At 59.6% G+C, this 56394-nt stretch carries 54 protein-coding genes, 1 tRNA gene and 2 pseudogenes (1 of these 57 only partly in view); 23 read left to right on the forward strand and 34 right to left on the reverse strand.

What is annotated here, in order from left to right; translation table 11 throughout:
- Positions 1-149: 149 nt before the first annotated feature.
- The 3 genes from QLG03_RS14255 to lsrR all read right to left on the reverse strand — a co-directional run bounded on the left by QLG03_RS14255 (position 150) and on the right by lsrR (position 4986).
- Complete coding sequence (locus tag QLG03_RS14255) at positions 150-2171, reverse strand: NADPH-dependent 2,4-dienoyl-CoA reductase (RefSeq protein ID WP_282473652.1); 2022 nt, start codon at positions 2169-2171, stop codon at positions 150-152.
- 207 nt (positions 2172-2378) lie between these two features.
- Positions 2379-3977, reverse strand: coding sequence for an autoinducer-2 kinase (gene lsrK, locus QLG03_RS14260; RefSeq protein WP_110243496.1), 1599 nt, complete (start codon positions 3975-3977; stop codon positions 2379-2381).
- Between the two features lie 37 nt (positions 3978-4014).
- Entirely contained in the window at positions 4015-4986 is a 972-nt protein-coding gene (lsrR, locus tag QLG03_RS14265; protein WP_050533712.1) for a transcriptional regulator LsrR, read from the reverse strand.
- A gap of 218 nt (positions 4987-5204) precedes the next feature.
- On the opposite strand from lsrR, the gene lsrA reads away from it, so the two are divergent.
- The 6 genes from lsrA to lsrG are packed head-to-tail and all read left to right on the forward strand — an operon-like array spanning position 5205 to position 10935.
- The gene (lsrA, locus tag QLG03_RS14270; protein ID WP_101992014.1) at positions 5205-6692 is read left to right on the forward strand and encodes an autoinducer 2 ABC transporter ATP-binding protein LsrA; all 1488 of its coding nucleotides are present in this window, start codon (positions 5205-5207) and stop codon (positions 6690-6692) included.
- Entirely contained in the window at positions 6689-7723 is a 1035-nt protein-coding gene (lsrC, locus tag QLG03_RS14275; protein WP_255988842.1) for an autoinducer 2 ABC transporter permease LsrC, read from the forward strand. Before lsrA ends, lsrC begins: the two co-directional genes overlap by 4 nt.
- Positions 7724-8722 (forward strand): autoinducer 2 ABC transporter permease LsrD, encoded by a 999-nt coding sequence (gene lsrD / locus QLG03_RS14280; protein ID WP_147734072.1) that lies wholly within the window; start codon positions 7724-7726, stop codon positions 8720-8722.
- 7 nt (positions 8723-8729) lie between these two features.
- On the forward strand, positions 8730-9743 hold the full coding sequence (gene lsrB, locus QLG03_RS14285) for an autoinducer 2 ABC transporter substrate-binding protein LsrB (RefSeq protein ID WP_064155346.1): 1014 nt from the start codon (positions 8730-8732) through the stop codon (positions 9741-9743).
- A gap of 11 nt (positions 9744-9754) precedes the next feature.
- A complete protein-coding gene (gene lsrF, locus QLG03_RS14290) occupies positions 9755-10642 on the forward strand; it encodes a 3-hydroxy-5-phosphonooxypentane-2,4-dione thiolase (RefSeq protein WP_023291072.1) in 888 nt (295 codons plus the stop codon).
- Entirely contained in the window at positions 10639-10935 is a 297-nt protein-coding gene (gene lsrG / locus QLG03_RS14295) for a (4S)-4-hydroxy-5-phosphonooxypentane-2,3-dione isomerase (protein WP_004181386.1), read from the forward strand. The genes lsrF and lsrG overlap by 4 nt, the downstream gene beginning before the upstream one ends.
- Before the next feature lie 70 nt (positions 10936-11005).
- Here lsrG and ygjG read toward each other — a convergent pair whose 3' ends face one another.
- Positions 11006-12385, reverse strand: a complete 1380-nt coding sequence (gene ygjG / locus QLG03_RS14300; protein WP_023291071.1) for a putrescine aminotransferase — start codon at positions 12383-12385, stop codon at positions 11006-11008.
- Between the two features lie 257 nt (positions 12386-12642).
- Entirely contained in the window at positions 12643-13197 is a 555-nt protein-coding gene (locus QLG03_RS14305; protein WP_255988838.1) for a PadR family transcriptional regulator, read from the reverse strand.
- 238 nt (positions 13198-13435) lie between these two features.
- On the opposite strand from QLG03_RS14305, the gene QLG03_RS14310 reads away from it, so the two are divergent.
- Positions 13436-14212, forward strand: coding sequence for a siderophore-interacting protein (locus QLG03_RS14310; RefSeq protein WP_162823504.1), 777 nt, complete (start codon positions 13436-13438; stop codon positions 14210-14212).
- A gap of 104 nt (positions 14213-14316) precedes the next feature.
- Here the strand turns inward: QLG03_RS14310 and QLG03_RS14315 are convergent, their stop codons facing one another.
- From QLG03_RS14315 to QLG03_RS25315, 5 genes are all read right to left on the reverse strand, one after another.
- Entirely contained in the window at positions 14317-15966 is a 1650-nt protein-coding gene (locus QLG03_RS14315) for a glycerone kinase (RefSeq protein ID WP_255988836.1), read from the reverse strand.
- A gap of 74 nt (positions 15967-16040) precedes the next feature.
- The gene (gene dhaM, locus QLG03_RS14320; RefSeq protein WP_065882627.1) at positions 16041-17462 is read right to left on the reverse strand and encodes a dihydroxyacetone kinase phosphoryl donor subunit DhaM; all 1422 of its coding nucleotides are present in this window, start codon (positions 17460-17462) and stop codon (positions 16041-16043) included.
- A 10-nt stretch (positions 17463-17472) separates the two neighbouring features.
- Positions 17473-18105 (reverse strand): dihydroxyacetone kinase subunit DhaL, encoded by a 633-nt coding sequence (dhaL, locus tag QLG03_RS14325; RefSeq protein WP_017899726.1) that lies wholly within the window; start codon positions 18103-18105, stop codon positions 17473-17475.
- A gap of 10 nt (positions 18106-18115) precedes the next feature.
- The gene (dhaK, locus tag QLG03_RS14330; protein ID WP_032454135.1) at positions 18116-19186 is read right to left on the reverse strand and encodes a dihydroxyacetone kinase subunit DhaK; all 1071 of its coding nucleotides are present in this window, start codon (positions 19184-19186) and stop codon (positions 18116-18118) included.
- 155 nt (positions 19187-19341) lie between these two features.
- Positions 19342-19545, reverse strand: a complete 204-nt coding sequence (locus tag QLG03_RS25315; protein WP_048298715.1) for a hypothetical protein — start codon at positions 19543-19545, stop codon at positions 19342-19344.
- Positions 19546-19796: 251 nt separating this feature from the next.
- Between QLG03_RS25315 and QLG03_RS14335 the strand changes: the two genes are divergently transcribed.
- Both QLG03_RS14335 and dhaR read left to right on the forward strand, forming a co-directional pair.
- A complete protein-coding gene (locus QLG03_RS14335; RefSeq protein ID WP_008806556.1) occupies positions 19797-20894 on the forward strand; it encodes a glycerol dehydrogenase in 1098 nt (365 codons plus the stop codon).
- Positions 20895-20995: 101 nt separating this feature from the next.
- Positions 20996-22921 carry a dihydroxyacetone kinase operon transcriptional regulator DhaR gene (gene dhaR, locus QLG03_RS14340; RefSeq protein ID WP_044524806.1) on the forward strand — a complete coding sequence of 642 codons (1926 nt, stop codon included), beginning with the start codon at positions 20996-20998 and terminating at the stop codon, positions 22919-22921.
- Here the strand turns inward: dhaR and QLG03_RS14345 are convergent.
- Genes QLG03_RS14345 through QLG03_RS14360 form a run of 4 tightly spaced genes read right to left on the reverse strand, consistent with a single transcriptional unit; the run spans position 22899 to position 25417 of the window.
- Entirely contained in the window at positions 22899-23429 is a 531-nt protein-coding gene (locus QLG03_RS14345; RefSeq protein WP_044524805.1) for a cob(I)yrinic acid a,c-diamide adenosyltransferase, read from the reverse strand. The two genes, dhaR and QLG03_RS14345, sit on opposite strands and share 23 nt — an antisense overlap.
- Positions 23430-23783 carry a glycerol dehydratase reactivase beta/small subunit family protein gene (locus QLG03_RS14350; RefSeq protein WP_023291062.1) on the reverse strand — a complete coding sequence of 118 codons (354 nt, stop codon included), beginning with the start codon at positions 23781-23783 and terminating at the stop codon, positions 23430-23432.
- 20 nt (positions 23784-23803) lie between these two features.
- Positions 23804-24967: a 1,3-propanediol dehydrogenase gene (gene dhaT / locus QLG03_RS14355; RefSeq protein WP_032454132.1), complete on the reverse strand. Its 1164-nt coding sequence runs from the start codon at positions 24965-24967 to the stop codon at positions 23804-23806.
- A 21-nt stretch (positions 24968-24988) separates the two neighbouring features.
- Complete coding sequence (locus QLG03_RS14360; protein ID WP_023291060.1) at positions 24989-25417, reverse strand: heme-binding protein; 429 nt, start codon at positions 25415-25417, stop codon at positions 24989-24991.
- 415 nt (positions 25418-25832) lie between these two features.
- On the opposite strand from QLG03_RS14360, the gene QLG03_RS14365 reads away from it, so the two are divergent.
- From QLG03_RS14365 to QLG03_RS14385, 5 genes are read left to right on the forward strand one after another with little or no spacing between them, the layout of a single operon-like run.
- Entirely contained in the window at positions 25833-27500 is a 1668-nt protein-coding gene (locus QLG03_RS14365) for a propanediol/glycerol family dehydratase large subunit (RefSeq protein WP_048298367.1), read from the forward strand.
- Positions 27501-27512: 12 nt separating this feature from the next.
- Positions 27513-28097, forward strand: coding sequence for a propanediol/glycerol family dehydratase medium subunit (locus tag QLG03_RS14370; RefSeq protein ID WP_023291058.1), 585 nt, complete (start codon positions 27513-27515; stop codon positions 28095-28097).
- Positions 28098-28099: 2 nt separating this feature from the next.
- A complete protein-coding gene (locus QLG03_RS14375; RefSeq protein WP_023291057.1) occupies positions 28100-28525 on the forward strand; it encodes a glycerol dehydratase small subunit DhaB3 in 426 nt (141 codons plus the stop codon).
- A gap of 12 nt (positions 28526-28537) precedes the next feature.
- Entirely contained in the window at positions 28538-30361 is a 1824-nt protein-coding gene (locus tag QLG03_RS14380) for a diol dehydratase reactivase subunit alpha (RefSeq protein ID WP_048335365.1), read from the forward strand.
- Positions 30362-30414: 53 nt separating this feature from the next.
- Positions 30415-31218 carry an MIP/aquaporin family protein gene (locus QLG03_RS14385; protein WP_032428996.1) on the forward strand — a complete coding sequence of 268 codons (804 nt, stop codon included), beginning with the start codon at positions 30415-30417 and terminating at the stop codon, positions 31216-31218.
- A 68-nt stretch (positions 31219-31286) separates the two neighbouring features.
- On the opposite strand, the gene hdeB is transcribed toward QLG03_RS14385, so the two are convergent.
- Both hdeB and QLG03_RS14395 read right to left on the reverse strand, forming a co-directional pair.
- Entirely contained in the window at positions 31287-31592 is a 306-nt protein-coding gene (hdeB, locus tag QLG03_RS14390; protein WP_255988828.1) for an acid-activated periplasmic chaperone HdeB, read from the reverse strand.
- Positions 31593-31618: 26 nt separating this feature from the next.
- Positions 31619-32194 carry an HdeD family acid-resistance protein gene (locus QLG03_RS14395; RefSeq protein ID WP_023291053.1) on the reverse strand — a complete coding sequence of 192 codons (576 nt, stop codon included), beginning with the start codon at positions 32192-32194 and terminating at the stop codon, positions 31619-31621.
- Positions 32195-32434: 240 nt separating this feature from the next.
- Here QLG03_RS14395 and QLG03_RS14400 point away from each other — a divergent pair, with 240 nt between their 5' ends.
- Positions 32435-33097: a YfdX family protein gene (locus QLG03_RS14400; protein WP_162923972.1), complete on the forward strand. Its 663-nt coding sequence runs from the start codon at positions 32435-32437 to the stop codon at positions 33095-33097.
- A gap of 90 nt (positions 33098-33187) precedes the next feature.
- On the opposite strand, the gene QLG03_RS14405 is transcribed toward QLG03_RS14400, so the two are convergent.
- Positions 33188-36430 carry a transporter substrate-binding domain-containing protein gene (locus QLG03_RS14405; protein WP_255988826.1) on the reverse strand — a complete coding sequence of 1081 codons (3243 nt, stop codon included), beginning with the start codon at positions 36428-36430 and terminating at the stop codon, positions 33188-33190.
- 4 nt (positions 36431-36434) lie between these two features.
- The gene (gene evgA, locus QLG03_RS14410) at positions 36435-37049 is read right to left on the reverse strand and encodes an acid-sensing system DNA-binding response regulator EvgA (RefSeq protein ID WP_023291050.1); all 615 of its coding nucleotides are present in this window, start codon (positions 37047-37049) and stop codon (positions 36435-36437) included.
- Positions 37050-37350: 301 nt separating this feature from the next.
- Here evgA and QLG03_RS14415 point away from each other — a divergent pair, with 301 nt between their 5' ends.
- On the forward strand, positions 37351-37716 hold the full coding sequence (locus QLG03_RS14415; protein ID WP_072096603.1) for an HdeA/HdeB family chaperone: 366 nt from the start codon (positions 37351-37353) through the stop codon (positions 37714-37716).
- 71 nt (positions 37717-37787) lie between these two features.
- Here QLG03_RS14415 and QLG03_RS14420 read toward each other — a convergent pair.
- Together QLG03_RS14420 and QLG03_RS14425 are read right to left on the reverse strand one after the other, a co-directional pair.
- Positions 37788-37865 (reverse strand): annotated as a pseudogene (locus tag QLG03_RS14420) (hypothetical protein); the annotation flags it as partial.
- A gap of 31 nt (positions 37866-37896) precedes the next feature.
- Positions 37897-38742, reverse strand: a complete 846-nt coding sequence (locus QLG03_RS14425) for an MBL fold metallo-hydrolase (protein WP_130941497.1) — start codon at positions 38740-38742, stop codon at positions 37897-37899.
- Positions 38743-39492: 750 nt separating this feature from the next.
- Between QLG03_RS14425 and QLG03_RS14430 the strand changes: the two genes are divergently transcribed.
- Genes QLG03_RS14430 through QLG03_RS14440 form a run of 3 tightly spaced genes read left to right on the forward strand, consistent with a single transcriptional unit; the run spans position 39493 to position 41811 of the window.
- Positions 39493-40413: a TauD/TfdA family dioxygenase gene (locus QLG03_RS14430; protein ID WP_050533727.1), complete on the forward strand. Its 921-nt coding sequence runs from the start codon at positions 39493-39495 to the stop codon at positions 40411-40413.
- An 11-nt stretch (positions 40414-40424) separates the two neighbouring features.
- Entirely contained in the window at positions 40425-41237 is an 813-nt protein-coding gene (locus tag QLG03_RS14435) for a TSUP family transporter (protein ID WP_023291046.1), read from the forward strand.
- A gap of 1 nt (position 41238) precedes the next feature.
- Positions 41239-41811: a GNAT family N-acetyltransferase gene (locus tag QLG03_RS14440; protein WP_064155335.1), complete on the forward strand. Its 573-nt coding sequence runs from the start codon at positions 41239-41241 to the stop codon at positions 41809-41811.
- 160 nt (positions 41812-41971) lie between these two features.
- Here QLG03_RS14440 and QLG03_RS14445 read toward each other — a convergent pair.
- Positions 41972-42047: transfer RNA gene (locus QLG03_RS14445), tRNA-Ile, on the reverse strand.
- 124 nt (positions 42048-42171) lie between these two features.
- Between QLG03_RS14445 and mug the strand changes: the two genes are divergently transcribed.
- Positions 42172-42678, forward strand: a complete 507-nt coding sequence (gene mug / locus QLG03_RS14450) for a G/U mismatch-specific DNA glycosylase (RefSeq protein ID WP_002917636.1) — start codon at positions 42172-42174, stop codon at positions 42676-42678.
- Between the two features lie 86 nt (positions 42679-42764).
- On the opposite strand, the gene rpoD is transcribed toward mug, so the two are convergent.
- The 3 genes from rpoD to rpsU all read right to left on the reverse strand — a co-directional run bounded on the left by rpoD (position 42765) and on the right by rpsU (position 46898).
- Positions 42765-44606 carry an RNA polymerase sigma factor RpoD gene (gene rpoD, locus QLG03_RS14455; protein ID WP_004174339.1) on the reverse strand — a complete coding sequence of 614 codons (1842 nt, stop codon included), beginning with the start codon at positions 44604-44606 and terminating at the stop codon, positions 42765-42767.
- Positions 44607-44825: 219 nt separating this feature from the next.
- The gene (gene dnaG, locus QLG03_RS14460; protein ID WP_255988825.1) at positions 44826-46571 is read right to left on the reverse strand and encodes a DNA primase; all 1746 of its coding nucleotides are present in this window, start codon (positions 46569-46571) and stop codon (positions 44826-44828) included.
- Between the two features lie 111 nt (positions 46572-46682).
- Positions 46683-46898 (reverse strand): 30S ribosomal protein S21, encoded by a 216-nt coding sequence (gene rpsU / locus QLG03_RS14465; RefSeq protein ID WP_001144069.1) that lies wholly within the window; start codon positions 46896-46898, stop codon positions 46683-46685.
- Positions 46899-47135: 237 nt separating this feature from the next.
- Between rpsU and tsaD the strand changes: the two genes are divergently transcribed.
- Complete coding sequence (gene tsaD, locus QLG03_RS14470; protein ID WP_002916879.1) at positions 47136-48149, forward strand: tRNA (adenosine(37)-N6)-threonylcarbamoyltransferase complex transferase subunit TsaD; 1014 nt, start codon at positions 47136-47138, stop codon at positions 48147-48149.
- Between the two features lie 44 nt (positions 48150-48193).
- Here tsaD and QLG03_RS14475 read toward each other — a convergent pair whose 3' ends face one another.
- The 8 genes from QLG03_RS14475 to QLG03_RS14510 form a co-directional block, all read right to left on the reverse strand.
- Positions 48194-49801: a cytosine permease gene (locus QLG03_RS14475; RefSeq protein WP_023291044.1), complete on the reverse strand. Its 1608-nt coding sequence runs from the start codon at positions 49799-49801 to the stop codon at positions 48194-48196.
- 152 nt (positions 49802-49953) lie between these two features.
- A complete protein-coding gene (ureG, locus tag QLG03_RS14480) occupies positions 49954-50571 on the reverse strand; it encodes an urease accessory protein UreG (RefSeq protein ID WP_255988824.1) in 618 nt (205 codons plus the stop codon).
- 8 nt (positions 50572-50579) lie between these two features.
- Positions 50580-51254, reverse strand: coding sequence for an urease accessory protein UreF (locus QLG03_RS14485; RefSeq protein WP_032428994.1), 675 nt, complete (start codon positions 51252-51254; stop codon positions 50580-50582).
- Between the two features lies 1 nt (position 51255).
- Positions 51256-51732 (reverse strand): urease accessory protein UreE, encoded by a 477-nt coding sequence (ureE, locus tag QLG03_RS14490; RefSeq protein ID WP_017899736.1) that lies wholly within the window; start codon positions 51730-51732, stop codon positions 51256-51258.
- A 9-nt stretch (positions 51733-51741) separates the two neighbouring features.
- Positions 51742-53445: an urease subunit alpha gene (gene ureC, locus QLG03_RS14495; RefSeq protein WP_023291041.1), complete on the reverse strand. Its 1704-nt coding sequence runs from the start codon at positions 53443-53445 to the stop codon at positions 51742-51744.
- Complete coding sequence (locus QLG03_RS14500; protein ID WP_023291040.1) at positions 53438-53758, reverse strand: urease subunit beta; 321 nt, start codon at positions 53756-53758, stop codon at positions 53438-53440. The genes ureC and QLG03_RS14500 overlap by 8 nt, the downstream gene beginning before the upstream one ends.
- A 9-nt stretch (positions 53759-53767) precedes the next feature.
- On the reverse strand, positions 53768-54070 hold the full coding sequence (locus QLG03_RS14505) for an urease subunit gamma (RefSeq protein ID WP_255894095.1): 303 nt from the start codon (positions 54068-54070) through the stop codon (positions 53768-53770).
- A gap of 9 nt (positions 54071-54079) precedes the next feature.
- Positions 54080-54904, reverse strand: a complete 825-nt coding sequence (locus QLG03_RS14510; protein WP_072420625.1) for an urease accessory protein UreD — start codon at positions 54902-54904, stop codon at positions 54080-54082.
- Between QLG03_RS14510 and QLG03_RS14515 the strand changes: the two genes are divergently transcribed.
- Positions 54894-55040, forward strand: a complete 147-nt coding sequence (locus QLG03_RS14515) for a hypothetical protein (protein ID WP_032428993.1) — start codon at positions 54894-54896, stop codon at positions 55038-55040. The genes QLG03_RS14510 and QLG03_RS14515 overlap by 11 nt on opposite strands.
- A 10-nt stretch (positions 55041-55050) precedes the next feature.
- Here QLG03_RS14515 and QLG03_RS25320 read toward each other — a convergent pair.
- Positions 55051-55152 (reverse strand): annotated as a pseudogene (locus QLG03_RS25320) (hypothetical protein); the annotation flags it as partial.
- Positions 55153-55301: 149 nt separating this feature from the next.
- Positions 55302-55919: a glycerol-3-phosphate 1-O-acyltransferase PlsY gene (gene plsY / locus QLG03_RS14525; protein ID WP_004205257.1), complete on the reverse strand. Its 618-nt coding sequence runs from the start codon at positions 55917-55919 to the stop codon at positions 55302-55304.
- Between the two features lie 107 nt (positions 55920-56026).
- Here plsY and folB point away from each other — a divergent pair, with 107 nt between their 5' ends.
- Positions 56027-56394, forward strand: partial view of a bifunctional dihydroneopterin aldolase/7,8-dihydroneopterin epimerase gene (gene folB, locus QLG03_RS14530; protein ID WP_004150923.1) — the 5' portion only. Its footprint extends 16 nt past the window's final position; 368 of the gene's 384 nt are visible here — the first part of the coding sequence; its start codon is at positions 56027-56029; its stop codon lies off the right edge, out of view.

The raw sequence follows: 56394 nt of genomic DNA on the forward strand, positions 1-56394 counted from the left end.
GTCGCCTTAGCCGGGCTACCGACTGTCGCCTTAGCCGGGCTACCGACTGTCGCCTTAGCCGGGCTACCGACTGTCGCTTTAGCCGGGCTACCGTTCGGGATTATCGTGGTAGCCCGGGGAAGGCGCATCGCGCCGCCCCCGGGACACGGCTAAATCGCCAGCGCCAGCTTCGTGCCCTGGGCAATCGCCCGGCGCGCATCCAGCTCCGCCGCCACGTCGCAGCCGCCGATCAAATGCACCGTTTTCCCCGCCGCGCGCAGCGGATCCGCCAGCTCGCGGCGCGGCTCCTGACCGGCGCAGATCACGACATGATCCACCGCCAGCAGCTGGCGCTCGCCGCCGATCGTCACGTGTAATCCCTCATCATCGATCTTCTCATAGCTGACCGCCGGGATCATTTTCACGCCGCGCGCCAGCAGCGTGGCGCGGTGGATCCAGCCGGTGGTTTTGCCGAGCCCGTCGCCCGGTTTGCTCGCCTTGCGCTGCAGCATCACAATCTGTCGCGGGCTTTGACTCAGCTGCGGGCCTTCAGGACGCAGCCCGCCCGCCGTCCGCAGGCTGGTATCGATACCCCATTCGCGACAGAACTCGCCGATATCCTGGCTGGTGGCCCCCCCCGACTGGCTTAAATACATCGCGGTGTCGAAGCCGATGCCGCCGCAGCCGATTATCGCCACCTTCGCGCCAACCGGCGCTTTATCGCGTAAGACATCCAGGTAGCTGAGCACCTTGGGATGATCGATCCCGACGATCGCCGGCAGGCGCGGGGCAATGCCGGTGGCGAGGATCGTCTCATCGAACGCCAGCAGATCGTCTGCCGTGACGCGGGTGTTCAGACGTAGATCGACGCCGTTAAGATCGAGCATTCTACGGTAGTAGCGCAGGGTTTCATGAAACTCCTCTTTGCCGGGGATCTGTTTGGCGATATTAAACTGGCCGCCGATCTCCGGGAGGGCATCGAACAACGTGACGTGATGACCGCGGGCGGCGGCGTTAACCGCGAAGGCCAGACCGGCAGGCCCGGCGCCGACCACCGCCAGCCGCTTAGGGGCGTTGGCAGGCAGGACCGGCATCAAGGTTTCATGGCAGGCGCGCGGGTTGACCAGACAGGAGGTGACTTTGCCGACGAAGATCCGATCGAGACACGCCTGGTTGCAGCCGATGCAGGTGTTGATCTCATCGGCGCGATCGCTCTGCGCTTTCGACATAAATTCGGCATCGGCAAGGAACGGGCGGGCCATTGAGACCATGTCGGCATCGCCGCGGGCGAGGATCGCCTCCGCGACCTGCGGATCGTTGATGCGGTTGGTGGTGATCAGCGGGATCGACACCGCGCCCTTCAGTTTGCGGGTGACCCAGCTAAAGGCGCCGCGCGGTACCGGAGTGGCGATGGTCGGAATGCGCGCTTCGTGCCAGCCGATGCCGGTGTTGATGATCGTCGCCCCCGCCGCCTCGATGGCTTTGGCCAGCGCGGTGACTTCCGCCAGCGTGCTGCCGTCGTTAACCAGATCGAGCATCGACAGACGGTAGATGATAATGAAATCGTGACCGGCGCGCTGGCGCACGGCCTTGACCACTTCAACGGCGAAACGCATCCGGCGCGCGTAATCGCCGCCCCATTGATCGTTGCGCTGGTTAGTGCGCGCGGCGAGGAATTCGTTAATCAGATAGCCCTCAGAGCCCATCACCTCCACGCCGTCATAGCCTGCTTCCCGCGCCAGCTGGGCGCAGTGGGCAAAATCATCGATCAGCGAGAGGATCTCGTCGTGGCTCAGCTCATGAGGGGTGAACCGGTTAATCGGCGCCTGCAGAGAAGAGGGGGCGACCAGCGCGGGCTGGTAGCTGTAGCGCCCGGTGTGCAGGATCTGCAGGGCGATTTTACCGCCTTCCTGATGTACCGCGTCGGTGATCTGGCGATGATGCGCCAGATGGCTGGCATCGTTGAGTACCGCGCCGCCGGCCATGGTCACCCCGGACGGGGCGGGCGCGATGCCGCCGGTGACGATCAGCGCCACGCCGTGCCGCGCGCGCTCGGCGTAAAAGGCCGCTAACCGTTGCGCGCCGTCGGGCAGTTCTTCCAGACCGGTATGCATGGAGCCCATCAACACGCGGTTTTTGAGGGTAGTGAAGCCCAGCTCAAGCGGGGCGAAAAGCGACGGATAGCGGCTCATAATGGCTTCCAATGTAAAATTATTGTTATGTGGTCGGATGAGTTACTAATTTAGCCGTCGTGAAGAAAAAGGGAAAAGGGGAGTGCGGTGATTGTGATGGGATTCAAAGAACGGCGAAGCGTTGCCTCTCTCCCAAAGGGAGAGGGACAAGCGGGCACTGAAAATCAGGCTTCGCGCCGAACGGTTCCCTCTCCCGCCGGGAGAGGATTAGGGTGAGGGGGAAGACACAGCGCGCTGGCGGCGTTCGAGGCCCGGCGCCTGCCACATCGACGTTGTCAGCCCGCTATCGACAAGACCAAGCTGATCGGCATAGACCGACTGCCATTTGCTCATCATCTCCTGATACAGCTCGCGATGCTGCGGATTAGGGGTGAACTCGCGGTGCCAGCTCACTAACTTTTCTCCGGCGCTGGCCATGTCGCCGTACAGCCCGGCGCCAGCGCCGGCGGCGATGGCGCAGCCGAGGGCGGTGGCTTCGCGGACCACCGGCACCCGCACCGGCAGGCCGGTGACGTCGCTGAGGATCTGGCTCCACAGCGCTCCCTTCGAGCCGCCGCCGGCAAACACCAGGCTATCGAAAGTCACCCCGGAAAACTGCGATATCTGCGCCAGGTTGCAGGCGGAGACAATCGCCGCGTTCTCCTCCAGGGCGCGGAACAGAGTGGCTTTATTGCACTTCTCCGGATCGATGGAGAGGTTAATAAACGACGGCGCGGCGTGGTACCACTGCTTAAAGTGCATGGCGTCGGAAAAAATAGGCATCACGCCGTGGGAACCGGCGGGTACGCGGCTGGCCATCTCCTCCAGCAGCGAATAGGCATCGACGCCGAGGCGCTCGGCAATCAGCTTTTCTTCAGCGCAGAAGGCGTCGCGGAACCAGCGCATGGTCAGGCCGGTAAAAAAGCTGATGGACTCCGCCTGCGCCATGCCGGGAATGACGTGAGGGTTAACGCGAATATTCATCTGCGGGTCGGTGCGCACCTGCGGCAGATTCACCACCTGCTGCCAGAAGGTGCCGCCGAGCACTGCGCTTTGTCCGGCGCGCACCACCCCGAGCCCCAGGCAGCCGAGCTGCACGTCGCCGCCGCCCATCACCACCGGCGTCCCGGCGCGCAGGCCGCTCTGCTGGGCTGCCGCTTCGGTGACGGCGCCCAGCAGCGTGCCGGTCTCTTTCACCGGCGACAGCATATCGGCGCGCAGCCCGGCCATATCCAGCAGCGCCGGACGCCAGTCGCGGCTGAACAGATCGAGCATGCCGGTGGTGCCCGCGTTTGACGGGTCGACCGCCAGCTCGCCGGAAAGCTTCGCCGCCAGCCAGTCGCTGATCATGGTGATGGTCGCCGCCTTGCGGTAGATATCGGGCCGATGGTGCGCCAGCCACAGCAGGCGCGGCATCGCGCTGAGCGCCAGCGTTTGCCCGGAGACCTCGTACACCTCGGATTCAAAATGATAGTCGTGGATCTCTTTAAGCTCCGCGACTTCGCGGCTGGCGCGGGCATCAACGTTGGCGCAGGCCCAGATGGCCTCGCCGTTGCGGTCATAGAGGACGATCCCTTCGCGCATCGAACAGCAGGCGACGGACTGAATATCGGCGGGAGAGAGCCGGGCGGCGTCGAGCGCCTGGCGAATGCACTGGCAGGCCAGCTGCCAGTTGGTGGTAAGGTCGAACTCCATCGAGCCGGGGACGTTATCGACGCTCAGGTGTTTCCATTCGGCCTGGCCCACCGCCAGCTGGCGGCCATTGAGATCGAAAATGACCGCCCGAATGCTGCCGGTCCCGGCATCTAACGCTAACAGGTAACTCATGACATGCGCCTCGCTGTTGTCGCGCGGCGCCGGGCCTTCAGGAGGCCAGCGCGAGCACCGCGCGTGCTGTTGTCTCTTCCGTTACCAGGCCATTAATCCGCTTGCCAGTCAGAGCGGCATGAATCGCCTGCGCTTTTTGTTCTCCCCCGGCGACGCCGACGATGGTCGGCAGCTGCGCCAGCTCATCCAGGGTCACGCCGAGCAGTTCCCGATGGATCTCCAGCCCCTCTACCGGCCGGCCGTCGGCCTGCAGGAAATAACCTAAAATGTCGCCGACCGCCCCTTTGCGGGCGTACATCAGCTGTTCGCCCTCGCTGATATAGCCGGAGCGCAGAATGGTCGCGTCGCGCCGCTGATCGATAGCGCCAATGCCAACCACCGCCGCGTCCGCCGCCGTCGCCGCCAGCATCACATCGCGCACGCTGGATTCGCGGCGCAGGATTTCGGCGACCTCCGCCGACGAGACCCGCAGCGGCGCCGGAATAATGCTCACGCTGCAGGCGGCATCCAGCTGACCGATGCCGGTCATATAGGGGCCGACGCCGCCGGAGAGGGTCACCAGCCGCACCTGCTGCGAGCCGATAAAGCCGCTGAGATGCTGCAGGCAGCTCATGGTGGCTTCGCCGAAGCCGACCGCCAGCAGCTGTCCCGGTTGCAGAATCCCCATCAGCGACTGCGCCGCGCCGATCCCCAGCCGGGTATTCATCGGCGGGGTGTTGAGCGCCGGCAGCACGCGAGCAATCTTGAGGCCAAAGCGCTGCTGGAGTTCGCTTTCCAGCGCCAGACAGCCTTCATAGCGCGAGTTGATCTGCACGCGGATCACCCCGGACTGGCGACCCTTCTCCAGCAGGCGGGAAATCTTCAGCCGCGGCAGCCCCAAACGCTCGCCGATGTCGTTTTGCGTCAGGCCGTCGTGGTAGTAACACCACGCCACCCGCGCCACCAGCTCTTCCTCGGCTAACGCCAGCCCGGCGTAGCGATGGTCTTCCGTAATGCGTTTTTCGCTCATAAATTGAACTCTTATAAAAATTTAGATCATATGTTCGCTATTGCGCGGCCGGAAAGTGTGAGCCGACTGGCAAAACGGATCTTTCCTCTCTGGCCCCTTTTTTCCGGACGATCTAAAGCGCCAAACTGTGATCTTCGCACGGTTGTAAATATAGTTCACCGTCTACGCTTTTGAACATTATTAAATTTAAAAATCATTTGTTCAAACGAGGCGCGACGATGAAGCCACTGCTTGAAGCTCGCCAGATCCGCAAACAGTTCTCCGGCGTTGCCGTGCTGAAGGGCATCGACTTTACGCTATGCGCGGGCCAGGTGCATGCGCTGATGGGGGGCAACGGCGCGGGTAAATCGACGCTGATGAAGATCATCGCCGGCGTCGAAACCCCGGATAGCGGTGAACTGACGATCGGCGAACGCGCGTTTGCGCGCCTTAACCCGGCGCTGGCCCACCAGCTGGGCATCTATCTGGTGCCGCAGGAGCCGATGCTGTTTCCCAACCTCAGCGTGCGCGAGAACATTCTTTTTCGTCTGCCGAAGCGGGCGGATACCGCCGCGCGGCTGCAGGAAAAACTGCAGCAGCTGAACTGCCAGATCAACCTGGACGCCAGCGCCAGCACGCTTGAGGTAGCCGATCAACAGATGGTCGAGATCCTGCGCGGCCTGATGCGCGAGGCGCGGATCCTGATCCTTGATGAACCCACCGCCTCTTTAACGCCGGGCGAAACGGAAAGGTTGTTTCAGCAGATCCGGGCGTTGCAGGGGCTCGGCGTGGGGATCGTCTTTATCTCGCACAAACTGCCGGAAATCCGCCAGCTTGCCAGCCATGTGTCGGTGATGCGCGATGGGGCGGTAGTGCTCAGCGGCGAAACGGCGGGCTACGGCGACCAACAGCTTATCAGCGCCATGACGCCGGCCAGCCGCGACCATGCGCTGAGCGACACGCAAAAGCTGTGGCTGGCGCTGCCGGGCAACCGCCGCACCCAGGCGCAGGATTTTCCCGTTTTGCGGGTGGAGGATCTCACCGGCGAAGGTTTTATCGATCTCAGTCTGGAGATCCGCGCCGGGGAGATCGTCGGCCTCGCCGGGCTGGTGGGATCCGGGCGCACCGAATTTGCCGAAACCTTATACGGCCTGCGTCCGCCGCGCGCCGGGCGGATCTGGCTGGAGAACCGCGAGATTAGTCAGGAGAGCACCCACGCCAGGCTGGCCAGCGGGCTGGTCTATCTGCCCGAAGACCGCCAGGTCTCCGGGCTGTTTCTCGATGCGCCGGTGCGCTGGAACACGGTGATGTTCAATCAGCCGTCGTGGTGGCAGCAGGGGAAACGGGAGGCGGCGGTGGTCGAACGCTATCACCGGGCGCTGGGGATCAAGCTGGCCGATGGCGATCAGCCGGTGCGTACCCTCTCCGGCGGCAACCAGCAGAAGGTGCTGCTGGCGCGCTGTCTGGAGGCTAACCCGCTGCTGTTGATTGTTGATGAACCGACGCGCGGCGTGGATGTCTCCGCCCGCGCCGATATCTATCAGTTGCTGAAAAGCGTTGCCGCGCAAAATGTGGCGGTGCTGATGATCTCCAGCGATCTGGATGAGTTCGTTGGCCTGGCCGACCGGGTGTTGGTGATGCATCAGGGCCGCTACAGCGGCGAACTGGCGCGGCAGGCGGTGACCGTCGATCGCATGATGACCCTGGCCTTTGGAGGGCAGGCATGAAAACGTTACTCAAGAATCGCGAACTGAGCGCCTTCTTCGCCATCGTGGCGCTGTTTGCCGTGCTGGTGGCGCTCAATCCGGCCTATTTCAGCCTGCAGACGCTGGCGATGATTTTCGCCAGCTCGCAAATCCTGTGCCTGCTGGCGCTGGGGGCAACGCTGGTGATGCTGACCCGCAATATCGACGTGTCGGTGGGCTCCACCGTTGGCCTGAGCGCCATCGCCGTTGGGGTGGCGCTGAACAACGGCTACGGGCTGGCGACGGCGATCGCCTTCGCGCTGGCGATTGGCGCGCTGGCCGGGGCTTTTAACGGCCTGCTGGTGGTGGGGCTGCGCATTCCGGCGATCGTCGCCACCCTCGGCACGCTGGGGTTGTATCGCGGGGTGATGTTGCTGTGGACCGGCGGGAAATGGATCGAAGGCTTGCCCGATAGCCTGAAATCGCTCTCGGAGCCGCTGTTTATCGGCGTCTCGCCGCTGGGCTGGCTGGTGCTGGCGCTGCTGCTGGCGGGAGCATGGCTGCTGTCGCGCACCGCCTCTGGGCGTGATTTCTATGCCGTTGGCGATAACCTCGCCGCTGCCCGCCAGCTGGGCGTGGCGGTCAACCGCACGCGGATGCTGGCCTTTACCCTCAACGGTATGCTGGCGGCCTGCGCCGGGATCGTCTTCGCCGCGCAGATTGGCTTTGTGCCCAATCAGACCGGCAGCGGCCTGGAGATGAAAGCCATCGCCGCCTGCGTGCTGGGCGGAATTTCGCTGCTCGGCGGTACCGGCACCCTGCTCGGCGCGTTTCTCGGCGCCTTCTTCCTCACCCAAATCGACACCGTGCTGGTGCTGTTCCGCCTTCCCGCCTGGTGGAATGACTTTATCGCCGGCCTGGTACTGCTCGGGGTGCTGGTCCTTGATGGCCGCTTGCGCCAGGCGCTGACCCGCCATCAGCGGGCGCTGAAGTACAGCCGTTTCCAGCCCGGCAACAAAGGGGGCAAACAGGTTGCCCGCTTTTCCGAACGCAAAAGCAAAGAGGTGGCGTAAATGAAGCTGAAGCTTAACTGGGAAAGCGCGCTGCTGGCGTTGTTAGTCGTGGAAATCCTGCTGTTCGGCGCGCTGAATCCGCGCATGCTGGATCTCAATATGCTGCTCTTTAGCACCAGCGACTTTATCTGCATCGGCATCGTCGCGCTGCCGCTGACGCTGGTGATCATCAGCGGCGGGATCGATATTTCGCTGGGCTCGACCATCGGCCTGTGCGCCATCGCCCTCGGGGTGATGACCCAGGCGGGCTGGCCGCTGTGGCTGGCGGTGTCGCTGACGTTGCTGCTGGGGCTGCTGTGCGGGTTAATCAACGCCGCGCTGATCCACTACACCGGCATCAGCCCGCTGGTGATCACCCTCGGGACGCTGTATCTGTACGGCGGCGGCGCGCTGCTGCTTTCCGGCATGGCCGGCGCCACCGGCTATGAAGGGATCGGCGGCTTTCCCGACAGCTTCACCGCCTTCGCCAATTTAACCCTGGGCGGGCTGCCGCTGCCGCTGGTGCTGTTCGCGGTCATCACCTTTCTCTTCTGGCTGCTGGCCCATCGCGGGCGCTTTGGCCGCCATCTTTTTTTACTCGGGCAAAACCCGCGCGCCGCCCGCTATGCCGCGCTGTCGGTCAACGGCATCCCGTATGTGCTGTATGGCCTGGTGGGCGTGGCGTCGGCAGTGGCGGCGCTGGTGATGGTCTCCTATTTTGGCTCGGCGCGTTCGGATTTAGGCCGTGACCTGCTGATGCCGGCGCTGACCGCGGCGGTGCTCGGCGGGGCCAATATTTACGGCGGCTCGGGATCGATACTGGGTACCGCGCTGGCGGCATTGCTGGTGGGGTATCTGCAACAGGGTTTACAGATGGTCGGCATCCCCAACCAGGTGTCGAGCGCGCTGTCAGGGGCGCTGTTGGTGGTGGTGGTGATGGGGCGTTCGCTGAGCCTGCACCGTGAATGGGTGCGCGCGACCTGGCGGTGTCTTTTCTCGCGTAAAACAATCGGAGCATAAACATACGATGAAAACCAAACGAATCCTCCAGACGAGCGTCCTGGCGCTGGCGTTAAGCGTGGCAACCGCCCAGGCGGCGGACCGCATCGCCTTTATACCTAAGCTGGTCGGCGTGGGCTTCTTTACCAGCGGCGGCAACGGCGCGAAAGAGGCGGGGAAAGCGCTGGGCGTGGATGTCACCTATGACGGCCCCACCGAGCCCAGCGTTTCCGGCCAGGTGCAGCTGATCAACAACTTCGTCAACCAGGGCTACAACGCGATTATCGTCTCCGCCGTCTCGCCGGACGGCCTGTGTCCGGCGCTGAAGCGGGCGATGCAGCGCGGGGTGAAGGTCCTGACCTGGGATTCCGATACCAAACCGGAGTGCCGCAGCATCTATATCAATCAGGGCACCCCGCAGCAGCTCGGCGGCCTGCTGGTGGAGATGGCGGAAAAGCAGGTGACCAGGCCCGCTGCCAAAGTGGCGTTTTTCTACTCCAGCCCGACGGTGACCGACCAGAACCAGTGGGTGAAGGAAGCCAAAGCCAAAATCGAAAAAGAACATCCGCAGTGGCAAATCGTCACCACCCAGTTCGGCTATAACGATGCCACCAAATCGTTGCAAACCGCCGAGGGGATCTTAAAAGCGTATCCGGATCTTGACGCCATTATCGCGCCGGATGCCAATGCCCTGCCGGCGGCGGCGCAGGCGGCGGAAAACCTCAAGCGCCAGGGCGTGGCGATCGTCGGCTTTAGTACCCCCAACGTGATGCGCCCGTACGTGGAGCGCGGCACGGTGAAAGCCTTTGGCCTGTGGGATGTGGTTCAGCAGGGCAAAATTGCGGTTAACGTCGCCGATCGTCTGCTGAAAAAGGGCGATCTTAACGTCGGCGACAGCGTTGAGGTGAAAGATATCGGCTCGCTGAAGGTCGAACCGAACAGCGTGCAGGGCTACCAGTATGAGGCGAAGGGCAACGGTATCGTGCTGCTGCCGGAGCGCGTGGTGTTCAGCAAAGAGAACATCAATAACTACGACTTCTGACGGAGGATGAGATGGCTGATTTAGACGATATCAAAGAGGGCAAGGACTTCGGCCTCGACCGCCCGCAGCAGAACACGCTGTATACCCTGAAAGGCTGCGGCTCGCTGGACTGGGGCATGCAGTCGCGGCTGGCGCGCATTTTTAATCCGCACAGCAACCGCACGGTCATGCTGGCCTTCGATCACGGTTACTTCCAGGGACCCACCACCGGGCTGGAGCGCATCGATCTGTCGATTGCGCCGCTGTTCGAGGAAACCGACGTGCTGATGTGCACCCGCGGCGTACTGCGCAGTCAGGTGCCGGCCGCGACCAACAAACCGGTGGTGCTGCGCGCCTCCGGCGGCAACTCGATCCTCAGCGAACTTTCCAACGAGTGCGTGGCGGTGGCGATGGAAGATGCGCTGCGCCTGAACGTTTGCGCAGTGGCGGCGCAGGTCTATATCGGCAGCCAATACGAACATCAGTCGATCAACAACATCATCAAACTGGTGGACGCCGGCAACCGCTACGGTATGCCGGTACTGGCGGTGACCGGCGTCGGCAAAGAGATGACCCGCGATGCGCGCTACTTCTCGCTGGCCAGCCGGATTGCCGCCGAAATGGGGGCGCAGTTTGTGAAGACCTATTTCGTTGAGGAAGGCTTTGAAAAAGTGACCGCCAGCTGCCCGGTGCCGATCGTCATCGCCGGGGGGAAAAAGCTGCCGGAGCATGAGGCGCTGGAGATGTGCTGGCGGGCGATCGACCAGGGGGCGTCCGGGGTGGATATGGGGCGCAATATCTTCCAGTCCAGCGCCCCGCGCGCAATGCTGAAGGCGGTGAAAAAGGTGGTGCATGAGAATCTGAACGCGCGCGAAGCGTACCAGTTCTGGCAGGAAGAGAAACAGGGAGAGCGGAAATGAATGTGACGCTGGTGGAGATCAATATCAAACCCGAGCGGGTGGATGAGTTTCTCGAGGTGTTCCGCGCCAACCACGAAGGGGCGCTGCGGGAGCCGGGCAACCTGCGCTTTGATGTCCTGCAGGATCCGGAGGTGAAGACCCGCTTTTTTATCTACGAAGCCTATAAAGACGATGAAGCGGTGCTGGCGCACAAGAAGACCCCGCACTATTTAGCCTGCGTCGAAAAGCTGGAAGAGATGATGTCGCAGCCGCGGCAGAAGCGCAGCTTTATCGGCCTGCTACCGCAGGTGTGAGGGAAATCCAGAGCAGAAGATAATCCCGGTCCTCTTCCATTGGGAGAGGACCGGGGGGAGGGGCAGTTTATTACGCCTCTTCAACCGAGACGCGCAGGGCCGCCAGCGCCTTACGCGCCGCCTTCAGCACCTGCTCGCACTGCTCAAGGGTGAGCGTCAGCGGCGGTTCAACGCGGATCGTCTTGGCGTTATTTAACGTCCCGGCGACCAGCACCCGCTGTCTGAACATCTCGCTGGCAAAGTCGTAGCCAATCTCGTTATCGACAAACTCGATGGCCATCAGCATGCCTTTCCCGCGCACTTCATTCACCAGGTCCGGATACTCCTGCGCCAGCAGGCGGAAACCGTCCAGCAGCATATCGCCTTTCTGCGCCGCCTGCGCCGGCAGGTTTTGCGTCAACAGCACGTTGATGGTCGCCAGCGCCGCCGCACAGGCCAGCGGGTTGCCGCCGAAGGTCGTGGTGTGCAGGAACGGGTTGTCGAACAGCACCGAGAAGACCTCTTCCGTCGCCACCGTCGCGCCGATCGGCATCACGCCGCCGCCGAGCGCTTTCGCCAGACACAGAATGTCGGGCTGAACGTTCTCATGCTCGCAGGCGAACATCTTGCCAGTGCGGCCCATGCCGGTCTGCACTTCGTCGAGGATCAGCAGGGCGCCAAACTCGTCGCACAGCTTACGCACCGCCGGCAAATACCCCGTCGGCGGCAGGATCACGCCCCCTTCGCCCTGAATCGGCTCAAGGATCACCGCCGCGACGTCGTCGCCGGTTTTCTTGCACTCGCTCAGCATGGTGCGCATGGCGTTGATATCGCCGAACGGCACATGGCGGAAGCCCGGCAGCAGCGGCATAAACGGTTTGCGGAAAGTCGACTTGGCGGTGGCCGACAGCGCGCCCAGCGATTTGCCGTGGAAGGCGCCGCTGGTGGCGATGAAGGTGAATTTACCGCGCGGCGACTGATAGGCTTTCGCCAGCTTGATGGCCGCCTCTACCGATTCGGTACCGCTGTTGCAGAAGAAGCTGTACTTCAGTTTGCCGGGCGTTAAGGCCGCCAGGGTTTTCGCCAGCATCGCGCGTAGCGGATCCAGCAGTTCCTGACTGTGAAGCGGTTGTTTCGCGAGTTGATTCTCGACGGCGGATACCACAACTGGATTACGGTGCCCTACATTGAAGATGCCAAACCCGCCAAGGCAGTCGATAAACTCCTGTCCCTGGGTGTCGACAAGCGTATTTAACCCTCCCGCTTGCCACTCTACGGCTCCGTAATCCCCGCCGGCTGTGACCGATTTTCGATACTCTAAAAACCCCGGATTCACATGCTCTTTAAAGTATTCTCTGACCTCCTGGTTAAGTGCTTTCATTTCCTCATGGTCAAGCGTGCGCTTTTCAATGAGATTCAGTGCGTGTGCGCTGCAGGCCAGAGCCGATGCGCTGGAAGGTAACCTGTTCAAAATGTGCTCCTGGGGCGGACGTATCACACGATACTGGATTAAGTATTGCAGGGATTACGCCAGTTCGGCAGAAGCGGTGAAAATCGGGATAAATGCAAAGTAAAAGACGAAATGTGTAAAATTTAATCTCATGGCGCCATTATTGGCACGTTTTATTCCTGAGCTGACGAGATTTTCTGCCTTGCGGCGTTGAGCGGCACGATCCGTCGTGGTGCGGGCTGCCCCAGCGCGGGGCAGCCGATGGTGAGAAAGGAGGCTTAGTCGAGCTGGGAGATCGCCATCGCCGCCCGGTCGATAATGCCGATGATCTGCTTGAGCTGGGCGGCGCTGCTGGCCTGCTGGTTCACTTTCAGGTCGAGGACCGCTTTGAAATTCTCCAGCGCGCGCTTCATCTGCGGATCTCGGCGCAGCTCGCAGCCGACCATCCGCGCCTGCAGACGCTCCTGGATATGGGCCAGATGCTCCTGGTTCTCCGCGTGCAGCTGTTTTCCCTCTTCGCTGATGACGATTTTTTTGCGTCCGTTGTCGTCTTCCACGCTGATGAGACCCTGGTCCTGGAGCAGATCCAGCGTCGGGTAGATCACCCCCGGGCTGGGACTGTAGTTCCCCTGGGTGAGGGTTTCGATCTCTTTGATCAGCTCATAGCCGTGGCTGGCGCTGCGGCTGAGGATGTCCAGAATAATCAGCCGCAGTTCGCCGTGGCCAAAGAAACGCTGGCGACGTCCGCCGCCGCGACGGCCATGGTCGCCGTGTTCGCTGGGGTCACCGTGGCGCCCGCGCGGCCCACGCCCGTCTTCATGATGATGTCGCATGGTTACCTCCTGCTATGTTTTGATATATCTAATTTATATCTAAAAAATGAATTCTCGCAATGCTGGTCGTGATTTATTTTTTAATTTGTTGATATTTATCTGTTTATTTCTGATGCTGGTATTTTAATGCGGTTTGTTTTGACTATATCAAAAAAAGACTTGCATTCTTTTTAGATGGCAATCATTATCATTTGCATCGAGTTTAGATATATCTATTTACTGTTCACGAAGGCGATCGATGATGACAAAAACCAAAGCAGACAAGTACCCGCAGCGTGTCCGCAATGAGCTGCGTTTCCGTGAGCTGACGGTGCTGCGCGTGGAGCGCGCAGGCGCGGCTTTCCAGCGCATCGTGCTGGGAGGCGAGGCGCTGGAAGGTTTCGTTTCCCGCGGCTTTGACGACCACACCAAGCTTTTCTTCCCGGAGCCGGGCGCGGCGTTTGCCCCGCCGCAGGTGACCGAGGAGGGGATTGACTGGGGCGAGGGCGTGCGGCCTGCTACCCGCGACTATACGCCGCTGTACGATGCCGAACGCCATGAGCTGGCGTACGACTTCTTTATCCACGACGGCGGAATCGCCAGCCGCTGGGCGCTGGAGGCAAAAGCGGGCGATAAGCTGGTGATCGGTGGTCCGCGCGGCTCGCTGGTGGTGCCGGAGGATTACGCCTGGCAACTGTATGTCTGCGATGAGTCCGGTATGCCGGCGCTGCGTCGTCGTCTGCTGGGTTTGCGTCAGCTGGCGGTGACGCCGCAGGTGACGGCCATCGTCACTATCGCCGATGCGTCATATAAAGATTATCTGGCGGATCTCGACGGCTTTAACATCGAGTGGGTGGTGGGCCACCATCCGGCGTTCGTCGCCGAGCGTCTGGCGCAGGTGAGGGTGCCGGCGGAGGATTATTTCATCTGGCTGACCGGCGAAGGCGCGGTGGTGAAATCGCTGCTGGCGCGCTTTGAGGATGAGAGCATCGATCAGCAGCTGGTGCGCTCGCAGGCGTACTGGCACAGCAAGTAAAAAGCCATCGTGGTCAAACCCGGATAGCGGCGCGTAGCGCCTTATCCGGGCTACGGTTGGCGCCGATTTGTAGCCCCGGTAAGCACAGCGCCACCGGGGAAGGCTTATCGTTCCGCCAGCGCTTTAAACACCATCGCTACCGCGTGGGCGCCGGGGTCCATGTTGCCGAGCAGGCTGTCGCTGTTGAGATAGGACGCTCGTCCGGCGCCGGCTTTGCCCGACTGGCAAGTGCGATCCGCGCCGGCCTGCGCCGCGGCAAAAGCGGCCTGCAGGTTCTCCGGTTCGGCGAGCAGCGCCGCCAGCGCTGGCTGCAGCGCGTCGATCATTGTCCGGTCGCCTTCCTCGGCGCCGCCGTAAAATTTCATCTGCTCCAGACCGGCGTTCAGCGCCTCGGCCACGCTGGCGCCGTGCCCCAGCTTCTGCCCGGCAGCGGTGAAGAAAATCGACATCAATACCCCGCTGGAGCCGCCCATCACCACCGTCAGGCGTTCGCCCGTGAGCGCGAACAGCGTGGGCAGATCGTTCAGCGGCAGCTGCTGGCGCTGCAGCAGGTCGGCAATCTCACGCGCCCCGGCGGCGAAGGTGGAGCCGGTATCGCCATCGCCCACTTTGGCATCCAGCGCGTTGAGATGGTCTTCAAGCCCGACGAGGGTGCCGGTCACCTGGGCCACGTAATCACCCACCTGCGGGTTGGCCGAAGGCGTAAAGTCGACGCGCGGGCTGGCGAGAGTGGACGGCATGATGTTAACCGTCCGCGGCTGCACCGGCCGCGGCCAGCCGGCGGTTTCCACATCCGCCAGCAGCGCTTTCTCAATACTCTCTTCCAACACGATGGCGCTCAGCGAGAAACCCTTCATATCCAGGGCCGTCACCAGCGAGGCCGGGCCAATCAACCAGTCAACGCGCGCCTGAAGCGGCGTGTTGGCCAGTTCGCGGGTCAGGATCGCCATTTCGGCCACCGACACGCCGCCGAGATTATTGAGCATCACCGCCAGACGGCCGGTTTCCGGCAGGGCAGCGGTCAGTTTTTCCACCATCAGGTTGACGATTTCCGCACTGTTTTGCGTGGCGATGGTGGAGGCGCCAGGTTCGCCGTGGATGCCCATTCCCAGCTCGGCGTGGCCGGCCTGATGGCGCGGCGCGCTGTCCGCCTCCTGCGGCAGATGGCAGCTGGCCAGCGCCACCCCGATGCTGGCGGTGTTGTTGGCGGCGTACAGCGCTTCGCGCAGTACGGTGGCGAGATTGTAGCCGCGCTCGGCAAAATAGCCCGCCACCTTATGGACGAACAGCGTACCGGCGATACCGCGCGGCTGTTTGTTTTCCGGCAGCGAAATGTCGTCGCCGACGATCAGCATTTCCACGTTGTAGCCGAGACGGCGCGCTTTCTCCGCCGCGAGGCCGAAGTTCAGCCGGTCGCCGGTATAGTTTTTTACGATCAGCAGGCAGCCCGCCTCGCCGGTCACCGCCTGAATGGCGGTAAGCACCGCGTCGACGCTCGGCGAGGCGAACAGATCGCCACAAACCGCGGCGGTCAGCATGCCTTTACCAATAAAGCCGACGTGCGCCGGTTCGTGGCCGGCGCCGCCGCCGGCGATCACCGCCACGTTGTTTTTATTCAGGTCGCGACGGACCACCACCCGGATCGCCGGATCGCTCTCCAGCCGGGCGAGGTTGTTCCACGGACTGGCGATGATGGTTCCCTCAATCACATCGTTGACGAGGCTGGCGCGCTGGTTAAAAAAGAATTGAGACATAGTGGTTCCTGAAGAGTAAGCGAAAACTCACCCTCCGGAGGCAGGCCTCCGGAGCGGTAACGGACAAAGTGGATTTAGTAACGGATAAGGCGCTGGCGGCGCATATCGAGCGCGATGGGCTCGCCGGGCTGCACGCTGTTCAGCGCCTCGCCCTGCTGACACAGCCAGGCGATCCCCGCCGCGCGGGCGATAATCGCGCCGTGGGCCTGTTCGCTGCCGTCGCGCAGGCACAGGCCTTTCACGCGGCTGGCATCCAGTTGCAGGACGGCCGACGGGAACATGTTGTCGGCGATAATAATGGTCGGCTCGCCGGGCGTCGGCAGCGTTTCCTGCACGTCCTGCAGATGGCGCAGGGTGCGCTGCAGAATATCTTCGATATCGATATAGCGCGCCTGGAGATAGGGGTCATCCAGCTGGCGATACTGCTGGCTGAGCTCCATCAGCACCTGATGCCACGCCCATTCCGCCGAGCACGGCTCGGTGAGCAGACGATCGTTGGCGGCATCAAACAGATCCTCATCGTCGAGCAGGGTGTGGTGCCCGGCGAAAATCGCCGCGATATCGGCGTTAAATTTATTCTCCGCCAGCTCGGTCAGGGCAGTGAGATCCGCCAGCGTCTGGTCGATAGCCCGGCGCAGCCGCTGCTGCTCGCGGGCGACATCGGCGGCGGCCGGGCGGACCGGCTGGATCAGGGCCAGCGGATAGCGCAGCGCGATACCTTCGACGCGTTCGGGGGCGGCCGGGGCCGCTGCCGGTTGCGCTGCAGGCGATTCGCCGAAGTTATCGGCGGCCAGCGCCTGAAACGCCGCCAGCGCCGCATCGGCCTCTGGCCCGCGGGCCAGCAGGCGCAGCTTATCGTTGCGCCGCACCTGCAGCAGGGCGATTTGGTTGAGGCTGTCCGGTTTGACGCACTTCCCGTTTTTCTCCAGCAGCAGATCGGCGTTAAAGCCCGCCAGCGCGGCGACCAGCTTCGACGCCGGACGCACGTGCAGGCCGTTGTGGTTCTGTATGACGACCGCAAGCGACTTGCTGTCGCCATCGTCGGCAAGCGTCGGCGCCGGGGCTGCGTCAGGGGTTGGCGAAGGTAAACCCAGCTGGATCCGTTTGGCCTCCAGGGCGTTCATGGCGTCGGCGATCACTTTGTCGATCCCGGCGCCGGAGGCGGCGCTGACGGTGGCCGCCAGCGTCCCCTCCACCAGCGGCGCGGCGCACAGCCGCACCTTCGCGGCAATCGCCGGATCGAGCAGGTCGAGGGCGGTCTCGGCGCTGAGCAACGCGCTGCCGATATCCATCATCACCAGCACGTGGTCGGTATCGGCGACGGATTCGATCGCTTCCATGACCTTGATCGGATCGGTGCCGATCGGGCTGTCTGGATCGTCGATCCCGGCGGCGATCGCCAGCTTGCAGCCGTCGTTGATTAACATCTGCCGGGCCAGTTCTCCGACACCTTCGCCCAGCCGGGCGCTATGAGAAACAATAACCAGGTTTACCATCGCGATTTCCTTACTCTTTGGCCGCGGCGGCCAGCATCTGCATCATAAACATCACTGACGTGGCGCCCGGATCCTGATGGCCGATGCTGCGTTCGCCAAGGTAGCTGGCGCGGCCTTTGCGCGCCTGCATGGTGATGGTGCTGTGGGCGCCGGCCTCCGCTGCTTTGCAGGCGGCATCCAGCGCGGCGGCGATCGACAGATGCTGCTCGCTGGACTGGCGCAGGGAGTCCACCACCGGCAGCCAGACGTCGCACATGGTTTTATCCCCTGGCTCCGCTTTACCGCGGTTGACGACGCCGTCCGCGCCTTCGCGGATCATCAGGTACAGTTCGTCGAGGGTCAGGCTCTGGTGGGCCTGAGTGACCTGCGCGGCGCGAATGAAGAAGGTGCCGAACAGCGGGCCGCTGGCGCCGCCGACGTTGGAGAGCAGCGTCATGCCGGTGTTTTTGAGGATAAAGCCAATATCTTTATCGGCAATCGACGGCAGCTTTTCCACCACCTTGCTGAACCCGCGGTGCATATTCAGGCCGTGGTCGGCATCGCCGATCTCTTTATCGAGGCCGGTGAGAAAATCGCTCTCTTTGGTGAAGATATCGCCGCAGCGGTACAGCCAGTCGACGATTTGCGTTCTGTTCAGTGACATGTCGTGCTCCTTAGTTTCCCCAGTTCAGCGCCGGGGTATGAACCGGGGCGTCCCATAGCGCCAGCGTCTCATCATCCGCTTTCAACAGGGTGATGGAGAAGCCCGCCATATCCAGCGAGGTGCAGTAGCTGCCGACGAGGTTGCGTTCGATGATGATGCCGGACGCTTCACAGCGCTGGGCGAGCCGGTGATAGACGCCGTACAGTTCGGACAGCGGCGTGGCGCCGAGGTTATTGACCATGGCGATGACCCGGTCGCCGTTTTGTAGCGCGGTTTTGCTCTGCTTCACTTCCTGCCACGCGCCCTTAACGGTATCCCACTGGCGCAGCGTGCGGCTGTAGGCGCCATTCTCCAGCAGGGTATCGAACATCTCATCGACGGTTTGGTCCAGCGAGCTGAAGCGACGGCGGTCGATGCCCGGCTCGCCGTGAATGCCGACACCGAACTCCATTTCATCGTCCTGCAGGGTAAAGGAGGGTTGTCCGGCGGCCGGTACGGTGCAGGCGCCGAGGGCGATGCCAATGGAGTGGCCGAGATTATTCAGGCGGCGCCCCAGTTCAGCGCAGGCCTCCAGCGAATCGCCGCGCTCGGCGGCGGCGCCGACCAGTTTTTCGATCAGTACGGTATTGGCGACGCCGCGGCGGCCTGCGGTATAGAGACTGTCTTTCACCGCCACGTCGTCGTCGACCACCACGGTGGTGACTTTTATGCCGCTCTCATGCAGCAGCTCGGTGGCGGTTTCGAAGTTCAGGATGTCGCCGGTGTAGTTTTTGATAATCAGCAGGACGCCTTCGCCGCCGTCAATCTGCATCGCGCATTCGAACATTTTATCCGGCGTCGGCGAGGTGAAGATTTCCCCCGGGCAGGCGCCAGAGAGCATCCCCTGGCCGATATAGCCGCAGTGCATCGGCTCATGGCCGCTGCCGCCGCCGGAGAGGAGGGCGACCTTGCCGGCCACCGGCGCGTCGGCGCGGGTGACGTACAGCGGGTCCTGGTGCAGGGTCAGCTGCGGGTGGGCTTTAGCCAGCCCCTGTAATTGTTCATTCAGTACATCTTCAACACGGTTAATCAGCTTTTTCATTATTCAGTGCTCCGTTGGAGAAGGTTCGATGCGGCCTCTCTGCTGGCGGAGGCGGTCATCGCGTAGGGGTATCGTCTGACGGTGCAGCGTGCCTGGCGATATGATGATTCTGGCTGAGCGGACGAAAAAAAGAATGCCCCGGGGATCGGGTTTCATTACGAAACATCACCTGCTGATTTTGTTTCTTTATGGAACGTTTTTGCTGAGGAAACGGTGAAAATGCGAGCTGGCGCGCTTTTTTTCCTCTGCCTTAAGCGCCGGTCATCGCGGCTGGCGCAGCGGGCGGAAAAAAATTTTTTGCTAAATTTCCCCCGGCTGTGGGGAAAAAGCCTGCCGCTAAAGGGGGATGGTAAGGGAATTATGCGGCAGAGGAGCGGATCGGGATCGCAATCCTGACGAAGACTAGGGTTTTTTGTTCCAATATGGAACGTAAAAATTTAACCTGTGTTTCATATCAGAACAAAAAGGCGAAAGATTTTTTTGTTCCGTGCCGGCCCTACAGTGATCGCACTGCTCCGGTACATTCCGTTGAGGCCGCGCTTTACCGGCCGGCGCGGATAACGCCAGGGCTCATCATGTCTACATGCGCACTTATTTGAGGGTGAAAGGAATGCTAAAAGTTATTCAATCTCCAGCCAAATATCTTCAGGGTCCTGATGCTGCTGTCCTGTTCGGTCAATATGCCAAAAACCTGGCGGAGAGCTTCTTCGTCATCGCTGACGACTTCGTGATGAAGCTGGCGGGGGAGAAAGTGGTGAATGGCCTGCAGAGTCACGATATTCGCTGCCATGCGGAACGGTTTAACGGCGAATGCAGCCATGCGGAAATTAACCGCCTGATGGCGATTTTGCAAAAACAGGGCTGCCGCGGCGTGGTTGGCATCGGCGGCGGTAAAACCCTCGATACCGCGAAGGCGATCGGTTACTACCAGAAGCTGCCGGTGGTGGTGATCCCGACTATCGCTTCGACCGATGCGCCGACCAGCGCGCTGTCGGTGATCTACACCGAAGCGGGCGAGTTTGAAGAGTATCTGATCTATCCGAAAAACCCGGATATGGTGGTGATGGACACGGCGATTATCGCCAAAGCGCCGGTACGCCTGCTGGTCTCCGGCATGGGCGATGCGCTCTCCACCTGGTTTGAGGCCAAAGCCTGCTACGATGCGCGCGCCACCAGCATGGCCGGGGGGCAGTCCACCGAGGCGGCGCTGAGCCTGGCCCGCCTGTGCTATGATACGCTGCTGGCGGAGGGCGAAAAGGCCCGTCTGGCGGCGCAGGCCGGGGTGGTGACCGAAGCGCTGGAGCGCATCATCGAAGCGAACACCTACCTCAGCGGCATTGGCTTTGAAAGCAGCGGCCTGGCCGCCGCCCACGCGATCCACAACGGTTTCACCATTCTGGAAGAGTGCCATCACCTGTATCACGGCGAGAAAGTGGCCTTCGGCACCCTGGCGCAGCTGGTGCTGCAGAACAGCCCGATGGACGAGATTGAAACCGTGCTGGGCTTCTGCCAGCGCGTCGGCCTGCCGGTGACCCTCGCGCAGATGGGCGTCAAAGAGGGGATCGACGCGAAAATCGCCGCGGTGGCGAAAGCCACCTGCGCGGAAGGGGAAACCATCCACAATATGCCGTTTGCGGTGACCCCGGAGAGCGTGCACGCCGCTATCCTCACCGCCGATCTGTTAGGCCAGCAGTGGCTGGCGCGTTAATTCGCGGTGGCTAAACCGCTGGCGCCGGTCGGCGGTCTTTCTTTCTCCCCTCTGGCAGCGGCTGCCGGAGGGGTTCTCTATGGTAAAACGCGGAAAACAGTATGACTGTTCAGACTCAGGATACCGGGAAGGCGGTCTCTTCCGTCATCGCCCAGTCATGGCATCGCTGCAGCAAGTTTATGCAGCGCGAAACCTGGCAAAAACCGCACCAGGCCCAGGGCCTGACCTTTGACTCGATCTGTCGGCGTAAAACCGCGCTGCTGACCATCGGTCAGGCGGCGCTGGAGGACGCCTGGGAGTTTATGGACGGTCGCCCCTGCGCGCTGTTTATCCTTGATGAGACCGCCTGTATTCTGAGCCGCTGCGGCGAACCGCAAACGCTGGCGCAGCTGGCTGACCTGGGGTTTCGCGACGGCAGCTATTGCGCGGAGAGCATTATCGGCACCTGCGCGCTGTCGCTGGCCGCGATGCAGGGGCAGCCGATCAACACCGCCGGCGATCGGCATTTTAAGCAGGCCCTGCAGCCATGGAGCTTTTGTTCGACGCCGGTGTTCGATAACCACGGGCGGCTGTTCGGCTCTATCTCGCTTTGCTGTCTGGTGGAGCACCAGTCCAGCGCCGACCTCTCCCTGACGCTGGCCATCGCCCGCGAGGTGGGCAATTCCCTGCTCACCGACAGCCTGCTGGCGGAATCCAACCGCCACCTCAATCAAATGTACGGCCTGCTGGAGAGCATGGACGACGGGGTGATGGCGTGGAACGAACAGGGGGTACTGCAATTTCTCAATGTTCAGGCGGCGAGACTGCTGCATCTTGATGCCCAGGCCAGCCAGGGAAAAAATATCGCTGATCTGGTGACCCTGCCGGCGCTGCTGCGCCGCGCCATCAAACACGCCCGCGGCCTGAATCACGTTGAAGTCACCTTTGAAAGCCAGCACCAGTTTATCGACGCGGTGATCACCTTAAAACCGATTGTCGAGTCGCAAGGCAACAGCTTTATTCTGCTGCTGCACCCGGTGGAGCAGATGCGGCAGCTGATGACCAGCCAGCTGGGCAAAGTCAGCCACACGTTTGAGCAGATGTCAGCCGACGATCCGGAAACCCGGCGGCTGATCCACTTTGGCCGCCAGGCGGCGCGCGGCGGCTTTCCGGTACTGCTGTGCGGTGAAGAGGGGGTGGGGAAAGAGCTGCTGAGCCAGGCCATCCACAATGAAAGCGAGCGGGCGGGCGGCCCCTACATCGCCGTCAACTGCCAGCTGTATGCCGACAGCGTGCTGGGCCAGGACTTTATGGGGAGCGCCCCCACCGATGATGAAAATGGCCGCCTGAGCCGCCTTGAGCTGGCCAACGGCGGCACCCTGTTTCTGGAAAAAATTGAGTATCTGGCGCCGGAGCTGCAGTCCGCCCTGCTGCAGGTGATTAAGCAGGGAGTGCTTACCCGCCTCGACGCCCGCCGCCTGATCCCGGTGGATGTGAAGGTGATCGCCACCACCACCGTCGATCTGGCCAACCTGGTGGAACAGAACCGCTTTAGCCGCCAGCTGTACTATGCGCTGCACTCTTTCGAGATCGTCATTCCGCCGCTGCGCGCCCGGCGCAACAGTATCCCGTCGCTGGTGCATAACCGCCTGAAAAGCCTGGAGAAGCGTTTCTCTTCCCGACTGAAAGTGGACGATGACGCGCTGGCCCAGCTGGTGGCCTACTCGTGGCCGGGAAATGATTTTGAGCTTAACAGCGTGATAGAGAACATCGCCATCAGCAGCGATAACGGCCACATTCGCCTGAGCAACCTGCCGGAATATCTCTTTTCCGATCGACCGGGGGCCGATAGCGGCTCATCGCTGCTGCCGGCCAGCCTGACCTTTAGCGCCATCGAAAAAGAGGCCATTATCCACGCCGCCCGGGTGACCAGCGGGCGGGTGCAGGAGATGTCGCAACTGCTGAATATCGGCCGCACCACCCTGTGGCGCAAAATGAAGCAGTACGATATCGACGCCAGCCAGTTCAAGCGCAAGCATCAGGCCTAGTCTCCTCGATACGCGCCATGGAGAACAGGGCGTCCGACAGACGATTGCTGTAGCGTTTGAGCGCGTCGCGCAGAGGGTGCGAGCGGTCCATGGCCGTCAGCAGACGTTCCAGCCGACGGGCCAGGGTGCGCGCCACGTGCAGCTGGGCGGAGGCGAGATTCTTCCCCGGGATCACAAACTGTTTCAGGGGGCCGCTTTCGGCCATATTGCGGTCGATAAGTCGCTCCAGGGCGGTGATCTCCTCCTCGCCGATCGTCTGGCTCAGGCGGACCAGGCCCCGCGCATCGCTGGCCAGTTCGGCCCCCAGCGCGAACAGCGTCTCCTGAATCTGATGCAGACTTGCCCGCAGCCCGGCGTCGCGGGTGGTGGCGTAGCAGACGCCCAGCTGGGATATCAGTTCATCGACGGTGCCGTAGGCCTCGACGCGAATATGGTCTTTCTCGATGCGGCTGCCGCCGTACAGGGCGGTGGTGCCTTTATCTCCGGTGCGGGTATAGATACGGTACATTCAGCTTCTCTCACTTAACGGCAGGACTTTCACCAGCTGCCCGGCGTTGGCGCCGAGCGTACGCAGATGATCGCGGCTATCGGTGACGTGCCCGGTCGCCAGCGGCGCGTCCGCCGGCAGCTGGGCATGGGTTAGCGCGATCTCGCCGGCTGCGCTGAGCCCAATGCCCACCCGCAGCGTCGAGCTTCTGGCCGCCAGGGCGCTCAGCGTATCGGCGTCACCGCCTTCGTCGCAGGATACGGTCTGGCAGGGGACCCCCTGCTCCTCCAGCCCCCAGCACAGCTCATTGATGGCGCAGGCATGGTGCCCGCGCGGATCGTAAAACAGGCGTACGCCCGGCGGTGAAAGCGACATGACGGTCCCCTCGTTAACACTCAGAATGCCTGGCGGAAAATCGCGGCAATCTCCTGCTCGTTGCCCTTACGCGGGTTCGAGAACGCGTTGCCGTCTTTCAGGGCCATCTCCGCCATGTACGGGAAGTCGGCCTCTTTCACCCCCAGATCGCGCAGATGCTGCGGAATCCCGATATCCATCGACAGACGCGCGATGGCGGCGATAGCTTTTTCCGCCGCGTCGAGGGTCGACAGTCCGGCGATATTTTCGCCCATCAGTTCGGCGATATCGGCGAATTTTTCCGGGTTGGCGATCAGGTTATAGCGAGCCACGTGCGGCAGCAGGACGGCGTTGGCCACGCCGTGCGGCATGTCGTACAGCCCGCCCAGCTGATGCGCCATGGCGTGCACATAACCGAGGTTGGCGTTATTGAAGGCCATCCCGGCCAGCAGAGAGGCGTAGGCCATGTTTTCCCGCGCCTGAAGATTGCTGCCGAGGGCGACGGCCTGGCGCAGGTTGCGGGCGATGAGGCGGATCGCCTGCATGGCGGCGGCGTCAGTCACCGGGTTGGCGTCTTTAGAGATATAGGCCTCTACGGCGTGGGTCAGGGCATCCATCCCGGTCGCCGCGGTCAGGGCGGCCGGTTTGCCGATCATCAGCAGCGGATCGTTGATGGAGACCGACGGCAGGTTGCGCCAGCTGACGATCACAAACTTCACTTTGGTTTGGGTGTTGGTCAGGACGCAGTGGCGGGTGACCTCGCTGGCGGTGCCGGCGGTGGTGTTGACCGCGACGATGGGCGGCAGCGGGTTGGTCAGGGTCTCAATCCCGGCATACTGATAAAGATCGCCCTCATGGGTGGCGGCGATGCCGATGCCTTTGCCGCAGTCGTGCGGGCTGCCGCCGCCCACGGTGACGATAAGGTCGCACTGCTCGCGGCGAAACACGGCGAGACCGTCGCGCACGTTGGTGTCTTTCGGGTTCGGCTCGACGCCGTCAAAGATCGCCACCTCGATGCCGGCCTCCCGCAGATAATGCAGAGTTTTATCCACCGCGCCATCTTTTATCGCCCGCAGGCCTTTGTCGGTAACCAGCAGGGCTTTTTTACCCCCCAGCAGTTTGCAGCGTTCACCGACCACGGAAATAGCGTTGGGGCCAAAAAAGTTAACATTTGGCACCAGATAATCAAACATACGATAGCTCATAATATACCTTCTCGCTTCAGGTTATAATGCGGAAAAACAATCCAGGGCGCACTGGGCTAATAATTGATCCTGCTCGACCGTACCGCCGCTAACGCCGACGGCACCAATTACCTGCTGGTTTAAAATAACCGGCAGGCCGCCGCCAAAAATAATGATTCGCTGTTGATTGGTCAGCTGCAGACCATACAGAGATTGTCCTGGCTGAACCGCTGGCGTAATTTCATGGGTGCCTTGTTTCAGGCTGCAGGCGCTCCAGGCTTTATTCAGCGAAATATCACAGCTGGAGACAAAGGCTTCGTCCATCCGCTGGACAAGCAGCGTGTTGCCGCCGCGGTCAACCACGGAAAATACCACCGCTACGTTGATCTCATTAGCTTTTTTCTCCACTGCTGCCGCCATTTTCTGGGCGGCGGCCAGGGTGATAGTCTGAATGTGTTGGCTCTTGTTCATGATTATCTCCCGCGCCAGGGTAATGCTGACGCGAATAGTCAGTAGGGGGCGAAAGTAAAAAAACTATCGCCACGCGGTTGGCTTAATTTATTTTTCTCAGCGTTATTTTGTCGCCCGCCATGATTTAGTCAACAGGTCAAAAAAGGTCTCAGAAAAACGCGATGGCGGGATTTTTTTATTAATTGATTTATATCAATGCTGGCGATCACATTTTTTATTTTAGCCGTTGCGGCGGGGTTTCATAGTGAAACTGTTTGCCGATTTAACGTGCCAGATTGAAACAAAATTAATTTTATTTTTTTCACCAGTGGCTCCTTTAAAGTTCCGCTATTGCCGGTAATGGCCGGGCGGGCAGCGACGCTGGCCCGGCGTGTTCGCTACCGTCTGCGGATTTCACCTTTTGAGCCCATGAACAATGAAAAGATCAAAACGATTTGCAGTACTGGCCCAGCGCCCCGTCAATCAGGACGGGCTGATTGGCGAGTGGCCTGAAGAGGGACTGATCGCCATGGAAAGCCCCTTTGACCCGGTCTCGTCGGTCAAAGTGGAAAACGGTCGGATCGTCGAGCTGGACGGCAAGCGCCGGGACCAGTTTGATATGATCGACCGGTTTATCGCCGACTACGCGATCAACATTGAGCGCACGGAGCAGGCGATGCGTCTGGAGGCGCTGGAGATAGCCCGCATGCTGGTGGATATCCACGTCAGCCGGGAGGAGATCATCGCCATCACCACCGCCATCACGCCGGCCAAAGCGGTTGAAGTCATGGCGCAGATGAACGTGGTGGAGATGATGATGGCGCTGCAAAAGATGCGCGCCCGCCGAACGCCCTCCAACCAGTGCCATGTCACCAACCTGAAGGATAATCCGGTGCAGATTGCCGCCGACGCCGCCGAGGCCGGGATCCGCGGCTTCTCCGAGCAGGAGACCACGGTCGGTATTGCGCGCTATGCCCCGTTTAACGCCCTGGCGCTGCTGGTCGGCTCGCAGTGCGGCCGCCCCGGCGTGTTGACGCAATGCTCGGTGGAAGAGGCCACCGAGCTGGAGCTGGGCATGCGTGGCTTAACCAGTTACGCCGAGACGGTGTCAGTCTACGGCACCGAGGCGGTATTTACCGACGGCGATGACACCCCATGGTCAAAGGCGTTCCTCGCCTCGGCCTACGCCTCCCGGGGGCTGAAAATGCGCTACACCTCCGGCACCGGCTCCGAAGCGCTGATGGGCTATTCGGAGAGCAAGTCGATGCTCTACCTCGAATCGCGTTGCATCTTCATTACCAAAGGCGCCGGGGTGCAGGGTCTACAGAACGGGGCGGTGAGCTGCATCGGCATGACCGGCGCCGTGCCCTCGGGCATTCGGGCGGTGCTGGCGGAAAATCTGATCGCCTCCATGCTCGACCTCGAAGTGGCCTCGGCCAACGACCAGACCTTCTCCCACTCGGATATCCGCCGCACCGCGCGCACCCTGATGCAGATGCTGCCGGGCACCGACTTTATTTTCTCCGGCTACAGCGCGGTGCCGAACTACGACAACATGTTCGCCGGCTCGAACTTCGATGCGGAAGATTTTGATGATTACAACATCCTGCAGCGCGACCTGATGGTTGACGGTGGACTGCGTCCAGTGACCGAGGCGGAAACCATCGCCATTCGCCAGAAAGCGGCGCGGGCGATCCAGGCGGTCTTTCGCGAGCTGGGGCTGCCGCCGATCGCCGACGAGGAGGTGGAGGCCGCCACCTACGCGCACGGCAGCAACGAGATGCCGCCGCGTAACGTGGTGGAGGACCTGAACGCGGTGGAAGAGATGATGAAGCGCAATATTACCGGCCTCGATATTGTCGGCGCGCTGAGCCGCAGCGGCTTTGAGGATATCGCCAGCAATATTCTCAATATGCTGCGCCAGCGGGTCACCGGCGATTACCTGCAGACCTCGGCCATTCTCGATCGACAGTTCGAGGTGGTGAGCGCGGTCAACGACATCAATGACTATCAGGGGCCGGGCACCGGCTATCGCATCTCCGCCGAACGCTGGGCGGAGATCAAAAATATTCCGGGCGTGGTCCAGCCCGACACCATTGAATAAGGCGGTATTACTGTGCAACAGACAACCCAAATTCAGCCCTCTTTTACCCTGAAAACCCGCGAGGGCGGGGCGGCTTCTGCCGATGAACGCGCCGATGAAGTGGTGATCGGCGTCGGCCCCGCCTTCGATAAACACCAGCATCACACCCTGATCGATATGCCCCATGGCGCGATCCTTAAAGAGCTGATTGCCGGGGTGGAGGAAGAGGGACTTCACGCCCGAGTGGTGCGCATTTTGCGCACGTCCGACGTCTCCTTTATGGCCTGGGATGCGGCGAACCTGAGCGGCTCGGGGATCGGCATCGGTATCCAGTCGAAGGGCACCACGGTCATCCATCAGCGCGATCTGCTGCCGCTCAGCAACCTGGAGCTGTTCTCCCAGGCGCCGCTGCTGACGCTGGAGACCTACCGGCAGATTGGCAAAAACGCCGCGCGCTATGCGCGCAACGAGTCACCTTCGCCGGTGCCGGTGGTGAACGACCAGATGGTGCGGCCGAAATTTATGGCCAAAGCCGCCCTGTTTCATATCAAAGAGACCAAACATGTGGTGCAGGACGCCGAGCCCGTCACCCTGCACGTCGACTTAGTAAGGGAGTGACCATGAGCGAGAAAACCATGCGCGTGCAGGATTATCCGTTAGCTACCCGCTGCCCGGAGCATATCCTGACGCCCACCGGCAAACCATTGACCGACATCACCCTCGAGAAAGTGCTCTCTGGCGAGGTGGGCCCGCAGGATGTGCGGATCTCCCGGCAAACCCTTGAGTACCAGGCGCAGATTGCCGAGCAGATGCAGCGCCATGCGGTGGCGCGCAATTTTCGCCGCGCGGCGGAGCTTATCGCCATCCCTGACGAGCGCATTCTGGCTATCTATAACGCGCTGCGCCCGTTCCGCTCCTCGCAGGCGGAGCTGCTGGCGATCGCCGACGAGCTTGAGCACACCTGGCATGCGACGGTGAATGCCGCCTTTGTCCGGGAGGCGGCGGAAGTGTATCAGCAGCGGCATAAGCTGCGTAAAGGAAGCTAAGCGGAGGTCAGTATGCCGTTAATAGCCGGGATTGATATCGGCAACGCCACCACCGAGGTGGCGCTGGCGTCCGACGACCCGCAGGCGAGGACGTTTGTTGCCAGCGGGATCGTCGCGACGACGGGCATGAAAGGGACGCGGGACAATATCGCCGGGACCCTCGCCGCGCTGGAGCAGGCTCTGGCGAAAACGCCATGGTCAATGCGCGATGTGTCTCGCATCTATCTTAACGAAGCCGCGCCGGTCATTGGCGATGTGGCGATGGAGACCATCACCGAGACCATTATCACCGAGTCAACCATGATCGGTCATAACCCGCAGACCCCGGGCGGGGTGGGCGTCGGCGTGGGGACGACCATCGCCCTCGGCCGGCTGGCGACGCTGCCGGCGGCGCAGTATGCCGAGGGGTGGATCGCGCTGATTGACGACGCTGTCGATTTCCTTGACGCCGTGTGGTGGCTCAATGAGGCGATCGACCGCGGGATCAACGTGGTGGCGGCGATCCTCAAAAAGGACGACGGCGTGCTGGTGAACAACCGCCTGCGCAAAACCCTGCCGGTGGTGGATGAAGTGACGCTCCTGGAGCACGTACCCGAGGGGGTGATGGCGGCGGTGGAGGTAGCCGCGCCGGGGCAGGTGGTGCGGATCCTGTCGAATCCCTACGGCATCGCCACCTTCTTTGGGCTGAGCCCGGAGGAGACCCAGGCCATCGTCCCCATCGCCCGCGCGCTGATTGGCAACCGCTCAGCGGTGGTGCTCAAGACCCCCCAGGGCGACGTGCAGTCGCGGGTGATCCCGGCGGGCAAGATCTACATCAGCGGCGAAAAGCGCCGTGGAGAAGCCGATGTCGCCGAGGGCGCGGAGGCGATCATGCAGGCGATAAGCGCCTGCGCTCCGTTACGCGACATCCGCGGCGAACCGGGCACCCACGCCGGCGGCATGCTCGAGCGGGTGCGCAAGGTGATGGCGTCCCTGACCGGCCATGAGATGAGCGCGATTTACATCCAGGATCTGCTGGCGGTGGATACATTTGTTCCGCGCAAGGTGCAGGGCGGGATGGCTGGGGAGTGCGCCATGGAGAATGCCGTCGGGATAGCGGCGATGGTGAAATCGGATCGTCTGCAGATGCAGGTTATCGCCCGTGAGCTGAGCGCCCGACTCCAGACTGAGGTGGTCGTGGGCGGCGTGGAAGCCAACATGGCCATCGCCGGGGCGTTAACCACGCCGGGCTGTGCGGCGCCGCTGGCGATCCTCGACCTCGGCGCCGGTTCGACGGATGCGGCGATCGTCAGCGCGGAGGGGCAGATCGCCGCGGTGCATCTCGCCGGGGCGGGAAATATGGTCAGCCTGCTGATTAAAACCGAGCTGGGTCTCGAGGATCTTTCGCAGGCGGAAGCGATAAAAAAATACCCGCTGGCCAAAGTGGAAAGCCTGTTCAGTATCCGCCACGAGAATGGCGCAGTGGAGTTCTTCCGGGAAGCCCTCAGCCCGGCGGTGTTCGCCAAAGTGGTGTACATCAAGGAGGGCGAACTGGTGCCGATCGATAACGCCAGCCCGCTGGAAAAAATTCGTCTTGTGCGCCGCCAGGCGAAGGAGAAAGTGTTTGTTACCAACTGCCTGCGCGCGCTGCGCCAGGTCTCCCCCGGCGGTTCCATTCGCGATATCGCCTTTGTGGTGCTGGTGGGCGGCTCATCGCTGGATTTTGAGATCCCGCAGCTGATCACCGACGCCCTGTCGCACTACGGCGTGGTCGCCGGGCAGGGCAACATTCGGGGAACAGAAGGGCCGCGCAATGCGGTCGCCACCGGGCTGGTGCTGGCCGGTCATGCCGATTAAGCCGGCGCTCGCGCCAGCCTCTCTCTATAACGTGCTATTTCAGGATGCCAATGATGAACCAGACTTCTAGCTTAACCGGGCAGTGCGTGGCCGAGTTTCTTGGCACCGGACTGCTCATTTTCTTCGGCGCGGGCTGTGTCGCTGCGCTGCGGGTCGCCGGAGCCAGCTTTGGCCAGTGGGAAATCAGTATTATCTGGGGCCTCGGCGTCGCCATGGCCATCTATCTGACGGCTGGCGTCTCCGGCGCGCACCTTAATCCGGCCGTCACTATTGCCCTGTGGCTGTTCGCCTGTTTTGAACGCCGTAAAGTACTGCCGTTTATTGTCGCCCAGACGGCCGGGGCATTCTGCGCCGCCGCCCTGGTGTACGGGCTCTATCGTCAGCTGTTTCTCGATCTTGAACAGAGCCAGCATATCGTTCGCGGTACCGTCGCCAGCCTTAACCTGGCCGGGGTCTTTTCCACCTACCCGCATCCGCATATCACCTTTTGGCAGGCGTTTGCCGTAGAGACCACCATCACGGCGATCCTGATGGCGATGATCATGGCTCTGACCGACGACGGCAATGGCATCCCGCGCGGGCCGCTGGCGCCGTTGCTGATTGGCTTGCTGATCGCCGTGATCGGCGCGTCGATGGGGCCGCTAACCGGCTTTGCGCTGAATCCGGCGCGTGATTTTGGCCCTAAACTGTTTACCAGTCTGGCCGGCTGGGGCGCGATCGCCTTTACCGGCGGGCAGTCGATACCCTACTTTTGGGTGCCGCTGCTGGCGCCGGTGGTGGGGGCGATTATGGGGGCGTTTTTATACCGCAAGCTTATCGGCCACCATCTGCCGTGCGAATGCGCTAGCGATGAGTGAGACGGGGCCCGCCGCATCTCGGCGGGCAACGAGGTTAACTTCCCCCGGCGAGTCGCCGGGGATCGGGGTTATTTCTTGATGACCGCATTGAGCTCGCCGAGTTTGGCGGCGGGGTTCTTGTGGCACTGCTGCAACATTTTCGGCACCGAGACGGTCTCGACTTCATGCCAGTCGACGTAGTCCCCGCCGCTGAAGTCGGTGTTGCGGTTCACCACCCAGAAGGCCACCGGGGTCATGCTTTTTGGGTTCATATCCATAAACTCCTGACAGGTCATATTCTGCGGTGTGGTTTCCAGAACCGCGAACGCCGGGCTGGTCATCAGACAGAATGTGGTGGTCGCTACGGTCAGTACGAGTGCTTTAGGCAAATTCATTTTCTTCTCCAGTGACAAAATAGGGCTTAAGCCTGGGCGTGCTTCATTTTATTGCGCAGGACCAGCAAGCCGATGGCGCTAAATATCATTTCAACGCCGATAAAGGCGGTAATAAATATCCAGCTTTGCTGCGGATTCATGGCCAGCCACAGGCAGGCGATAAGTAAATCCAACAGGCCGATAAAAATATTCCAGCCGGCGCCGCTTTGTTTTCGGGTTTGACATCCGTTGACGATGCGGGAAATACCGCCGAGAACAAATAAAAAGCCGAATAAGAGGGCCAGGCTGCTCATGCCGTTAAGAGGATTAACGACAAAGCTCAGGCCGAGCACGATCCAGGCGATGGCGAAGATCAGCGCCACCAGGCGTGATTTCCAGTGCTGCTGGCGGAAGACGATCAGGCTGTACAGTGAGTAGAAGCCGCAGATCATCAACAACATGCCGGTCACCGTGGCGAGATACCAGCCGGCGACCAGCGGCCAGGCCAGGCAACAGGCCCCGCAGATAAACAGCAGCGCGGCCATCAAGCCGGCATGCCGTTTATATCGAATGAAGACGCGTGGGTTAAACGCATTTAAGGTGTAATGGCTAAACATAAACATAATTGCTCCGCAGATCCCGGTTGCCGGCCTGACGCTGAATAAAATGCGTCATGCTTTATTCAGCGGGCCAAAAGAAAGGTCTGAGGAAAATAGTAGGCCGCGCTATCGGCAGGCGTAAATAAGAGCGCTGAGGTGACTTTATACGCCTTGTCTGACAGCTGTCAGACAAGGCCCGCAATATTCCTTCCGGGCTCTGATTCTCAATGCCCATGATATTTTTTAAGCTGGCTGCGTTTGGTGATGCTTACCGATTTTAATCAGGAGTTAACGATGAAAAAAGTCATTCTGGCGAGCCTGCTGGCAACCATGATGGGTACCTCTCCGGTGTGGGCAGCAGATAGCGCGACGGCAGCGCCATCCACGGCAGCCACAGCGCAGGTGCAGAAAGAAGCCGCCGATGTGCTGCAGGTGGCAGTGCAGGGCGCGAACGCGATGCGCGATGTCCAGTTCGCCCGTCTGGCGCTGTTCCATGGCCAGCCGGATAGCGCGAAAAAACTGACTGACGACGCCGCCGCGCTGCTGGCCGCCGATGACGCCAGCTGGGCGAAGTTTGTGAAAACCGATGCTAAAGCCAAAATGATCGCCGATCGCTATGTGGTCATTAACGCCTCTATCGCTCTGTCTGAAGACTATGTAGCCACGCCGGAAAAAGAGAGTGCCATTAAATCCGCTAACGAAAAACTGGCGAAAGGCGATCAGAAAGGGGCTATCGATACCCTCCGTCTGGCCGGTATTGGCGTAATTGAGAACCAGTATCTGATGCCGCTCAACCAGACCCGTAAGGCGGTGGCGCAGGCGCAAGACCTGCTGAAAGCTGGAAAATATTACGAAGCGAATCTGGTGCTGAAAGGCGCTGAAGAGGGCATCGTGGTGGACAGCGAGATGTTGGTGGCAGGCAACTGATACCTGTTCCACCCTGAGAGAGCGCAGAGGGAGAAACTGACAAGGATGTCCCCTTAACGGTCGGGCAGGCGGACTGCCCGACCGGAACGGCTAGCGGCCGATCAGGGCGTCGATTTCGCCATCGATCTCGCGCATGACGCCGGTGATGCGCTGTACCACCTCCAGACAGCTTGCCGGCGTTAGCGAGTCAGGCCGCTTCGCCTCAAAAGGGGCGCACAGCGCTTGCAGCGCAGTAATCCCCAGAATTTGCGCTGAACCGTGCAGACGGTGCAGCGCTCGCAGAAAGATCTGCGGCTCATGCCGGGCGATTGCCTGTCCGGCAGCCTGTAAATCCGCGGCCGACGCATCGCGGAACGTCTCCAGCATCTCAGTCATCAGCGCCTGGTCTCCCCCGGTATTTTCGGTCAGCACGCTGAGCCGCAGGTGTCGGGTGACGTTTGGCGATGCGTGGCCCACCGCTAAACGGCTGAGCTCGTGGCTCAGCGTCTGAACCGACACTGGCTTAAACAGACACATATTCATGCCGCTGGCCAGACAGGCCTCCCGCGACTGCGGCAGCGCGCTGGCGGTCACCCCCCAAATCATCAGGTCCGGGTAGCGCCGACGTAGCGACGCCGCCAGCGCCAGGCCATCTTTCTTCGGCATATTGAGGTCCGTGATCAGCAGATCGTAATGTTTGCCAGCGAGCTTATTCTCCGCCTCTTCACCGTCGCAGGCTTCATCGACGCTATAGCCGATAGTGCTGAGCTGGCGCTTGAGCAGCAGCCGGTTGGTGGGATGGTCGTCGGCTATCAATATCGACAGCCCGGGCAAGGCCTGCTGCCTGGCCGGCAACGCCTTCGGCGCGCGAACGGCGCAGCGACTCACCTTGACTGGCAGGGTGATGGTGAAGGTGGTCCCCACGCCAGGATGGCTAACCATCTCCAGTCGGCCCTGCATGAGTGCGACCAGCTCCTGGCAAATGACCAGACCCAGGCCGGAACCGGTCTGTTTGCGCCCCTGGCGCGCCTGGGCATAACGGTGAAAGAGAGTGGTCTGCTCTTCTTCGCCGATCCCGCAGCCGCTGTCGCTAATGATGAGGGTCAGCTCCCCCTGCGTCTCATCCGCTTGCGTCAGCCGGCAGTCGACCTGAATCGCGCCCTCGGTGGTAAACTTCAGCGCATTGCCGATGAGATTATTGAGGATTTGCCGTAGCGCCTGCGGGTCGATCCACAGCATGGTCCCCTCCTGTAGCGCGTTATGGTCGTGGAGCGCGATCCCCTTTTGCTGCGCCAGCGCGCCGAAGGTGTGGCACTGCTGCGACACGACCTGTGCGACATCGCTCCACTGCGGGGTGATCTGGTATTTCCCCGACTCAATCTTGTCGATATCGAGAATATTACCGATCAGCCCCAGCAGGGTTTGCGCCGTCGACCCCGCCAGCTCGATCGCCTCTTTACGCTGACCGACGCTCAGCTCCGGTTTCGCCAGCAGTTCCAGAAAGCCGACGATGGCGCTCACCGGCGTGCGCAGCTCGTGGCTCATGCTGGCCAGAAAGCGACTCTTGGCTTTTGTCGCCTGAATCGCTTTGTCTTTTTCCCGCTCCAGGGCGCAGGAGAGGGTCTCCTTCTGCGCCAGCTCCTCCTCCAGCCGCTGCTGAGAGTCTTTGCGTTTGCGCACTTCCCGGCACAGGGAGAGTCCCCACCCGAGGCTGATGGCGATCAGCACCAGCGCGAAGGCGATCAGCTGGTAAAACTGGCGGCTGTACTGGCTCCAGTTCTCTATTTGCTGGCTGGAAATTTTCGACCACTTCTCGGTCATCTGCAGAATATCCCGCGGCGGAATGGCCTGCAGCGCTTTGCTGAGGATGGCGGCCAGCACCGGCTCATCGCGCGGGATCGCCAGCCGAATAGCGGCGACCGGGAGTCCGTCGATGCGGGCGTAGTGCAGACCCTGTGGATAATAGTGGTCGATCATATAGCGGGCGGAAAGCTCCGACGCTACCGCGGCATCCACCTCGCCTTCCTCCACCATCTTCATCGCGACGCCAACGTTATCCGTCTCCACCCAGTCAACCTGTGGAAAGCGCGCTTTCAGGTCGTGGGCGGCGATTGGCCCCACTGGCAGGGCGATCCGCGCCGGGCGGGCCAGCAGATGTGGGTCGGGGGCGCTACCGCGGGCGACCAGCACAAAAGCCACGTTAATCAGCGGGTCGCTGAGGGTGACGTAGGCCTGCGGCTGTGGGGTCAGAGTCGCGGCGGGCATGATCGCCCAGTCCTCTTTTTCCATTCGCTTTGCCAGATCCTGACGGTTGCGCACCAGGATGGGGTCAAACTGCAGCCCGGTCTGTAGCGAGAAAATATTCAGCATATCGGCCATAATGCCGCGCAGCTCGTCCTCGTCATCCACCAGAGTAAAAGGCGGAAAATAGGGGTTGACCAGCAGGCGGACGCGACGATGCTTCTGTAGCCAGCGCTGCTCTTCGGCGCTAAAGGATAGCGGCGTATTGAGAAATGACAGATCGCCGCGGTTGAGCCAGTTTTGCATGATCCGCATCGCGGTATCGCTGTCGATAGCGTGGATAAAACGGTCAAGGAGCTGGTGCAGCGCCGGTCGATCCTCGCGGGTGACAAAGCGGTTGTGCTGCTCCTGCTGACGAAAATAGTGTGCGATGACCAGCGATTGCGAGAAATATTTCGAGATGCAGTGGCCGGTGGTGATGTTATTGCCGATGAAATACTGATTCTCGCCGCTGACCACCGAGGCGAGAGCCTGATAGTCGCTATCGTAAAGGGTGATTTTGGCGTTGGGAAACGCCTGCTGAATGATATCGAAAAAGGCGCAATCGCGGGTGCAGGCCAGCGTGACGCGGCGGTCGGTGGTCAGCGGCGGCAGGGGGGATTTTAGCGAGGTGACCAGCGTCGGCCAGGTTTTGATCAGCGGTGCGGTGTGCGTCAGTCCCGGCGCGAGCGCATCCCGGTGCGCCACCTGAGTGAGCAGGGTATCCACCTGGCGGTCGGCCAGGGCGGCCAGCGCCTGCTGCTCGGTGTCATATTGGCGGATAACCACCTTCAACCCGAGGCTGTGCGCCATTAGCGCCAGATAGTCGGCGTTAATTCCCTGATAGCTCTCCTCGTCGCTGTCGTAGACGATAGGCGTCATCTCAGGCAGCCAGGTGCCGACGGTCAGCGTCGGCCGGGCGGCCAGCCAGACCTTTTCCGTATCGTTAAGCGGAATGTCGATTGCCGCAATGTGGGCATGGCTTTTCAGCTCCAGTTGCTTCATGGCAAACGCGGCGGGGGAGTGGCTTAGCGCCAGTCCGACAATCAGGGATAAAATAAGACGAACAACCATGGCATCACCCTATTTTATTGCGTTGCGCAAAGTCATAAAGCTCAAGCAGGGAGCTGCAGCCTAATTTATCCATCAGACGGACCTTATAAGTGCTGACCGTCTTATTGCTGATATTCATTTTGCTGCCGATGGTGGTGTAGTCGACACCGCTGAGGATATAGCGGAAGACTTTCATCTCCTGCGTTGACAGCGTATCCAGCCGGTCCTGATCGGTGATGCCGTGGGTGCAGAAGCGCTCCAGTGAAAAGGGGAAATAGCTGTAGCCATTATTGGCCGCCTCGATCGCGGCGAGGATATTATTCATTCCCTCTTTTTTACTCACAAAACCATTGGCCCCGCAGTCGGCGCTGCGTTTGCCGTAGAACCGTTCATTTTTGGCGGAAATGACGATAATTTTTCCCTGGTAGCGGCGTTTGCGCAGCTGCTCAAGAACGTCGATGCCGCTGAGCTCCGGAATATCGACGTCAACGATCAGCAGGTCAGGCTGCATCGTTTCGGCGGCCTGCACCGCATGAGCGCCGCTGTCGAGCTCTGCCGCGACGGTAATACCGTTGGTATCGAGTAGGTTGCGAATGGCGATACGTGCCAATGGATGATCGTCAATGATTATCGCATTCATGGGGGCGTAAATCCTGATATGAAAAAGAAGGGCGATGTCTGGTGCAGGTGCGGCGGGGGTTATTTTTATCGATGCCGTAATAAGGCGCAATTGTAACACAAATCGTTTTCGCCCGGGGAAGATATTCTGGGCGAACCCTCGCTGAATATATTTGCATATCTGGATGACAGCTGTAGGAACAGGCGTTCGCTTACTTCAGCGCTGTCTGGTATTAAAAAAAATGCAAATGATTAATCTGCTCTTTTTAAGGTGAGTTGCCGGGAATATCGTCCGGTGACAACTGGCAGGTAAAATAATAACAATGGCAAAAGTGAAGCTCGCCCTTTGGCAAAAATGGGTTTGGAAACGTCTAATGGCAGGAATAATACTCGTGGCAATGAGTAGCGCCGCGGTGGGAAAGGACGCCTCGCCCGCTGAGGCGCGGACGCGCGATATGATGCGCTGTCAGGATTATCTGCAGCTGGATCCGCGCACCTGGACGCCGATGGTGATCTGGCTGATGAACGATCCTTTTTCCCTGCAGCCGCCGGAGTGGACCGACTTCCATGAAGCCGAGCTGGTGCTGACGCCGATCCTCACCGAAATCTGCCGTCAGGAGCCAGATGCCTGGCTGACTTCGCTGCGTGAACGGCTCAATTCCTACCAGCAGGTGCGGTCGCTAAATTAAGCGACCGCGATAAAGCGGCAGAAAAAGTGACTAAATGTGCAGTTAGCAGCCCATTCCTGCGCCGGGGATCGGCAGCGGTCCGCTTTTTGCGACAGGGCGTCGCAGGCCTTGCTCGCTGGCGTCGGGTTGGCGCCGGCGCAGATGGCATCCAGAGGCGCTGTCATCTGCGCGCTTTCACATTTATTTCCCGGCGGCAGAAAAATTCAGCGTTAATCCAACGCCGACCTCGTTAATTTTGATAAAACGCGCCAGGCTAACCTTCGCCGCAAGATCGGTACAATGGCATGGATAGACAGAGCCCGGGGACAATGCTTTAAGGTAATCCCCTGTCTGTGTGAGGCGATCTTCATCAGCATTTTGCAAATGGAACCCGCCAATGACCGAAACAACGTGATGTTCTCCGGTAACCTGTTTCGCATATTCAATAATGTTAGCTATTCCCGCGTGAGAACAGCCTGTGACTACTACCAGTCCATCTTCTGTCTTTATTGCCAGCGCAGAATCATCCATAACGTAATCATCAGTGATTTCGCCTGTCTCATCCACCGTTTGGCCTACCGGTGTCAGCATCTCGAATTTATTGTCCCTTGGTATTTGACCAAGGAAGATGATGTTTTCAGTGAGTGGATAAGGTTTTTGGCTGCAAACTTTGTTGAAGAAGAGATCATTTTTATCGAATCTGTAGTTTATCCCTATAGATTTTTCATCAAAATACTTTGGGCTTAATGCATCTGGATGGCAGATTAAGTTTATCTTCTTCTCGGGAGTGAAGTTGAGTCGATCATAATATTGGGTTAAATGATTGAGGCCCCAGGTATGATCGTTATGGCCATGGGATAACACGATACTATCGATACTGGTCAAATCTATTTTCAACGTTTGCGCATTTTGCAGGAAAACATCTGAATATCCCGTATCGAAAAGGATTTTTTGACCATCATACTCAATCAGATAAGACACACCAGGTTCACCGATAAGGTACCTGTCAATTAATGTATTATTATCAACCAGAACCGTTAATTGCATCAATAAATCCTCGATGTGGCGCCAACAATATAAAAAACGGCATCTTTCTATTCTGGACTGGTGTTATGCCACACTCATTGCGGATAAGCAATTCACCAACATTTGTCATGCATGCCAGGGCTGACCTGATGCCGCCGGGAAAAAGGATGAGCTTAACTAAAAAATTTGCATAGTGCCGTTTCTCGCTTGCGTTAGCCATTTATGCAATCGCGGCCATGCTCATCGCAAGGGAGACAGTAGTTATGCAATCGCTGGCTTTCATCCCTGACAACATAACCGGTCTATGGGGATACCGATATCGCGCCACGCCCTGATGGTCGACCAATCGAACGCTACCGTAAAGTCGGGCCGTTCGACATGAACGATCCTGAGGGCAGCAGGGATAGGAATGCGCAGTTGCCCGCATCGCTGACCTGACTTGAGAAACGTCGTATCCAGTAGTGTTGCTAATATTGATATATCTTATTTCTATTTGTTATTAATGAAACATTGACAGTGTTTAGCTGAACTGATTCAGCTAATGGTTCACAGGATAATATTTTGTAAAAATTATGTGATTAAAATTTAAAGGTTTGTAGTCAGCGCTAAAGATAGAAAGATCGTCTGGATTTTATCCGCTACCTTGAAGGGATTAATAAATCTGCGTTATAAATTAACCGCACTATTTAGAATGAAATGGAAATATCTGAATGAACAATTCAGAGAAATAGTGAAATAAATCTTATTATACTGGTAGCTTCAGGACAGGGTATGTTTATGAAGAATGGAATTATTCTATCAATCGCCGACCGTATCAAAGATGCGCTTCCCATACCAACAGACGAATTCAGGAAAAGGCTTGAAGAGGACTGTTATGTAATATGGAAATTGCCACACTTTGATGCACAAGAAATCACTCAAACCCCCGTTGTTCCCTCTTATGCTGATTATGTCGAGTCAAAAAATGCAGCGTTACATGGCGCTTATCTTTCTGCACATTTTCAGGCCGGCCTATGGCCCGTCGTCTATCAGGGCGAAAATAACGGACATCTTATAAGGCATGTCTGCCCGATGCTCCAGGCAGAAGAGAAAATAAGTTCTCAGGGGGCTAAGTATGACTTTTACCCGCATGTCGATAATCCCGATCTGTACATTACCGGCGAGACGCCGTCTAACCGACTTGGCGGCTGTCCTGACACTCTGAGTTTGTTGTGTCTCAGGAAAGAGGAAGGCGTTCACACCAGTCTGTTAAAACTGGATCAGATTCTGAAGAGGCTTTCTGATAAGGATATCGCTATTCTTGCCAGCCCCGCTTTCAGGATTAAACGGCCAGCCAGCTTTACAGAGGGATCCAGTATTGAGAAGGTGCCGATTATTGTGAGCGACAACGGTGTCTGGTATTCACGATTTGACTGGCACAATACTCAAGGTATGACTCTCGAAGCCGAAGCCGCGCTGGAAAAAATGCGATTTATCACCCTGGAACATGACCTGTGGTTCAATGTTCCGCTGGAGCCAGGCTATGCAGTGACTTTTTTAAACCAAAGAACAATGCATACCAGAAATGCTTTTGAACCTCGTTTTGATGGCACGGACAGGTGGTTATTGCGGGTTTTTGCTATGAAACACAGACCAACTGATACGCAGCTTGTCGATTCTTCACTTTGTCTCCACCACCTGCGCACACTATAACGGAACAAAAAATGTCAGATTTAGTTAATCACTCAATGTTCATTGAGGGAAGCGTTATTGCTCATTACCTTGTTCTCGGGGTGATCCTACTGGTTATTGCATCATTTATCGCGGGCTATATTGATGCGATTGCGGGCGGTGCTGGACTCGTGTTAATTCCAGCCTTTATCCTGACAGGGCTACCACCTCAGCTTGCGCTGGGACAGGAAAAACTGGTCAGTACTATAGGCACCATCGCTGCCATTAAGAACTTTGTTAAAAATAAGTCTGTTATCTGGCGCGTTATCCCTGCGGGATTAATTTCTGCCCTGGCGGGAGCCTATGTGGGCGCGAAGGTGATATTACTTTTGCCTGTGGAGACCTTATCGATCGTCATTGTGGTGCTATTACCCGTTGGTTTACTCGCAGCAACGATTAAGGGAAAAATTAAAGAGTCCGTAGACGACTCTGCCAGGACTAACTTTCTGGCAATCTTTGTAGTGTGTTTTATCGTGGGTTTTTATGATGGTTTTTTTGGCCCTGGGACCGGTAGCCTTTTCATCATTGCCTTAACGGTTATTAATAAGTTTGGACTGCTGCAGGCATCCGCGACCAGCAAAATCTTTAATTTTGCATCCAATATAGGGGCGTTTGTTGCCTTTGCGATTGCCGGTAAGATGGCCTATTTAATCGGCATTCCGATGATTATTGCCAGCCTGGCTGGTAATCACATTGGCAGTCTGCATGCCATTAAAACCAATGGTGAAATTATCCGTAAAGTTCTCTTTGTCACCGTGGGTGCGATGATGGTGACGCTTTCAGTAAAATATTTTACAGGAGTGTGAAATGGCAATGGGCAATGAAAATATCGTCGTGCGGCTGGCGCAAGACTCTGACATTCCAGAGGTGAAACAACTGCTGGAGCGCTATCACGCAAAAAATCTTGCGGGAGAGCAGCGGGCGAATGGATTTGTCACCACCGATATGACGGAGCAGCAGTTAAATGAACTGCGTTCAGCCGAAAGTGGTGTGGTGATTGCGGTTGATAGTACATGCGACAAGGTCATTGGCCTGTTGCTTGGTGGATCGTGGGAATTTCTCAGCCCCTGGCCCATGTTTAAATACATGGCAAGTATTCTCAATGAATATCACTACCAGGGAAAAAATCTGGATGCGGTTAGCTCATACCAGTATGGCCCCATCTGTGTCGCAGAAGAGTATCGTGGCCAGGGCGTAGGCGAGATGCTGCTTGAGTATCAACGCAAGGTGTTTGCACCGCGTTATCCCGTCATCGTTACCTTTGTCAATGTGCTGAACCCGCGCTCGTATGCATTTCATACCCGCAACCAGTTTGAGGACGTCGGTTTCTTTCACTTCAATGGCAATAAGTACCACATGATGGCGTTACCGACCTCCTGAGAGGTGGGCTGATTCATTGCGGCAGACCCGGCGGGCGTCTTCGGCGCCTGCCGGCATAAGCGAAGGTCCAGGTTTGGCCGGCGGCTAACAGAATTCTGCTCTTTTCAGGGGCGTCTGGAAAAGGAAAAGGGCCTACGTTTTCACGTAAGCCCTTGATATCTGGTGGCCCCTGTTGGGTTTGAACCAACGACCAAGCGATTATGAGTCGCCTGCTCTAACCACTGAGCTAAGGGGCCGTGGCGAGGGATTATAAAGTAACTGACGGTTGCAATCCAGCGTAAAGCGCGCAGCTGCTGTTTTTATAAACAATGCATTTTCAATCCTTTATAATCATGTTTTAGCCATACAGCCGGAGAAAACATGATTAGCGATATCCTTGCGCCGGGCCTGCGCGTTGTCTTTTGCGGTATCAACCCGGGGAAGTCCTCCGCCCATACCGGCTTTCATTTTGCCCATCCTGGCAATCGCTTCTGGAAGGTCATCCATCAGGCCGGGTTTACCGACCGACAGCTCAGGCCGGAAGAGGAGCTGCAGCTGCTGGATACGCGCTGCGGCATCACCATGCTGGTTGAGCGTCCGACGGTGCAGGCCAGCGAGGTCGCCCTGCAGGAGCTGCGCAGCGGCGGCCGTGAGCTGGTGAGGAAGATTGAGGAGTATCAGCCGCAGGCGCTGGCGGTGCTCGGCAAGCAGGCCTTCGAGCTGGCCTTTAACCAGCGCGGCGCGAAGTGGGGGAAACAGGCCATGACCATCGGCACGACCCAGGTGTGGGTGCTGCCCAATCCCAGCGGCTTAAACCGGGCGACGCTCGATAAGCTGGTGGCAGCCTATCGTGAACTGGATGATGCCCTGGCGACCCGCGGCCAGTAGCGGAGAGGGGCGACTTTCCCCGAGCGACCAGCGAAACGCCATAAAAAAAGCTCCCCGCAGGGAGCTTTTTAATCGGCTGGCGACGATTAATCGTCGAGGAAGCTACGCAGCACTTCAGAACGGCTCGGGTGGCGCAGTTTACGCAGCGCCTTCGCTTCGATCTGACGGATACGTTCGCGAGTAACGTCGAACTGTTTACCTACTTCTTCCAGCGTGTGGTCGGTGTTCATGTCGATACCGAAACGCATACGCAGGACTTTCGCTTCACGAGCGGTGAGGCCGGCCAGCACGTCGTGCGTTGCCGCGCGCAGGCTCTCGGTGGTCGCGGAATCCAGCGGCAGCTCGAGGGTGGTATCCTCGATGAAATCCCCCAGATGCGAATCTTCATCGTCGCCGATCGGCGTTTCCATGGAGATAGGCTCTTTGGCGATCTTCAGCACTTTACGGATCTTGTCTTCCGGCATCAGCATGCGCTCAGCCAGCTCTTCCGGAGTCGGTTCACGGCCCATCTCCTGCAGCATCTGACGGGAGATACGGTTGAGCTTGTTGATGGTCTCAATCATATGCACCGGAATACGGATGGTGCGCGCCTGATCCGCGATGGAGCGGGTAATGGCCTGACGGATCCACCAGGTGGCGTAGGTCGAGAACTTATAGCCGCGACGGTATTCGAACTTATCAACCGCTTTCATCAGACCGATGTTGCCTTCCTGAATCAGGTCGAGGAACTGCAGACCGCGGTTGGTGTATTTCTTGGCGATCGAGATAACCAGACGCAGGTTCGCTTCCACCATCTCTTTCTTCGCCCGGCGGGCTTTCGCTTCACCGATGGACATGCGACGGTTGATATCCTTCACCTGCTCGATGGTCAGGCCGGTCTCTTCTTCGATCTGCTGCAGCTTCTGCAGGCCGCGCTGCACGTCTTCTTTCACTTCCAGCAGCTTCTCGGACCACGGCTTGTTCATCGCCACCGCGGCGTTGAACCAGGTTTCGCTGGTTTCGTTGCCGGTGAACAGAGTGATGAAGTTTTTCTTCGGCATTTTGCACTGCTCAACGCACAGCTTCATGATGATACGTTCCTGAGTACGAACGCGATCCATCATGCTGCGCATGCTGTTGACCAGGTAATCGAACTGCTTCGGCACCAGGCGGAACTGCTTGAAGACTTCAGACAGCTTCAGGATCTCTTCCTGGGCGGCGGCATGGCTACGACCTTTGGCTTTGATGGTGTCGCGCGTCAGCTCGTACTGGGTACGCAGCTCGGCGAACTTCTCACGGGCCAGCTCAGGGTCGATGCTGTTGTCGTCATCGCTGTTGTCGTCGGCGTCTTCATCTTCGTCTTCGTCTTCGTCGTCATCCATCTCTTCCTGAGACAGCTCGGAGCCAACGTGGGTGGCGGTCGGCGCCATATCTTCTTCGGCGTTCGGATCGACGAAACCGGTGATCAGATCGGATAGACGGGCTTCTTCCGCTTCAACGCGGTCGTACTGCTCAAGCAGGTAGGTGATCGCTTCCGGATATTCGGCAACGGAGCACTGCACCTGGTTGATGCCGTCTTCGATGCGTTTGGCGATGTCGATTTCGCCTTCACGGGTCAGCAGCTCTACGGTACCCATTTCACGCATGTACATGCGCACCGGGTCGGTCGTGCGCCCGATTTCGGATTCCACGCTGGAGAGCACCTGCGCGGCGGCTTCGGCAGCATCTTCATCCGCGGTGTTTTCGGCAAGCATCAGATCATCGGCATCCGGTGCTTCTTCCATCACCTGAATGCCCATGTCGTTGATCATTTGGATGATGTCTTCGATCTGATCGGAATCGACGATATCTTCCGGCAGATGGTCATTGACCTCGGCATAGGTCAGATAGCCTTGCTCCTTACCACGTTGGACAAGAAGCTTCAGCTGTGACTGCGGGTTTTGCTCCATAAGACGGTATCCACACTTAATTCGTTTGATTGGTGTCGGCAGGCGGGCTGTCGACATTTAAAGCGAGGGCGTACTTATATTATTGCCGCTGCGCCTCTGCGCGGCTGTCGGGGGCTTCCCGATCGATACTCGGCACTTAAGCCGTTAAATACGGTGTCCTTCACGTTGCTCTGCGTTCTGCTGCTGCATCAATGCAACGTGAATGACTGAGTCTGTCATTTATTTCTTCGCCAGCTCCTGGCTGATGGTCCAGAGCTCCCGGCGTTCCTCACTGCTTAAACCGTGTGTGCGATCGCGAGCTATCAACTCTTCCTGTCGCAGTTCCAGCAGTGAATCAAACATATGGTTGAGCGAGTCGGTGAAGGTTTGTTCAGCGATATCTTTATCTGCTATATCGTCCCACATCGACAGTTTTTCAAGGGTTGCGGCCTCTTTTGTGCCGCGATATTGCTCTAAAAGTTGCCCGGTTGTCAGACCAGGCTGCGCCAGACAGCTTTTCACCAGCTCGCCGAACAGGCTCAGCCCCGGCATTTTGCGCGAGTCCAGCCCCTCCAGCGGTGGGACTAACGGCGCCAGATCCGGGTTTTGCACCAGCAGTCCTATCAGTATACGCATGGTCGTGCGTTTTAGCTGTGGTGCGGGGCGCGGCGCGCCATTTTCCGCCTGTTTTGGCATTAAACGTTCAAGCTGGGCGTCATCTAAAATGCCCAGCTTGTTGCCCAGCTCCTGACGCAAATAGATGCGCAGGGTTTCGCCCGGCACCTGGGTTATCAGCGGCAGCGCCAGCGTGCTCAGCTGCGCGCGCCCGTCCGGCGTGCTGAGGTCGACCTGCGGCAGCAGACTGTTAAACAAGAACGTGGAGAGCGGCTGAGCCTGCTCCATCCGCGCCTCGAACGCCGCTTTGCCCTCTTTACGCACCAGCGTATCCGGGTCTTCGCCGTCAGGCAGAAACATAAAGCGCAGCTGGCGACCATCGGTCATGTACGGCAGCGCCGTCTCCAGCGCGCGCCAGGCGGCATCACGGCCGGCCCGGTCGCCGTCGTAGCAGCAGATGACGTTTTTGGTCACCCGGAACAGCAGCTGGATATGGTCGGCCGTGGTCGAGGTACCCAGCGAGGCGACAGCATAGTTGATGTCGTACTGCGCCAGCGCCACGACGTCCATATAGCCTTCGACAACCAGCAACCGCGGTGGTTCGGGGTTGTCCTGCTGCGCTTCATACAGGCCATACAGCTGACGGCCTTTATGGAATATGTCGGTTTCCGGGGAGTTGAGATACTTCGGCAGGGCATCGCCCAGCACCCGTCCGCCAAACCCAATCACCCGGCCTCGCTTATCGCGGATGGGAAACATTACCCGTTCGCGGAAGCGATCGTAACTGCGTCCCTGATCGTTGGTGACCAGCATGCCGGCATCAATAAGCGACTGGCGGTTTTCCTGATTGCCGCCAAAACGTTTTAAAACGTTATCCCAACCTGGGGGAGCATAGCCGATGGCAAAGCGCGTAATCACCTCGCTGCTTAACCCCCGTTTTGCCAGGTACTGGCGCGCAGGGTCGGCGGCGGGCTGCATCAGAGACTGTTGATAAAACGTATTCAGACCATCCAGTAACTGGTAGAGGTTCTGCCGTTGATGGCGCTCTATCTGGCTGGGTCCGTTGCCTGCTTCATAAGGCACTTCGAGGTTGTGCATGGCGGCCAGCTCTTCGACCGTTTCCACGAACTCGAGCTTGTCGTAGTTCATCAGGAAATCGATAGCATTGCCGTGCGCCCCGCAGCCGAAGCAGTGGTAAAACTGTTTTTCACCGTTGACGGTGAAAGAGGGGGTTTTTTCGTTATGGAACGGACAGCACGCGTGAAAATTTTTGCCCTGCTTTTTCAGCTTTACCCGCGCATCGATCAGATCGACGATGTCGGTTCTGGCAAGCAGATCGCTAATAAATACACGTGGAATTCGTCCAGCCATAAGCCCCGTTATTTCTGATGACTATAAACGAAAATAAGCCGCGCATTCCTTTCGGAAGCACGGCCTTACAACTACAACTCGGTCTGAATTGAGAGCGTCGCTCTCAACAGATTAGTACAGACGAGTACGGCGTGCGTTTTCGCGAGCCAGTTTCTTCGCGTGACGTTTCACTGCAGAAGCTTTAGCGCGCTTACGTTCGGTAGTCGGTTTTTCATAGAACTCACGACGACGAACTTCCGCCAGAACACCTGCTTTTTCGCAGGAACGCTTGAAGCGACGCAGAGCTACGTCGAACGGCTCGTTTTCACGTACTTTAATTACCGGCATGTGCCTCTCACCTTTGATTAATTCGGTTTGCCGCTGGCCGCAATGCCAGCTTATTTCAAAATGGTGCGGAATTTTACTGCAACTACTGCTGCTTTGTAAAGCACCGGCGCCTTTTTTGAAAGGGACTTTTATAAGGGTGAGGAGTATACACGAAGAGAGCACCAGGGGTGAGCAAAGTTTTACATCGCCGGTCATTGGACCTACACTGCGCGGTATTGAAGCGAGGTAAAACAACTCATGCGTGTACTGGGCATTGAAACATCCTGCGATGAAACCGGCATCGCGATTTATGACGACCAGCAAGGTCTGTTAGCCAACCAACTGTATAGTCAGGTGAAACTGCATGCGGACTACGGCGGCGTGGTGCCGGAGCTGGCATCGCGCGACCACGTGCGCAAAACGGTGCCGCTTATCCAGGCGGCGCTGAAAGAGGCCGGTCTGACGGCGAAAGATATCGATGCCGTCGCCTATACGGCGGGTCCTGGCCTGGTGGGGGCGCTGCTGGTCGGCGCCACCGTGGGCCGGTCGCTGGCCTTCGCCTGGAACGTGCCGGCGATTCCGGTACACCATATGGAAGGGCACCTGCTGGCGCCGATGCTGGAAGATAACCCGCCAGCGTTCCCGTTCGTCGCGCTGCTGGTCTCCGGCGGTCATACTCAGCTGATCAGCGTCACCGGCATCGGCCAGTACGAGCTGCTGGGCGAGTCGATTGACGATGCGGCGGGCGAAGCCTTTGATAAAACTGCGAAACTGCTGGGGCTGGATTATCCCGGCGGGCCGATGCTGTCGAAAATGGCGTCCCAGGGTACTGAAGGCCGCTTCGTCTTCCCGCGTCCGATGACCGACCGTCCGGGGCTGGACTTCAGCTTCTCCGGTCTGAAAACCTTCGCCGCCAATACCATTCGCAGCAACGGCGACGATGAGCAAACCCGCGCCGACATCGCCCGCGCGTTTGAGGATGCGGTCGTCGATACGCTAATGATTAAATGTCGCCGCGCGCTGGAGCAAACCGGCTTTAAGCGTCTGGTGATGGCGGGAGGCGTGAGCGCCAACCGCACCCTGCGGGCGAAGCTGGCGGAGATGATGCAAAAACGCGGCGGCGAGGTGTTCTACGCCCGCCCTGAGTTCTGTACCGATAACGGCGCGATGATCGCCTACGCCGGCATGGTGCGTCTGCAAACCGGCGCCAAAGCCGAGCTCGGCGTGACGGTCCGCCCGCGCTGGCCGCTGGCCGAGCTGCCTGCCGCCTAAAGCGTCCTGATACAGGCCGACGTCACGTCGGCCTGCCTTCCTGACTACTCCATACTTTTACACAGCGAGCAGATGGCGCCCTGATGCTTATGCGAGTGCATCACGTCCGGGCGCTCGTACTCTTCCTCACAGCTAACGCATTGATACACGGTGGTCGAGGCGTTCCCCGCCGCGTCATAGCGCGGTTCGGCGATCCCGTCATCTCTCTGCTTAATGTAGTAGCGCCCGCGGGTGAGGATCCCCATCAGCGGGGTCATGACAAAGGCGACGACCAGCGCAATCAGCGGCGAGAACGGCGCCAGCGTCGCCCCCAGCAGGCCGAAGAAGGCGCAGATCGACAGCCCGGCGGCCAGGCCAAAGGAGACTACGCCCACCGGGTTCACATTGTAGATCATGCCGCGACGATACTCCGGCTGCGCCGGCGCCAGCTTGAGCAAGCCTTTATTAAAGGTGATGTCGGTCGCCACCACCACGACCCAGGCGATGGCGAAGTTGGAGTAAAAGCCGAGGATCCACGACAGGGCGCTGAACATATCGCCTTCCATCAGCGCCAGGGCAATCGCCAGGTTGACCACCACAAAAATAATCCGCCCCGGATAGCGTTTGGTGGAGCGGGTCCAGGCGCTGGTCCACGCCAGCGAGCCGGAATAGGCATTGGTGACGTTAATTTTGATCTGCGAGATCACCACCAGCACTACCGCCAGCGTCAGGGCCAGCCAGCCGGGCACCAGGTTATCGAAGACGCTGACGAACTGCTGCACCGGTTCGGTATTGTGTACCGCCGGGAAACGGGTCAACAGATAGAAGCCGAGGAAAGCGCCGATAATCTGTTTGATCGCGCCTAGCACCACCCAGCCCGGGCCGGCGGAAAAGACCGCCAGCCACCAGGCTTTACGGTTCTCAGCGGTTTTAGGCGGCATAAAGCGCAGGTAATCAATTTGCTCGCCAATCTGCATGATCAGCGACAGGCATACCCCGGCGCCGAGCATGATGGCGGTGATATCCACCGTCGACGCGCTGTTTTTACCGGCGAAATGCAGGAAGCCGTCCACCAGCTGCGGATCTTTGACAATCAGCCACACCACCGGCACCACCATCAGCACCAGCCACAGCGGAGTGGTCCACACCTGCAGGCGGGTCAGGGCTTTCATGCCATAGACCACCAGCGGGAGCACCATCAGGGTGGCGATCAGATACCCCATCCACAGCGGGATCCCGAGGCCCACCAGCAGCCCCTGGGCCATGATCGAGCCTTCGAGGGCGAAGAAGATAAAGGTGAAGCCGGCAAAAATAATGCTGGTGATCACCGAGCCGAAATAGCCGAAGCCGGCGCTGCGGGTGATCAGGTCAAGGTCAATGTTGTAGCGCGCGGCGGTGATCGCCAGCGGAATGCCGGTGAGGAAGATCACCAGCGCCGCCACCAGGATCGAATAGATGGCGTTGCTGGTGCCCCAGGCCATACCGATGCTGGCGCCGATGGAAAAGTCCGCCAGATAGGCGATGCCGCCCAGCGCCGTGACCGCGACGACGCCCGGTCCCCAGCGGCGGAAGCTCAGCGGGGCGTAACGTAAGGTGTAATCTTCTAAGGTTTCCCGGGAGCCGGAAGTCCGCGCGGTCGCGGGTAATTCAGGGTTGAGATCCAGTGATGACATAGTCATTCCTTAATGGTTAGGCATGACTTGAATTAGCAAACCTTATGCCATATTGCAGGGCAGGCGTGGCGGGGAGGGTGGTGCAGGGTGACAGAAGAGAGGGCAGGGGCTGCACCATCCGGACGCGCTTGCGCCCGGCTGGTGCAAAAGGCCTATTTGCCGAGCATGCCTTCGTCTTCGAGGAAGGCAATAATGGTGCTCAGGCCGTCGCCACGCTTCAGGTTGGTGAAGGTCCATGGGCGATCGCCGCGCATACGCTGGGTATCGCTCGCCATCACCTCCAGTGAAGCGCCCACATAGGGGGCAAGGTCGGTTTTATTGATCACCAGAAAATCGGATTTGGTGATCCCCGGCCCGCCTTTGCGCGGGATCTTCTCCCCTTCGGCCACGTCGATAACATAGATGGTCAGATCCGCCAGCTCCGGGCTGAAGGTGGCGCTCAGGTTATCGCCGCCGCTTTCCACGAAGATAAGGTCGAGGTTACCGAACTTTTCACTCAGCGCTTCCATCGCGGCGAGGTTCATCGAGGCATCTTCACGGATCGCCGTGTGCGGGCAGCCGCCGGTTTCCACCCCGACAATGCGTTCAGGCGCCAGCGCGCCCGCTTCAGTGAGGATGCGCTGATCTTCTTTGGTGTAGATGTCGTTGGTGACCACCGCCAGCTGCCAGGTATCGCGCATCGCTTTGCACAGCGCTTCCAGCAGGGCGGTTTTACCGGAGCCGACCGGGCCGCCAACGCCGACGCGCAGCGGGTGTTTATAAGAATTCATGGCTTCTCCTAGGAACGGAATAATCGGGAGTATTGGGTTTCATGCCGGGCAGAGGCGATGGCGGCGAGCGGCGTGGCCGAACCGATATCGCCGTCCGGCGCGGCCAGCGCGCGGGGCATCGCCGCCGCGTAGTGGTCGCAAAGACGTAAAATCAGCTGTTGAGCGGCCTGCTGGCCGAAGGGCACCAGCTTAACGCCGGCCATCACGGCGCTCTCAATCCAGCTGTAGCCCAGGCTTAGGGCCATCTCGGGCAGCGCGATGCGCCAGCGTACGCCGAGCCAGGCCATCCCGGCGAGCTGGCTTTGCTGGCACAGCGTGCGCCACGGCGGTGGACAGTCCGGCTGCCAGTCGCCAAGCAGGCGGGCAAACGCCGCGCCGCGGTTGCGCTCTTCCTCCCGCAGTTCACGGGTCTCCCGGCAGGCCAGCAGATAAGCCGTCCAGCGCCGGGCCGCGGCGATATCGCCTTGTTCGCAGGCGCGGTACAGGCGGGCGAACAGCGGCAGGTCGACGGTAAAAAAGCCTTCCGTCATCTGCCGTCGCTGCCAGCGCTCGAAGGCCGCGACGTCCGGCACCCAGCCGGCTTCCACAGCCCACTCCAGCCCCTGGGACCAGCTGTAACCCCCTACCGGCAGGTTGCTGCTGGCCAGCTGCATCAGCCGCAGACGTTGTTCCGCTGTCGACATGCTAGTGGCTGTGAGCGTGGTGGTCATGATGAGCATGATGATGACCGTGGCTTTCGCTGGCGTAAGCGCCGGCTTCCGGCTCGAACGGCAGCTGGCCAAAGGTCACCGTCAGGCCGAACTGGCGCAGCATATCGTCCAGCACGTGATCGTGATGGTAGCGCAGCTCGCCCGGCATGATCTGCAGCGGTACGTGACGATTGCCGAGGTGGTAGCAGGCCTTCGCCAGCATAAACGGATCGTCGCAGCGCACCACCGACACCCCTTCATCAGCGGCAATCACCTGCACAAATTCGGTGCCGTCTTCGTTGCTGAGCACATCGCCGCCGCGCAGCAGCAGCCCGCGGGGCAGCAGCAGGCCGGCTTCCCGGCCATCGTTGAGGGTGACTTTTACCCGGCTTTTGACGCGAACATCAATCGGCAGCGTAACGCTGGCGGTCGCGGCGGCGGGGGTCTCCAGACGTTGAGTTAAATAAAGCATCCGCTCTCCTTAAAACAGAAAATAACGTTGCGCCATCGGCAGAACCTCTGCCGGCTCGCTGGTGATGAGTTCGCCATCCACCCGCACCTCATAAGTCTGCGCGTCGACGGTGATGTTAGGCTGCAGGCTGTTGTGCACCATGTCGGCTTTCTGCACCGTACGGCAGCCTTTCACCACGGCGATCGCGCTGCGCAGGTTCAGCCGCTCGGCAACGCCGTTGTCCGCCGCCGCCTGCGACAGGAAGGTGAGGCGGCAGTGATGGCGGGCGCTGCCCAGCGCGCCAAACATCGGGCGGTAGTGCACCGGCTGCGGGGTTGGAATTGAGGCATTGATATCGCCCATCGGCGCGATGGCGATCATGCCGCCTTTGATCACGGTGGCCGGTTTCACGCCGAAGAAGGCAGGCGACCAGACCACAAGGTCCGCCAGCTTACCCACCTCAATGGAGCCGACTTCGTGTGCGATGCCGTGGGTCAGCGCCGGGTTGATGGTGTATTTGGCGATGTAGCGCTTCACGCGGAAGTTGTCGTTATCCCCGGTCTCCTCCGCCAGCGCTCCGCGCTGCACCTTCATGCGGTGCGCCACCTGCCAGGTGCGGAGAACCACTTCCCCGACGCGGCCCATGGCCTGCGAATCCGAGGAGGTGAGCGAGAAGGCGCCTAGGTCGTGCAGCACGTCTTCCGCAGCGATGGTTTCCCGGCGAATGCGCGACTCGGCAAAGGCCACGTCCTCGGCGATGTCCGGGTCCAGATGGTGGCAGACCATCAGCATATCGAGATGTTCATCGATGGTGTTAAGGGTGTAGGGCAGCGTTGGGTTGGTGGAGGACGGCAAAATGTTCGGGTGGGCGCAGGCGGTGATGATATCCGGCGCATGGCCGCCGCCGGCCCCTTCGGTATGGAAGGTGTGAATGGTGCGCCCGCCGATGGCGGCGAGGGTATCTTCCACAAAACCGGACTCATTGAGCGTGTCGCTGTGCAGCGCGACCTGAATATCCATCTCATCGGCGACGGTTAACGCGCAGTCGATCGCCGCCGGGGTGGCGCCCCAGTCCTCATGGATCTTCAGGCCAATAACGCCCGCCGCCACCTGCTCGCGCAGAGCGTCCGGCTGAGAAACGTTGCCCTTGCCCAGCAGGCCGATATTGACCGGCAGGCTGTCGGCCGCCTGCAGCATGCGTGAGATATACCATGGCCCCGGGGTGCAGGTGGTGGCATGGGTACCCGCCGCCGGGCCGGTGCCGCCGCCGACCATGGTGGTCACGCCGGAGACCAGCGCCTCTTCCGCCTGCTGCGGACAGATCCAGTGAATATGGGTATCGATCCCGCCGGCGGTGACGATTTTTCCTTCGGCGGCAATCACTTCCGTCGCGGCGCCGATGGGGATGGTGACGTTGGGCTGGATGTCGGGGTTGCCGGCTTTGCCGATGGCGAAGATCCGACCGTCCTTCACGCCGATATCGGCCTTAACGATCCCCCAGTGATCGACGATCAGCGCATTGGTGAGCACCAGGTCGACACAATCGGCGGCCAGCATCTGTCCCTGACCCATCCCGTCGCGGATCACTTTGCCGCCGCCGAATTTGACCTCTTCCCCGTAGGTGGTCAAATCGTCCTCCACCTCTATCCACAGCTCGGTATCGGCCAGGCGCACCTTGTCGCCGATGGTGGGGCCGAACATGTCGGCATAGGCCTGGCGTGAAATATTACTCATCGTTTGCCTCCAGAGGGCCCATGACCTCGCCGCGGAAGCCGAAAACGGCGCGGTGACCGGCGAAGGCCACCAGCTCAACCTCGCGTTTCTGGCCAGGTTCAAAGCGTACCGCCGTGCCGGCCGGGATATTCAGGCGATAGCCGGTGGCCTGCTGACGGTTGAACTTCAGCGCCGGGTTGACCTCGGCGAAATGGTAGTGCGAACCGACCTGAATCGGCCGATCGCCGTGGTTTTCAACGACCACGCGACAGGTCGCCCGGCCGGTGTTGAGGGCTATCTGGCCGGGCTTAACGTGATATTCACCGGGGATCATGGCGCTACCTCAGATAATCGGGTTGTGAACGGTGACCAGCTTCGAGCCGTCCGGGAAGGTGGCTTCGACCTGGATATCCGGGATCATTTCCGGGACGCCCTCCATCACCTGCTCGCGGTTCAGGACGTGACGGCCTTCCTCCATCAGCGAGGCCACGCTTTTGCCGTCGCGGGCGCCTTCCATAATAAAGGCGCTGATCAGGGCCACGGACTCCGGATAGTTGAGCTTCAGTCCGCGGGCCAGGCGGCGTTCCGCCACCAGCGCGGCGGTAAACAGCAACAGCTTGTCTTTTTCTCGGGGGGTCAGTTCCATAACGTTCTCTTAAGTCAGCCAGATTCGGGGAAGTACGGGGGATTTGCCGGTGAGATGAGGGCGCAGAAACTGCCAGACGTCGCGCATCACCTGCTGGCAAACCAGATTATCGTCACTGAGGAAGCGCACCGTCAGCAGGCGGTCGGTCAGGCTGGCGCCGGCGTAGAGGCCGAGCGGCGCCAGCGCGTCGCGCACCCCGTCGAGCAGGGCATCGGTTGCCGGATAGCACAGCAGCGTGCCGACCCAGGGGCGTCCGGCGACGCTGGACAGCTCTCCCTCCTGCAGGTGCAGGCGCTCGACCAGCAGCGGCTCATCGTCCACCCATACCTCCAGCCGGTTGCTGAGGGTGCCGTGGCTGAAGGTTTCGCCAATCACCGGGCGGCCAAGGCAGAGCAGATCCCAGGCCAGCAGCGTGCTGGAGGCACAAAGGTGAAAGGTGGTGGACAGCCGGGCGTTCGCCCCGGGAAAGAAGATGGCATCCTGCGGGAGCCACTCCAGGGTCGCCTGCGGGGCGAGGGTCAACCGCTGGCGCAAAAGCGCTTGCGCGCCGCTGCTGCGGTAAAACTTGCTGGCGCCAGGCATGGTTATCAGGGTATGGCAGCCGGGATCAAGGTGGGCGCTAATCGTCAGCTCATCACCGCCGACGATGCCGCCGGGGGGGTGAAGCAGATAGAGATGACAGGTCTCTTCTTCCGGGTAAAACGGGCGCTGGACGGTCAGCGGGCCGACGTGTTGGGCGCTGGCGAGAACGGTCTTGCCGCCGGCCTGCTGAAAGCGCAGATCCAGCGTGGCCTGCCAGCCTTTTTTGAGTGGTGGTAACACGGTGCCGTGCAATGTTGCGCCCCTGCAAAATCAAGATAAAACAGCAGCAATGAGTATTGATCGGCGGGAGATTATCCCGGTCATACGAAACGCTTATGTCATCTGTTACCCGGAGCGTCGCATCGGGCGCGAGGGGAAAGCGGCATAACCGCTCCGGATTATTCACCCGGATAATCATTGCCGTCAATATCCTGAACCGTTGCCTGGCCGCGGCGGAAAAGGCGTCAGCGCGGTTCACGCCGCGCCGCCGGTCGCTGGCGGGAATTTTGCTGTGGGTCGCCGCTAACGCATTGTTACAAAAGGGGGATGTGGCGATGATCGCCAATCATGATGACGTAAGGCGAAAGAGCGGGTGAGACCGCTAAATAGAACCGGGGATCCCTCCGGCTGGGGTGGCCGGGAGGGGAGATTACTTCTCTTCTGGCGTTTTTTTCTTCTTCACCCGCGTCCAGATTTTGCTCTCCTGGCGGCGCCACAGACGCTGAATGTTGTCGTGATGGCGCAGCAGGATCAGGCAGGAGAGCATCGACACCGGGAAGGTGTACTGCGGTTTGAACCACCAGACGTAGAACGGAGCGATCAGCGCGCTGACGATAGCGCCAAGGGAAGAGTAACCGCTGAGCAGGATGGTCAGCAGCCAGGTCCCGGCCATCACGCCGGTCAGGTCGAGGCCGATGGGGGCGATAGCGCCGAAGGCCGTGGCGACGCCTTTACCGCCGCGGAAATGAAAGAAGACTGGCCAGATGTGGCCCACGCAGGCGGCAATCGCCACTAAACCCAGCCAGAACGGCGTCAGGCCCAGCGCCCAGGCGCCCCATACCGGCAACATGCCCTTCAGCACATCAAAAATAAGTACCGCTACGGCCGCCCCTTTTCCGCCGATTCGTAGTACGTTAGTGGCCCCGGGGTTGCCTGAGCCGCTGTCGCGTGGGTCGGGCAGGCCAGCAAGGCGACATACCAGAATGGCGCTGGAAATGGAGCCGCAGAGGTAGGCGAGGAGTACCAGTCCAGGCGCGATTGCACTCATAACGCTGTTCCGTTTTGAAAATGTCGTTGTATTCTCTGCATCTGTGGATAATACGCATAATTCGCCGGAAGTGGTATCCGGTTTAGCTAAAAAGCAGGCAGGGCGTGATGGATATTGTATTTATAGAGCAACTTTCGGTAATCACCACCATTGGTGTTTATGACTGGGAACAAACCATTGAACAGAAGCTGGTGTTCGATATCGAAATTGCATGGGATAACCGCAAGGCGGCCGCCAGCGATGATGTCAGCGATTGCCTTAGCTATGCTGATATCAGCGAGCGCGTCATCGCGCATGTTGAGGGGGGAAAATTCGCGTTAGTGGAGCGGGTGGCGGAAGAGGTGGCCGACCTGCTGCTGGAGACATTCCAGTCGCCATGGGTGCGCATTAAAGTCAGCAAACCTGGCGCCGTGGCTCGCGCGGCAAACGTCGGGGTGATTATTGAACGTGGCCTTAATCTGAAACAAAACTTTTC

The organism is Klebsiella sp. V115_8, assembly GCF_029967715.1.
Classification (GTDB): Bacteria; Pseudomonadota; Gammaproteobacteria; order Enterobacterales; family Enterobacteriaceae; genus Klebsiella; species Klebsiella quasipneumoniae.

Excerpts from the sequence above, each read along its gene's own strand:
- ureE (WP_017899736.1), bottom strand. The coding sequence starts at position 51,732 with ATGCTTTATTTAACTCAACGTCTGGAGACCCCCGCCGCCGCGACCGCC.
- QLG03_RS14350 (WP_023291062.1), bottom strand. The coding sequence starts at position 23,783 with ATGTCGCTTTCACCGCCGGGCGTACGCCTGTTTTACGATCCGCGCGGG.
- QLG03_RS14305 (WP_255988838.1), bottom strand. The coding sequence starts at position 13,197 with ATGCGACATCATCATGAAGACGGGCGTGGGCCGCGCGGGCGCCACGGT.
- QLG03_RS14415 (WP_072096603.1), top strand. The coding sequence starts at position 37,351 with ATGGCAAAAGTGAAGCTCGCCCTTTGGCAAAAATGGGTTTGGAAACGT.
- hdeB (WP_255988828.1), bottom strand. The coding sequence starts at position 31,592 with ATGAATTTGCCTAAAGCACTCGTACTGACCGTAGCGACCACCACATTC.
- QLG03_RS14430 (WP_050533727.1), top strand. The coding sequence starts at position 39,493 with ATGTTTATGAAGAATGGAATTATTCTATCAATCGCCGACCGTATCAAA.
- lsrF (WP_023291072.1), top strand. The coding sequence starts at position 9,755 with ATGGCTGATTTAGACGATATCAAAGAGGGCAAGGACTTCGGCCTCGAC.
- QLG03_RS14425 (WP_130941497.1), bottom strand. The coding sequence starts at position 38,742 with ATGCAATTAACGGTTCTGGTTGATAATAATACATTAATTGACAGGTAC.
- rpsU (WP_001144069.1), bottom strand. The coding sequence starts at position 46,898 with ATGCCGGTAATTAAAGTACGTGAAAACGAGCCGTTCGACGTAGCTCTG.
- QLG03_RS14360 (WP_023291060.1), bottom strand. The coding sequence starts at position 25,417 with ATGAACAAGAGCCAACACATTCAGACTATCACCCTGGCCGCCGCCCAG.
- QLG03_RS14365 (WP_048298367.1), top strand. The coding sequence starts at position 25,833 with ATGAAAAGATCAAAACGATTTGCAGTACTGGCCCAGCGCCCCGTCAAT.
- QLG03_RS14315 (WP_255988836.1), bottom strand. The coding sequence starts at position 15,966 with ATGTCTCAATTCTTTTTTAACCAGCGCGCCAGCCTCGTCAACGATGTG.
- QLG03_RS14380 (WP_048335365.1), top strand. The coding sequence starts at position 28,538 with ATGCCGTTAATAGCCGGGATTGATATCGGCAACGCCACCACCGAGGTG.
- dhaT (WP_032454132.1), bottom strand. The coding sequence starts at position 24,967 with ATGAGCTATCGTATGTTTGATTATCTGGTGCCAAATGTTAACTTTTTT.
- lsrR (WP_050533712.1), bottom strand. The coding sequence starts at position 4,986 with ATGAGCGAAAAACGCATTACGGAAGACCATCGCTACGCCGGGCTGGCG.
- evgA (WP_023291050.1), bottom strand. The coding sequence starts at position 37,049 with ATGAATGCGATAATCATTGACGATCATCCATTGGCACGTATCGCCATT.
- QLG03_RS14405 (WP_255988826.1), bottom strand. The coding sequence starts at position 36,430 with ATGGTTGTTCGTCTTATTTTATCCCTGATTGTCGGACTGGCGCTAAGC.
- ureG (WP_255988824.1), bottom strand. The coding sequence starts at position 50,571 with ATGAATTCTTATAAACACCCGCTGCGCGTCGGCGTTGGCGGCCCGGTC.
- lsrD (WP_147734072.1), top strand. The coding sequence starts at position 7,724 with ATGAAGCTGAAGCTTAACTGGGAAAGCGCGCTGCTGGCGTTGTTAGTC.
- ureC (WP_023291041.1), bottom strand. The coding sequence starts at position 53,445 with ATGAGTAATATTTCACGCCAGGCCTATGCCGACATGTTCGGCCCCACC.
- QLG03_RS14310 (WP_162823504.1), top strand. The coding sequence starts at position 13,436 with ATGATGACAAAAACCAAAGCAGACAAGTACCCGCAGCGTGTCCGCAAT.
- tsaD (WP_002916879.1), top strand. The coding sequence starts at position 47,136 with ATGCGTGTACTGGGCATTGAAACATCCTGCGATGAAACCGGCATCGCG.
- dhaL (WP_017899726.1), bottom strand. The coding sequence starts at position 18,105 with ATGTCACTGAACAGAACGCAAATCGTCGACTGGCTGTACCGCTGCGGC.
- QLG03_RS14395 (WP_023291053.1), bottom strand. The coding sequence starts at position 32,194 with ATGTTTATGTTTAGCCATTACACCTTAAATGCGTTTAACCCACGCGTC.
- plsY (WP_004205257.1), bottom strand. The coding sequence starts at position 55,919 with ATGAGTGCAATCGCGCCTGGACTGGTACTCCTCGCCTACCTCTGCGGC.
- mug (WP_002917636.1), top strand. The coding sequence starts at position 42,172 with ATGATTAGCGATATCCTTGCGCCGGGCCTGCGCGTTGTCTTTTGCGGT.
- QLG03_RS14375 (WP_023291057.1), top strand. The coding sequence starts at position 28,100 with ATGAGCGAGAAAACCATGCGCGTGCAGGATTATCCGTTAGCTACCCGC.
- lsrC (WP_255988842.1), top strand. The coding sequence starts at position 6,689 with ATGAAAACGTTACTCAAGAATCGCGAACTGAGCGCCTTCTTCGCCATC.
- lsrA (WP_101992014.1), top strand. The coding sequence starts at position 5,205 with ATGAAGCCACTGCTTGAAGCTCGCCAGATCCGCAAACAGTTCTCCGGC.
- rpoD (WP_004174339.1), bottom strand. The coding sequence starts at position 44,606 with ATGGAGCAAAACCCGCAGTCACAGCTGAAGCTTCTTGTCCAACGTGGT.
- QLG03_RS14400 (WP_162923972.1), top strand. The coding sequence starts at position 32,435 with ATGCTTACCGATTTTAATCAGGAGTTAACGATGAAAAAAGTCATTCTG.
- QLG03_RS14440 (WP_064155335.1), top strand. The coding sequence starts at position 41,239 with ATGGCAATGGGCAATGAAAATATCGTCGTGCGGCTGGCGCAAGACTCT.
- lsrK (WP_110243496.1), bottom strand. The coding sequence starts at position 3,977 with ATGAGTTACCTGTTAGCGTTAGATGCCGGGACCGGCAGCATTCGGGCG.
- QLG03_RS14505 (WP_255894095.1), bottom strand. The coding sequence starts at position 54,070 with ATGGAACTGACCCCCCGAGAAAAAGACAAGCTGTTGCTGTTTACCGCC.
- dhaK (WP_032454135.1), bottom strand. The coding sequence starts at position 19,186 with ATGAAAAAGCTGATTAACCGTGTTGAAGATGTACTGAATGAACAATTA.
- lsrB (WP_064155346.1), top strand. The coding sequence starts at position 8,730 with ATGAAAACCAAACGAATCCTCCAGACGAGCGTCCTGGCGCTGGCGTTA.
- dhaM (WP_065882627.1), bottom strand. The coding sequence starts at position 17,462 with ATGGTAAACCTGGTTATTGTTTCTCATAGCGCCCGGCTGGGCGAAGGT.
- QLG03_RS14345 (WP_044524805.1), bottom strand. The coding sequence starts at position 23,429 with ATGTACCGTATCTATACCCGCACCGGAGATAAAGGCACCACCGCCCTG.
- dnaG (WP_255988825.1), bottom strand. The coding sequence starts at position 46,571 with ATGGCTGGACGAATTCCACGTGTATTTATTAGCGATCTGCTTGCCAGA.
- QLG03_RS14485 (WP_032428994.1), bottom strand. The coding sequence starts at position 51,254 with ATGTCGACAGCGGAACAACGTCTGCGGCTGATGCAGCTGGCCAGCAGC.
- QLG03_RS14435 (WP_023291046.1), top strand. The coding sequence starts at position 40,425 with ATGTCAGATTTAGTTAATCACTCAATGTTCATTGAGGGAAGCGTTATT.
- QLG03_RS14255 (WP_282473652.1), bottom strand. The coding sequence starts at position 2,171 with ATGAGCCGCTATCCGTCGCTTTTCGCCCCGCTTGAGCTGGGCTTCACT.
- QLG03_RS14500 (WP_023291040.1), bottom strand. The coding sequence starts at position 53,758 with ATGATCCCCGGTGAATATCACGTTAAGCCCGGCCAGATAGCCCTCAAC.
- QLG03_RS14385 (WP_032428996.1), top strand. The coding sequence starts at position 30,415 with ATGAACCAGACTTCTAGCTTAACCGGGCAGTGCGTGGCCGAGTTTCTT.
- dhaR (WP_044524806.1), top strand. The coding sequence starts at position 20,996 with ATGACTGTTCAGACTCAGGATACCGGGAAGGCGGTCTCTTCCGTCATC.
- lsrG (WP_004181386.1), top strand. The coding sequence starts at position 10,639 with ATGAATGTGACGCTGGTGGAGATCAATATCAAACCCGAGCGGGTGGAT.
- QLG03_RS14475 (WP_023291044.1), bottom strand. The coding sequence starts at position 49,801 with ATGTCATCACTGGATCTCAACCCTGAATTACCCGCGACCGCGCGGACT.
- QLG03_RS14335 (WP_008806556.1), top strand. The coding sequence starts at position 19,797 with ATGCTAAAAGTTATTCAATCTCCAGCCAAATATCTTCAGGGTCCTGAT.